This window comes from Methanooceanicella nereidis, from assembly GCF_021023085.1.
GTDB lineage: Archaea > Halobacteriota > Methanocellia > Methanocellales > Methanocellaceae > Methanooceanicella > Methanooceanicella nereidis.
On record NZ_PGCK01000008.1, the window covers coordinates 57,672 to 114,182 of the forward strand.

The 56,511-nt window shown below is 47.0% G+C and carries 59 protein-coding genes, 1 tRNA gene and 1 riboswitch (1 of these 61 cut by a window edge); of the genes, 34 read left to right on the forward strand and 26 right to left on the reverse strand.

Features of this window, described 5'->3' with window-relative positions:
- The first annotated feature begins 310 nt into the window (after window positions 1–310).
- The 5 genes from CUJ83_RS10255 (at window position 311) to CUJ83_RS10275 (ending at window position 9,638) form a co-directional block, all read left to right on the forward strand.
- Window positions 311–2,755, forward strand: coding sequence for a Calx-beta domain-containing protein (locus CUJ83_RS10255; RefSeq protein WP_230742217.1), 2,445 nt, complete (start codon window positions 311–313; stop codon window positions 2,753–2,755).
- A 507-nt stretch (window positions 2,756–3,262) separates the two neighbouring features.
- Window positions 3,263–4,258, forward strand: coding sequence for a Calx-beta domain-containing protein (locus CUJ83_RS10260; protein WP_230742218.1), 996 nt, complete (start codon window positions 3,263–3,265; stop codon window positions 4,256–4,258).
- Window positions 4,259–4,864: 606 nt separating this feature from the next.
- Window positions 4,865–7,153: a Calx-beta domain-containing protein gene (locus tag CUJ83_RS10265; RefSeq protein ID WP_230742219.1), complete on the forward strand. Its 2,289-nt coding sequence runs from the start codon at window positions 4,865–4,867 to the stop codon at window positions 7,151–7,153.
- Entirely contained in the window at window positions 7,153–7,929 is a 777-nt protein-coding gene (locus tag CUJ83_RS10270) for a hypothetical protein (RefSeq protein WP_230742320.1), read from the forward strand. The genes CUJ83_RS10265 and CUJ83_RS10270 overlap by 1 nt, the downstream gene beginning before the upstream one ends.
- A 575-nt stretch (window positions 7,930–8,504) precedes the next feature.
- Window positions 8,505–9,638: a hypothetical protein gene (locus CUJ83_RS10275; RefSeq protein ID WP_230742220.1), complete on the forward strand. Its 1,134-nt coding sequence runs from the start codon at window positions 8,505–8,507 to the stop codon at window positions 9,636–9,638.
- A gap of 232 nt (window positions 9,639–9,870) precedes the next feature.
- Here the strand turns inward: CUJ83_RS10275 and CUJ83_RS10280 are convergent, their stop codons facing one another.
- The gene (locus CUJ83_RS10280) at window positions 9,871–10,257 is read right to left on the reverse strand and encodes a hypothetical protein (RefSeq protein WP_230742221.1); all 387 of its coding nucleotides are present in this window, start codon (window positions 10,255–10,257) and stop codon (window positions 9,871–9,873) included.
- Between CUJ83_RS10280 and CUJ83_RS10285 the strand changes: the two genes are divergently transcribed.
- On the forward strand, window positions 10,232–10,513 hold the full coding sequence (locus CUJ83_RS10285; RefSeq protein ID WP_230742222.1) for a hypothetical protein: 282 nt from the start codon (window positions 10,232–10,234) through the stop codon (window positions 10,511–10,513). The two genes, CUJ83_RS10280 and CUJ83_RS10285, sit on opposite strands and share 26 nt — an antisense overlap.
- Before the next feature lie 46 nt (window positions 10,514–10,559).
- Here the strand turns inward: CUJ83_RS10285 and lysS are convergent, their stop codons facing one another.
- Together lysS and CUJ83_RS10295 are read right to left on the reverse strand one after the other, a co-directional pair.
- Complete coding sequence (lysS, locus tag CUJ83_RS10290) at window positions 10,560–12,176, reverse strand: lysine--tRNA ligase (protein ID WP_230742223.1); 1,617 nt, start codon at window positions 12,174–12,176, stop codon at window positions 10,560–10,562.
- 125 nt (window positions 12,177–12,301) lie between these two features.
- Complete coding sequence (locus tag CUJ83_RS10295) at window positions 12,302–12,802, reverse strand: flavodoxin family protein (RefSeq protein WP_230742224.1); 501 nt, start codon at window positions 12,800–12,802, stop codon at window positions 12,302–12,304.
- 118 nt (window positions 12,803–12,920) lie between these two features.
- Here CUJ83_RS10295 and budA point away from each other — a divergent pair, with 118 nt between their 5' ends.
- Entirely contained in the window at window positions 12,921–13,715 is a 795-nt protein-coding gene (budA, locus tag CUJ83_RS10300; RefSeq protein ID WP_230742225.1) for an acetolactate decarboxylase, read from the forward strand.
- A 139-nt stretch (window positions 13,716–13,854) separates the two neighbouring features.
- On the forward strand, window positions 13,855–14,436 hold the full coding sequence (locus CUJ83_RS10305; RefSeq protein WP_230742226.1) for a plasmid pRiA4b ORF-3 family protein: 582 nt from the start codon (window positions 13,855–13,857) through the stop codon (window positions 14,434–14,436).
- A 271-nt stretch (window positions 14,437–14,707) separates the two neighbouring features.
- Here CUJ83_RS10305 and CUJ83_RS10310 read toward each other — a convergent pair whose 3' ends face one another.
- Genes CUJ83_RS10310 through CUJ83_RS10325 form a run of 4 tightly spaced genes read right to left on the reverse strand, consistent with a single transcriptional unit; the run spans window position 14,708 to window position 17,964 of the window.
- Window positions 14,708–15,526, reverse strand: a complete 819-nt coding sequence (locus CUJ83_RS10310; protein WP_230742227.1) for an HAD family hydrolase — start codon at window positions 15,524–15,526, stop codon at window positions 14,708–14,710.
- Window positions 15,523–16,533, reverse strand: coding sequence for a BUD32 family EKC/KEOPS complex subunit (locus CUJ83_RS10315; protein ID WP_230742228.1), 1,011 nt, complete (start codon window positions 16,531–16,533; stop codon window positions 15,523–15,525). Before CUJ83_RS10315 ends, CUJ83_RS10310 begins: the two co-directional genes overlap by 4 nt.
- A 9-nt stretch (window positions 16,534–16,542) precedes the next feature.
- The gene (locus tag CUJ83_RS10320; RefSeq protein ID WP_230742229.1) at window positions 16,543–17,280 is read right to left on the reverse strand and encodes an RAD55 family ATPase; all 738 of its coding nucleotides are present in this window, start codon (window positions 17,278–17,280) and stop codon (window positions 16,543–16,545) included.
- Between the two features lie 45 nt (window positions 17,281–17,325).
- On the reverse strand, window positions 17,326–17,964 hold the full coding sequence (locus CUJ83_RS10325; RefSeq protein WP_230742230.1) for a metallophosphoesterase family protein: 639 nt from the start codon (window positions 17,962–17,964) through the stop codon (window positions 17,326–17,328).
- A gap of 495 nt (window positions 17,965–18,459) precedes the next feature.
- Here CUJ83_RS10325 and CUJ83_RS10330 point away from each other — a divergent pair, with 495 nt between their 5' ends.
- The 4 genes from CUJ83_RS10330 (at window position 18,460) to CUJ83_RS10345 (ending at window position 21,203) form a co-directional block, all read left to right on the forward strand.
- Window positions 18,460–18,846: a zinc ribbon domain-containing protein gene (locus CUJ83_RS10330; protein ID WP_230742231.1), complete on the forward strand. Its 387-nt coding sequence runs from the start codon at window positions 18,460–18,462 to the stop codon at window positions 18,844–18,846.
- A 12-nt stretch (window positions 18,847–18,858) separates the two neighbouring features.
- Window positions 18,859–19,215 (forward strand): DUF2102 domain-containing protein, encoded by a 357-nt coding sequence (locus tag CUJ83_RS10335; RefSeq protein WP_230742232.1) that lies wholly within the window; start codon window positions 18,859–18,861, stop codon window positions 19,213–19,215.
- A 129-nt stretch (window positions 19,216–19,344) separates the two neighbouring features.
- The gene (locus CUJ83_RS10340; RefSeq protein ID WP_230742233.1) at window positions 19,345–20,256 is read left to right on the forward strand and encodes a presenilin family intramembrane aspartyl protease PSH; all 912 of its coding nucleotides are present in this window, start codon (window positions 19,345–19,347) and stop codon (window positions 20,254–20,256) included.
- Window positions 20,257–21,062: 806 nt separating this feature from the next.
- Window positions 21,063–21,203: a hypothetical protein gene (locus tag CUJ83_RS10345; protein ID WP_230742234.1), complete on the forward strand. Its 141-nt coding sequence runs from the start codon at window positions 21,063–21,065 to the stop codon at window positions 21,201–21,203.
- 155 nt (window positions 21,204–21,358) lie between these two features.
- Here the strand turns inward: CUJ83_RS10345 and CUJ83_RS10350 are convergent, their stop codons facing one another.
- Window positions 21,359–22,150 carry a DUF362 domain-containing protein gene (locus CUJ83_RS10350; protein WP_230742235.1) on the reverse strand — a complete coding sequence of 264 codons (792 nt, stop codon included), beginning with the start codon at window positions 22,148–22,150 and terminating at the stop codon, window positions 21,359–21,361.
- A 153-nt stretch (window positions 22,151–22,303) separates the two neighbouring features.
- On the reverse strand, window positions 22,304–23,344 hold the full coding sequence (locus CUJ83_RS10355) for an NOG1 family protein (RefSeq protein ID WP_230742236.1): 1,041 nt from the start codon (window positions 23,342–23,344) through the stop codon (window positions 22,304–22,306).
- A 229-nt stretch (window positions 23,345–23,573) separates the two neighbouring features.
- On the opposite strand from CUJ83_RS10355, the gene CUJ83_RS10360 reads away from it, so the two are divergent.
- On the forward strand, window positions 23,574–24,068 hold the full coding sequence (locus CUJ83_RS10360; RefSeq protein ID WP_230742237.1) for a hypothetical protein: 495 nt from the start codon (window positions 23,574–23,576) through the stop codon (window positions 24,066–24,068).
- Window positions 24,069–24,301: 233 nt separating this feature from the next.
- Here CUJ83_RS10360 and CUJ83_RS10365 read toward each other — a convergent pair whose 3' ends face one another.
- Entirely contained in the window at window positions 24,302–26,986 is a 2,685-nt protein-coding gene (locus CUJ83_RS10365) for a PAS domain S-box protein (RefSeq protein ID WP_230742238.1), read from the reverse strand.
- Window positions 26,987–27,212: 226 nt separating this feature from the next.
- On the opposite strand from CUJ83_RS10365, the gene CUJ83_RS10370 reads away from it, so the two are divergent.
- Window positions 27,213–27,452 (forward strand): hypothetical protein, encoded by a 240-nt coding sequence (locus CUJ83_RS10370; protein ID WP_230742239.1) that lies wholly within the window; start codon window positions 27,213–27,215, stop codon window positions 27,450–27,452.
- 201 nt (window positions 27,453–27,653) lie between these two features.
- Here the strand turns inward: CUJ83_RS10370 and CUJ83_RS10375 are convergent, their stop codons facing one another.
- Window positions 27,654–28,340 (reverse strand): hypothetical protein, encoded by a 687-nt coding sequence (locus CUJ83_RS10375; RefSeq protein ID WP_230742240.1) that lies wholly within the window; start codon window positions 28,338–28,340, stop codon window positions 27,654–27,656.
- A gap of 464 nt (window positions 28,341–28,804) precedes the next feature.
- Here CUJ83_RS10375 and CUJ83_RS10380 point away from each other — a divergent pair, with 464 nt between their 5' ends.
- Window positions 28,805–29,362, forward strand: coding sequence for a S26 family signal peptidase (locus CUJ83_RS10380; RefSeq protein ID WP_230742241.1), 558 nt, complete (start codon window positions 28,805–28,807; stop codon window positions 29,360–29,362).
- 241 nt (window positions 29,363–29,603) lie between these two features.
- On the opposite strand, the gene CUJ83_RS10385 is transcribed toward CUJ83_RS10380, so the two are convergent.
- Window positions 29,604–30,269: a flavodoxin family protein gene (locus CUJ83_RS10385; protein ID WP_230742242.1), complete on the reverse strand. Its 666-nt coding sequence runs from the start codon at window positions 30,267–30,269 to the stop codon at window positions 29,604–29,606.
- Window positions 30,270–30,552: 283 nt separating this feature from the next.
- Window positions 30,553–30,975, reverse strand: a complete 423-nt coding sequence (locus CUJ83_RS10390; protein ID WP_230742243.1) for a hypothetical protein — start codon at window positions 30,973–30,975, stop codon at window positions 30,553–30,555.
- 451 nt (window positions 30,976–31,426) lie between these two features.
- Here CUJ83_RS10390 and CUJ83_RS10395 point away from each other — a divergent pair, with 451 nt between their 5' ends.
- The gene (locus CUJ83_RS10395; RefSeq protein ID WP_230742244.1) at window positions 31,427–32,422 is read left to right on the forward strand and encodes a methyltransferase; all 996 of its coding nucleotides are present in this window, start codon (window positions 31,427–31,429) and stop codon (window positions 32,420–32,422) included.
- A 62-nt stretch (window positions 32,423–32,484) separates the two neighbouring features.
- Here the strand turns inward: CUJ83_RS10395 and CUJ83_RS10400 are convergent.
- A tRNA-Arg gene (locus CUJ83_RS10400) sits at window positions 32,485–32,556 on the reverse strand.
- A gap of 484 nt (window positions 32,557–33,040) precedes the next feature.
- Between CUJ83_RS10400 and CUJ83_RS10405 the strand changes: the two genes are divergently transcribed.
- The gene (locus CUJ83_RS10405) at window positions 33,041–34,003 is read left to right on the forward strand and encodes a hypothetical protein (protein WP_230742245.1); all 963 of its coding nucleotides are present in this window, start codon (window positions 33,041–33,043) and stop codon (window positions 34,001–34,003) included.
- A gap of 30 nt (window positions 34,004–34,033) precedes the next feature.
- Entirely contained in the window at window positions 34,034–34,354 is a 321-nt protein-coding gene (locus tag CUJ83_RS10410) for a hypothetical protein (protein WP_230742246.1), read from the forward strand.
- 37 nt (window positions 34,355–34,391) lie between these two features.
- Here CUJ83_RS10410 and CUJ83_RS10415 read toward each other — a convergent pair whose 3' ends face one another.
- Complete coding sequence (locus CUJ83_RS10415; protein ID WP_230742247.1) at window positions 34,392–35,039, reverse strand: DUF2225 domain-containing protein; 648 nt, start codon at window positions 35,037–35,039, stop codon at window positions 34,392–34,394.
- A gap of 170 nt (window positions 35,040–35,209) precedes the next feature.
- Here CUJ83_RS10415 and CUJ83_RS10420 point away from each other — a divergent pair, with 170 nt between their 5' ends.
- Complete coding sequence (locus CUJ83_RS10420) at window positions 35,210–36,112, forward strand: Lrp/AsnC family transcriptional regulator (protein ID WP_230742248.1); 903 nt, start codon at window positions 35,210–35,212, stop codon at window positions 36,110–36,112.
- Between the two features lie 61 nt (window positions 36,113–36,173).
- Here CUJ83_RS10420 and CUJ83_RS10425 read toward each other — a convergent pair whose 3' ends face one another.
- From CUJ83_RS10425 to CUJ83_RS10460, 8 genes are read right to left on the reverse strand one after another with little or no spacing between them, the layout of a single operon-like run.
- Window positions 36,174–36,752: a cobalt-precorrin-7 (C(5))-methyltransferase gene (locus CUJ83_RS10425; protein WP_230742249.1), complete on the reverse strand. Its 579-nt coding sequence runs from the start codon at window positions 36,750–36,752 to the stop codon at window positions 36,174–36,176.
- Window positions 36,749–37,756 (reverse strand): cobalt-precorrin-5B (C(1))-methyltransferase, encoded by a 1,008-nt coding sequence (locus CUJ83_RS10430; RefSeq protein WP_230742250.1) that lies wholly within the window; start codon window positions 37,754–37,756, stop codon window positions 36,749–36,751. The genes CUJ83_RS10425 and CUJ83_RS10430 overlap by 4 nt, the downstream gene beginning before the upstream one ends.
- Complete coding sequence (locus CUJ83_RS10435; RefSeq protein WP_230742251.1) at window positions 37,728–38,414, reverse strand: precorrin-8X methylmutase; 687 nt, start codon at window positions 38,412–38,414, stop codon at window positions 37,728–37,730. The genes CUJ83_RS10430 and CUJ83_RS10435 overlap by 29 nt, the downstream gene beginning before the upstream one ends.
- Window positions 38,362–39,150 (reverse strand): precorrin-3B C(17)-methyltransferase, encoded by a 789-nt coding sequence (gene cobJ, locus CUJ83_RS10440; protein ID WP_230742252.1) that lies wholly within the window; start codon window positions 39,148–39,150, stop codon window positions 38,362–38,364. The genes CUJ83_RS10435 and cobJ overlap by 53 nt, the downstream gene beginning before the upstream one ends.
- Window positions 39,119–39,991, reverse strand: coding sequence for a cobalt-precorrin 5A hydrolase (gene cbiG, locus CUJ83_RS10445; protein WP_230742253.1), 873 nt, complete (start codon window positions 39,989–39,991; stop codon window positions 39,119–39,121). Before cbiG ends, cobJ begins: the two co-directional genes overlap by 32 nt.
- A complete protein-coding gene (gene cobM / locus CUJ83_RS10450) occupies window positions 39,988–40,701 on the reverse strand; it encodes a precorrin-4 C(11)-methyltransferase (RefSeq protein ID WP_230742254.1) in 714 nt (237 codons plus the stop codon). Before cobM ends, cbiG begins: the two co-directional genes overlap by 4 nt.
- A gap of 1 nt (window position 40,702) precedes the next feature.
- Complete coding sequence (locus tag CUJ83_RS10455) at window positions 40,703–41,308, reverse strand: cobalt-factor II C(20)-methyltransferase (RefSeq protein WP_230742255.1); 606 nt, start codon at window positions 41,306–41,308, stop codon at window positions 40,703–40,705.
- On the reverse strand, window positions 41,308–41,832 hold the full coding sequence (locus tag CUJ83_RS10460) for a bifunctional cobalt-precorrin-7 (C(5))-methyltransferase/cobalt-precorrin-6B (C(15))-methyltransferase (protein ID WP_230742256.1): 525 nt from the start codon (window positions 41,830–41,832) through the stop codon (window positions 41,308–41,310). The genes CUJ83_RS10455 and CUJ83_RS10460 overlap by 1 nt, the downstream gene beginning before the upstream one ends.
- Window positions 41,833–42,033: 201 nt before the next feature.
- Between CUJ83_RS10460 and CUJ83_RS10465 the strand changes: the two genes are divergently transcribed.
- The 5 genes from CUJ83_RS10465 (at window position 42,034) to mgtE (ending at window position 46,688) form a co-directional block, all read left to right on the forward strand.
- Window positions 42,034–42,726, forward strand: coding sequence for an energy-coupling factor ABC transporter permease (locus tag CUJ83_RS10465; RefSeq protein WP_369424164.1), 693 nt, complete (start codon window positions 42,034–42,036; stop codon window positions 42,724–42,726).
- On the forward strand, window positions 42,723–43,016 hold the full coding sequence (locus CUJ83_RS10470; RefSeq protein ID WP_230742258.1) for an energy-coupling factor ABC transporter substrate-binding protein: 294 nt from the start codon (window positions 42,723–42,725) through the stop codon (window positions 43,014–43,016). Before CUJ83_RS10465 ends, CUJ83_RS10470 begins: the two co-directional genes overlap by 4 nt.
- Window positions 43,017–43,030: 14 nt before the next feature.
- The gene (cbiQ, locus tag CUJ83_RS10475) at window positions 43,031–43,801 is read left to right on the forward strand and encodes a cobalt ECF transporter T component CbiQ (RefSeq protein WP_230742259.1); all 771 of its coding nucleotides are present in this window, start codon (window positions 43,031–43,033) and stop codon (window positions 43,799–43,801) included.
- 32 nt (window positions 43,802–43,833) lie between these two features.
- Window positions 43,834–44,994 carry an energy-coupling factor ABC transporter ATP-binding protein gene (locus CUJ83_RS10480; RefSeq protein ID WP_230742260.1) on the forward strand — a complete coding sequence of 387 codons (1,161 nt, stop codon included), beginning with the start codon at window positions 43,834–43,836 and terminating at the stop codon, window positions 44,992–44,994.
- 103 nt (window positions 44,995–45,097) lie between these two features.
- Window positions 45,098–45,272: riboswitch (M-box (ykoK) riboswitch) on the forward strand.
- Between the two features lie 84 nt (window positions 45,273–45,356).
- Window positions 45,357–46,688 carry a magnesium transporter gene (mgtE, locus tag CUJ83_RS10485; protein ID WP_230742261.1) on the forward strand — a complete coding sequence of 444 codons (1,332 nt, stop codon included), beginning with the start codon at window positions 45,357–45,359 and terminating at the stop codon, window positions 46,686–46,688.
- Between the two features lie 26 nt (window positions 46,689–46,714).
- On the opposite strand, the gene gpmA is transcribed toward mgtE, so the two are convergent.
- A complete protein-coding gene (gene gpmA, locus CUJ83_RS10490; RefSeq protein WP_230742262.1) occupies window positions 46,715–47,416 on the reverse strand; it encodes a 2,3-diphosphoglycerate-dependent phosphoglycerate mutase in 702 nt (233 codons plus the stop codon).
- Window positions 47,417–47,602: 186 nt separating this feature from the next.
- Between gpmA and CUJ83_RS10495 the strand changes: the two genes are divergently transcribed.
- The 3 genes from CUJ83_RS10495 to CUJ83_RS10505 are packed head-to-tail and all read left to right on the forward strand — an operon-like array spanning window position 47,603 to window position 50,059.
- Window positions 47,603–48,457 carry a metal ABC transporter solute-binding protein, Zn/Mn family gene (locus CUJ83_RS10495; RefSeq protein ID WP_230742263.1) on the forward strand — a complete coding sequence of 285 codons (855 nt, stop codon included), beginning with the start codon at window positions 47,603–47,605 and terminating at the stop codon, window positions 48,455–48,457.
- A 7-nt stretch (window positions 48,458–48,464) separates the two neighbouring features.
- A complete protein-coding gene (locus tag CUJ83_RS10500) occupies window positions 48,465–49,232 on the forward strand; it encodes a metal ABC transporter ATP-binding protein (RefSeq protein WP_230742264.1) in 768 nt (255 codons plus the stop codon).
- Window positions 49,229–50,059, forward strand: a complete 831-nt coding sequence (locus CUJ83_RS10505; RefSeq protein WP_230742265.1) for a metal ABC transporter permease — start codon at window positions 49,229–49,231, stop codon at window positions 50,057–50,059. The genes CUJ83_RS10500 and CUJ83_RS10505 overlap by 4 nt, the downstream gene beginning before the upstream one ends.
- 105 nt (window positions 50,060–50,164) lie before the next feature.
- On the opposite strand, the gene CUJ83_RS10510 is transcribed toward CUJ83_RS10505, so the two are convergent.
- Window positions 50,165–50,602 carry a nucleoside 2-deoxyribosyltransferase gene (locus CUJ83_RS10510; protein WP_230742266.1) on the reverse strand — a complete coding sequence of 146 codons (438 nt, stop codon included), beginning with the start codon at window positions 50,600–50,602 and terminating at the stop codon, window positions 50,165–50,167.
- A 110-nt stretch (window positions 50,603–50,712) separates the two neighbouring features.
- Between CUJ83_RS10510 and CUJ83_RS10515 the strand changes: the two genes are divergently transcribed.
- The 7 genes from CUJ83_RS10515 (at window position 50,713) to CUJ83_RS10545 (ending at window position 56,351) form a co-directional block, all read left to right on the forward strand.
- Window positions 50,713–51,153, forward strand: a complete 441-nt coding sequence (locus CUJ83_RS10515; protein WP_369424142.1) for a formylmethanofuran dehydrogenase subunit E family protein — start codon at window positions 50,713–50,715, stop codon at window positions 51,151–51,153.
- Between the two features lie 19 nt (window positions 51,154–51,172).
- Entirely contained in the window at window positions 51,173–51,901 is a 729-nt protein-coding gene (locus CUJ83_RS10520; RefSeq protein ID WP_230742268.1) for a metal ABC transporter ATP-binding protein, read from the forward strand.
- The gene (locus tag CUJ83_RS10525) at window positions 51,902–52,732 is read left to right on the forward strand and encodes a metal ABC transporter permease (protein ID WP_230742269.1); all 831 of its coding nucleotides are present in this window, start codon (window positions 51,902–51,904) and stop codon (window positions 52,730–52,732) included.
- Between the two features lie 26 nt (window positions 52,733–52,758).
- Entirely contained in the window at window positions 52,759–53,754 is a 996-nt protein-coding gene (locus CUJ83_RS10530) for a metal ABC transporter substrate-binding protein (RefSeq protein WP_230742270.1), read from the forward strand.
- A gap of 40 nt (window positions 53,755–53,794) precedes the next feature.
- On the forward strand, window positions 53,795–54,547 hold the full coding sequence (locus CUJ83_RS10535) for a DUF169 domain-containing protein (RefSeq protein WP_230742271.1): 753 nt from the start codon (window positions 53,795–53,797) through the stop codon (window positions 54,545–54,547).
- A 62-nt stretch (window positions 54,548–54,609) separates the two neighbouring features.
- Window positions 54,610–55,599 (forward strand): ATP-binding cassette domain-containing protein, encoded by a 990-nt coding sequence (locus CUJ83_RS10540; protein ID WP_230742272.1) that lies wholly within the window; start codon window positions 54,610–54,612, stop codon window positions 55,597–55,599.
- On the forward strand, window positions 55,596–56,351 hold the full coding sequence (locus CUJ83_RS10545; RefSeq protein WP_230742273.1) for an ABC transporter permease: 756 nt from the start codon (window positions 55,596–55,598) through the stop codon (window positions 56,349–56,351). Before CUJ83_RS10540 ends, CUJ83_RS10545 begins: the two co-directional genes overlap by 4 nt.
- A gap of 37 nt (window positions 56,352–56,388) precedes the next feature.
- On the opposite strand, the gene tsaA is transcribed toward CUJ83_RS10545, so the two are convergent.
- A protein-coding gene (gene tsaA / locus CUJ83_RS10550) for a tRNA (N6-threonylcarbamoyladenosine(37)-N6)-methyltransferase TrmO (protein WP_230742274.1) crosses the window boundary here: on the reverse strand, window positions 56,389–56,511 show its end. 450 nt of this gene lie beyond the right edge of the window; the window shows 123 of its 573 coding nt (coding positions 451–573); the start codon falls outside the window, past its right edge — the gene reads right to left on this strand; it ends in the stop codon at window positions 56,389–56,391.

A 56,511-nucleotide genomic window follows, 5' to 3' on the forward strand; every position in this document is an offset into this window, starting at 1 on the left:
TATTTTTAAACAATATTTTACGCTATAATTCATATTTTGCAAATAAACCAAAATTTTTTATAGTAAATATGTAATTACATTTTCATAAGAAAATATTTCCGACGATTATTATCGTGAATAAAAAAGTTCATCATACATGGTGTAATAATTACAAAAGTTTTCGCGGCCCGGTGCCCGTTCCTGGCATACGGGTAAAAAGTAATTATTACTTCACCGTGTAAAATGTGGGGGTATATAGCAAATGATAAAAAGGGGTATAGATGGTTCCATCTATGGTAGTTTAAAACATTTTAAAGTGTTGGTTTCCCTTATGGTCGTCTTTTTATTGATGGCGACCTCGCTAGGGACAGCTCAAATCGTGAATATTATAAACGGGTCATCTTCTGATGGTCCGGACGGCTTATCTTTACTGGGAGCGACTTCGCTGCCCATTGTGAATTTTAAACAGATCTCATATGTCGCAGGGGAAAACCGTGCCGATGGATACATAGAGATCACGGTCAGACTGAACCAGGTGCCGACCCAAAGGATAGCCGTGCATTATGACCTTGTAAGTGCCGGTACGACCGCAACTGAAAATACCGACTTCACTCTGGAAAGTACAAAAAGAGTGGTATTTGGTGCCAGCGGCGATACTGCTACTGAAAAGACCTTCCGGGTATATCTTATAGATGACAGCAGGTATGAGGGAGACGAGACCGTACAGCTCAAGCTCAGGATCAACAGCGCTAACGAAGATAAAGTAGTGCTCGGGAATAAGAACGTCACGACCATCACTATTACCGACGTGGCTGACCGGCCAAGGGTAATGTTCGACAGGCCTTCCTATAATGTTAACGTGAACGAAGGCATAGGCACGCTGACTTTAAATGTCGTCAAAGACGGCGAGACCGACCTTCCGTCCAGCGTCAATTACAGGACACTTAGCGGTATGGCATTACAGGGTCAGGACTTCGCTCAAAGCTCCGGCACGCTGACTTTCGGGCCGACCGGCACGACCGCCTCGATCAATGTCACCATCAATGAGGATTCGATATTCGAGGTCCTTGAAAACTTCACTGTGGAACTATACGACCCTGTCGACGCAAGGATCGGATGGAGAAACCCTGCCAGCGTATGGATAACGGATAATGATACCGCGCCAGTCGTACAGTTCAGGCTGTCGTCATATACGTTCGATGAGAACGATGGCACCGTTCAGGTCACCGTGACAAAGACCGGCGAGACATCCATGCCGGCCAGCGTTGACTACGCGACAGCGAACGGCGGAGCGGAGGCAGGACAGGACTACGCTTCCACATCAGGCACGCTTACTTTTGACGCATCTGAATATGAAAAGGCTTTTAGCCTCGGCATAATTGATGACGGGGTTTACGAGCTTTCGGAGTTCTTCTATGTGAACCTCTCAGGTCCCGTGAACGCGACCCTTGGGTCCGCTGATTCCGCGCAGATCAATATTGCCGATGACGACGACGCGCCCGAATTCACTTTCAGCGCATCCTCTTATGACGTGAACGAAGATGCCGGAACAGTTACCATCAACGTGACGAAGTCGGGAGAGACCAGGGTATCGGCCAGCGTTAATTATACGACTGCCGACGGCACTGCGTTAGCAGGCTCAGATTATGCCGCGGCATCCGGAACGCTGGATTACGCATGGGATGAAACCTGGAAGACTTTCACCGTTGACATCCTGAATAACGGCCTTTACGAGGGTAACGAGCTCTTCTATGTGAACCTTGCGGATGCCGTAAATGCGGAGATAGCAACGCAGACATCGCAGGTCAACATAATCGAGGACGACCCGATACCGGTGATCAGCTTTAGCGAAGCCGTCTATAATGTTAACGAGAACGGAGTAAGTATAGATATCGAGGTCATAATGGACAATGAGGCATCAGAGCCGGTAACAGTCGATTATGCGACCTATGACATCACTGCCGTGAGCCCGGCAGACTATCAGGGATGCAGCGGCACTCTGACCTTCGAGACAGGCGAACACTCCCAGTCGTTCACAGTGCTGATACAGGATGACAGCGTGTATGAAGGCCTTGAGAGCATCGGTCTGGCATTAAGCGGCCCTTCGGCGAATTCCGTTCTCGGCAGCCAGGTCACTGCACAAATAGACATAACGGAAAATGACGCATACCCGACGTTCGGGTTTAACCGGACAGGGTATAACGTAAAGGAGTCAGATGCCAGCGTCACATTAAAAGTGCTCATGTTCGGCGAAGCATCGATGCCCATCACCATCAACTATGGTACTATGAACGGTACTGCAGTGTACGAGGATGATTATAACAGGACATCCGGACACTATACCTTCAATCCAGGAGAATCCGAAAAGACCTTCACGGTAGCCATACATGAAGACTCGGTCTGGGAAGGGGACGAGAGGTTTAGCGCCATACTCGTGGATACGATCGGGAATAATTTGAACTCTACGGAGATCACTATACTGGAAAATGACCCGCATCCGCCACCTGTATACGTTGAATACCTGTGGAATGCAGCGATCGCGCTGAAGAACAGTATAGTCCCGGATGCGACCCCGACGCCTGAACCATCTGTAACGCCGACACCTGTGCCGACTGTTTCGCCGACGCCTGACCCATCGGTAACAGCTACGCCAACCGCAGAGCCTACCACGACCGAGCAGACCGGACCTGGCGATATAATGGTATGGGCACTGCTGATCGTACTGGCTGTTGTCGGGCTGGGAGCAGGATACTTCCTGGTGTTCAAGAAGAAATAAATAAAAGTCGATGGAGTAATTTTTACTCCATCCTATTTTCTTTTTCTAAAATTGATTTACAGAAATATATTAATTAATTTTTTATATATTTACAATATTTATATTAAATATGATAGTAAAGAAAAATGTTTAAAAAATATTTTCTAATAATACAAAAAAAAGTAAATTTACTTTTATAAAAAAACTTTTACGTTGAATTAAATTAGAATAAAAAATTTTTACCATAAGCTTTATTTTTTATAATAGTAATTACAATGTTGTAATTAAAAAATCATAATAAAAATCGATATTAAATTATTATTAAAAATAATAAATTATAATATTAAATATAATAGTATATATTAAAATACAGTATTGAAAAATAACTGTAAAAAAAGGGGGTATATAGCAGTGAAAAAAATAAATGGCCTATTTAGTAAAGATAACTTCAGGTCCGGATTGTTAAAACTACTGGTATTCGTAGTAGTTTTGTCAATTATATGGTTTACCTATAGCGGGATATCCGGCATGTCAAAAATTGCCTATGCTGTTCCCGATAAAGCAGTTGTCGAATTTACCAGTGCGTCCGTTAATGTGAACGAGAATGACGGGACAGTTTCTATAAGTGCCAGTATGACCAGCACTCTGGACGAGAATATCAATATTAATTATGGTACAAGAAATGGTACAGCTTTCGCAGGCTCTGATTATGTTGCTGTACAGAATGGAATTTTAACATTCGTGAGCGGGGTATCATCGCAGACAGTAACCTTTACTATTACTATCCTGGATGATATGTCACCAGAGAACATTGAGTACTTTTATGTAGATCTCTCAATTCCCGGTAGTGCTAATAGTAAGGTTAGGTTAGGTACGAACGGCACTATCACGATAAATATTATTGATAATGATGCAGTAACGCCGACTCCGACTCCGACTCCGACTCCGACTCCGACTCCGACTCCGACTCCGACTCCGACTCCGACTCCGACTCCGACTCCGACTCCGACTCCGACTCCGACTCCGACTCCAACGCCGACTCCGACTCCAACGCCGACTCCGACTCCAACGCCGACTCCAACACCAACGCCGACTCCAACACCAACGCCGACTCCAACACCAACGCCGACTCCAACACCAACACCAACACCTGAGCCTACGGTGACGCCGACGCCGACGCCGACTCCGGCTGCAAGCGGCCCCGTAACATCGGTCGATTCACTCCCTCCGTCCGAGGTGTCATACTTATATGATAACTGGGTGTTTATCCAGCTGGTTCAAGGAGCTCCTGGATCCCCGACAGTGACCCCGTCACCCGTCCCGACGATAGTCCCGACTCCGGTACCGACGCCTGAGCCTACGGTGACCCCGATCCCGACTCCGGCAGGAACAGTGACCCCGTCACCCGAGCCAACTACGACAGAACAGACAGGTTTTGGAGATACCTGGATATGGGCTGTGCTGATCATAGTTGCGATAGCAGGTGTCACAGCAGCATACTTCCTGTGGTTCCGGAAAAAATAGTAATTAATAAATGATGGAGTAAAAATTACTCCATCCCTTTTTCCTTTTTATATATTTGATCCTTCGGTTTTTGTGGTTCTATATTATTTGTGATATTATTATATACATGCAGACTAAAGATAAAAAATAAAAAACTCCTAAAAATCGCAGCAAAACCAAAATATTTTAATATAACTTTTTACCGAAAATTTTTTTATAAGAGATAAATTAATAATGAATTTTATAATAACTAAAACGCTAATTAATAATTTCATTCATATTGAAATAAACAAAACTTATTTTTTTAAAAAAAATTTTATTACAAATTAAAAGAGATAACAAAATATTTACCATAAACTTTATTTTGAAGAAGTAAATACATAATAGTAGTTAGTAAAAAATAATTAAAAAATTGAAAAGTAAATTTAACATTAAAAATAATTACATAATAGTAAAATTTATACTATATGCTATATAAAAATAAATAAAATAATCGAAAAGGAGATTGGTAGTAAAAATATAAATAATAAACATAATTTAATTAAGTAATACCTATGTTTACAGTATTAAAATAAAAAAATAAAATATTAAAAATAAGATAAATATATGCAATATATCGGGGGGTATATGGCAGTGAAAAAGATAGATAATAGAAGATCATGGTATAATAATGTCCTTATATGCTCATTTGTATTATTACTTACAGGAGCATTATTGTTCAGCCTTGCAGCGCCGATGGCCTGGGCTGTGAAAGATGTAAATAACAAAGAGATAGAGAATGGGTCTTCACCTATATGGCCTATATTTGAAGGCGCAGAGGTTGGCCCTAATGGAACTCATATCGCCCACTGGGGATGGCATAATTTAAATAGCATTCCCATAGAGATACCTTTGGGCACTGATAATTATATAAAATGCCAGGTAATTGAGCCCATACCCGATCAAGTGCCGCCGACATATTTCTCGCCGGGGCGTGTCTTTAACAATTTTACATTGATATTCGGACAAAACATGCAGTGGCACCTTAGTTATAATAACAACCAGAATGATTCTACGATTAACTGGAATACCTGTAAGAAATTCATAACTGTAAGCTTTGAGTCTGGCAGTTACGTTATCAACGAGGGTGAAACGGCCAATATCTCAGTAATTTTGAACGCGCAAGCTGTTTCCAATGTGACCGTGAATTATTCTTCGACGATAGCCAGCGGTACATTAACTTTTACCCCGGGCGTAGTCAAACAATATATCGAAATACCTACAGTTCAGAATGACGTCTATGACGGAACCCGGAATATAGACATAGGATTGATAATCCCGGACACTGATGCGAATGCGGGACCCGGAGCTATAATGAACACAACGCTCACCATAATCGATGACGAACCGGCGCCGGTCATAAGCATAAGCCCTCTCCACTCGGTAAATGAGGGTGACGGGACCATATCGGTATCAGTTACAAAGAGCGGCAATACCAGTGTGAACGCCAGTGTGGATTATAGCACTAATGACGGCACCGCAGAGGCTGTATCAGACTACCTGGCAGCATCCGGCACATTAACGTTCCTGCCTTCGGAGACAGAAAAGACGGTATACATCAATATCGTCGATGACGGTATTCCCGAGATCCCGGAACTCTTCTTCGTGAATCTTACAGATCCGGTAGATGCTACATTAAGTCAGTTCAACGTAGCGGACATCATAATTAATGATAATGACCTATGGCCTTCAGTGGAATTCAACCTGTCATCATATACCTTCAATGAGACGGATGGCACTGTTACGTTCACTGTGATCAGGACAGGTAATCCAATACCGGCATCAGTTAACTATTCCACCAACAATGGTACTGCACTGAGTGGATCCGATTATGCTTCAGCATCCGGAAAATTGTTCTTCGGGCTGAACGAGAATGAGAAAACATTCACGGTGAACATATCCGATGACAGCCTTGGCGAAGGCGACGAATTCTTCTTCGTGAACCTTTCCGACCCGGTGCTTGCCTCGCTCGGAAGCAACAGCATCGCGATCGTGAACATCGTCGATAACGAACCGAAGCCTGCAGTCCAGTTCAGCTCACCGAGATGCTATGTGGATGAAAACGACGGATCGATAGTAGTGACGGTCAGCATGACGGGCCAGACATCAAGGAACGTTACTGTTGACTATGCCACAGGCAATGGCACGGCAGAATACGGGCTTGACTATACGGCTGCCAGCGGAACGCTGACGTTCGAGCCGGGCGACACAAGCAAGACGTTCAGGATATACATACTGGATGATGTCCTTGCAGAAGATAATGAGACTATCAACCTGACGCTCAGCAATCTGTCGGCGAACGCAGTATTCGGTACTAGGGTCACATCCGTAGTGGAAATAATCGATGACGATAGCGCTGAGACATCGTTCGTGATAAATCTGCAACCGGGCTGGAACCTGATATCGATACCTTTGATGAATGACACCATATGGGCAAGTCAGTTACAGGATATTGGAATATCGATGGTGGCGGAATATGTGAATACGACTGATGGGTTCAATATGTATATGGCAGGTATAAGCCCGTCAGAGGATGATATCCAGATCAAGATCGATTATGCCTACTATGTATTCTGTGACAGAGAGACTACATTTACCGTTATAGGCGTATTACCAGGCTCGCGTAGCATAGCTATTTACAGCGGATACAATATGATCGGATGGAGCACTCTAAGCACATCAAATGCAAAAGCAGTATGTGAATTGTTGAATGGTAATCAGATAATATTCAGGTACAACAATGCAAACGACGGGTTTGATGTATACATGGAAATGATCAGTCCCGACGAGGACAGCTTCGTTATGGGGCCTGGTGAGGGGTACTATGTATACTCCGACTCAGCAGAAACTCAAACATTACCATTTGGAGGGGTTTAATGAAAACAGGGAGAATATCAATATTTTTTGCCACTCTATTAACTTTAGTCATTATTAGTGGCATTATAGCACCGTCAGTGTTAGCAGCTTCTTCGCCAACAGGAGTATATGGGTATGTACGAGTCGATGGTGCTGTTACGTCAGGAGTAACAGTGACCATAGCCGGCCAATCAGATGTGACTGATGGAAATGGGTTTTACTCTATCGGTGTATGGAATGGATCAACGTATACTATAACTGCTACCTATGGAAGTCTTTCTCAAACAAAGACGATCACTACGAATAGTCCGTCAATGCAGGTAGACTTTAGTTTAAACACACCAGCACCAACTCCGACTCCGACTCCGACTCCGACTCCGACTCCGACTCCAACACCGACTCCGACTCCGACTCCGACTCCGACTCCTACTCCAACTGTAACTGCAACGCCGACGCCGACTCCAACGCCGACTCCGACACCAACAGCAACGGCCACGGCAACTCCTACGGCCACGGCGAACCCGACCGGTAACCCTACAACAGTGCCATATAACCCGACTCCGACTCCGACACCTACACCGACACCGACAGTTGTACCGACAACCGATCCGGGCAACGGCAGCGGAGGTAGCGGGGGAGAAATAGAAATAACACCGACTCCGACTCCGACTCCGACACCAGAGCCGACTACCACGGAACAGGTCAATCTTGATTTAAACATATGGTGGCTGCTGATCATATTTTTGATCATAGGAGCGGTGGCACTATACTTCTGGTATAAGAACACCAGTAAATAAAACAAGATATGCGGGAGTTTATAACTCCCCATCATTTATTTTTATAACTGTAAACATTTTTGTTTAAATGTATGAATAAAAATGTTTTCTAATTTTTATTAAATATCATAAAGGTAAAAAACTGTTATTTACTTATTATTATATTTTTACACAAATCTAGAAACATATATTTATTCGAATATATTTGCTAAATTACACAACCGTAAACTTTATTAGAATTAAGCAATTACAAATATGTAATTACTATAATTTGGGGGGTAATATTTATTATTTAAACATATGATGGTAAAAATTCCATTGTGTGTTTAAATGATGGCGATGATATAGTGATCCTCGAAAAGATCGAGGAATCATCATCGTAAAAGCATAAATGTGGGGTTGATCGCTAAATTGTCGGATCGTTATGGTGGTTAATATCTTCATATATCCGATCTCGGTTTTTATGATTTAGCATCGCTACATAAACAAAAACGTGGGGGTATAAGCAGCTATAGGCAGATATGCAGGTACCGGGGGGTTACTGCATATTTTCCTTAGCTTTGCGATGCTCCCTGGAAAATGGGGGTTTCAATAAAATGTCAAAAAATAAAATGATAGCCAGCCTATTCGTTGTTTTACTCATAGGGGCTTTGTTCATATGCACAAGCGGGGCTTCCCTCGCTTTGGCTGCCGATCCTACAGCAGATAAGATGGTCCTGACATCCATATACAAAGTTCCGGCTGACAATGACGGGTCATACCTGTATGTGATGAGGGTCAGAAACACAAACTCAGTTAACGTCGATGTACATGCATATATATCTGGCATGGGTAGCGTTTATAAGAATTTCACCGCTCCGGCTAACAAGGATAGCTTCTTCGCCCTTGAGAAATCCGGCAGCAATCCGACGATAAAAGCAGATTATTACTATAACGATGTAAAATTCGGCGGACATGTAAAAGCGACTAACAACAATATCAAGACAGCTGTCGTATACCTGGGTAATGTGCCAGCTACGGCATATGAGGGCCAGTCTGTAAACATTCCTATTATAATAGACCCGATATTGCCAAAGCCGTTAATGACCTTTAAATACGATTATAACGGCGCTGAAGCGACATATTATCCGCATGGCTACGACGTATATTGCTTACCTGTAGGATCCTTCCCGGCAGCAGCAACATACAATAAAGATGTGACGATGCCTGAAGATGATGTCTACGGCACAGCTCCGGGCCCGGCGGTCTTCACGCTCGTTCAAAGCCTCATCACAGGCCTTGAGATCGGCGAGCCGTATACTGTATCCATAGAAGTTTTAGACAACGATGAGCAACCCGCGCCGAGTGCGACACCGACACCGACTCCGACACCGGAACCCACTGCGACTCCGACACCCGTTCCGCCGGTGACGATAGAGACGTTCCCGCCATCCCTGATATCCTACCTGTATGAAGGGTACGAATTCATCGGGATAGTAGAGGGCGCTCCGGGAGCGACTGTCACTCCAGTACCAACGATTATCCCAACTCCAATACCAACACCCGAGCCGACCGCGACTCCGTCACCGGAGCCGTCGGCGACCCCAACACCTGAACCCACGGCAACGCCGGCCCCGGAGCCCACGACCACCGAGCAGACCGGTATAGATATGAATATGATGATAATCATATTCGCGGTGGTAGTAGTGTCCGTAGCAGGCACATACTTCCTGGTATTCAGGAAAAAATAAAAATTAAGTAAAAACCGTGGAGTTGAGTTCCTCAACTCCACCCCATTCCATTTTGTCATATTTTTTTATTATGGGCTTTACCCGGCAAGCTCATGTAAATCAAGCAACAGCAAGGCTTTCAAGAGCGACAAGATTTTAATATTAAACTGTGAATGAGTCAGCTAATTAGCCTATAGCCCAAAAACAGAGGGCATACAGCTAAAGCAGGGAAAAACATGAAAAACGACAAATCTCACGTGATCGCAACATTGATCTTTTTCGGGCTGGCTCTCGTAGCAGTGCCGGGCATTGCATTTGCAGACCACATCATTCCGGGCATCCCTTCAAAACCATCGGTTCCGGCAGTGCCGTCGATGCCGGCAAATCCTATCGTATCGATAAAACCGGCGATACCCTCAGTTCCTCCGTTCCCGACATTTCCCCCGATGCCCTTCCCGACGTCGACTCCTACGCCGGTACCGAGTCCTACCGTTACACCGACAGCAACTCCTGAGCCGACACCAGTTCCCAGCATCACGCCGACGCCGTCTCCGATACCGTCGGCGACTCCGACCCCCGGGCCTACTATCACGCCAACTGTCACGGCCACACCATTGCCCGATCCTACTGCGACCCCCACATCAATACCCCAGATCGGAAATGTCGGAAGCCCTGCCCCGGGAAATTCTACAAATAATACGGGAGTGATCCCCGGCACCGGACAAACAGTATCCCCGAGCCCGACCACAGGCACCGGCGGCAGCATAGACATAGGTGAAGAGGTAACGACAGAATATGCGGGCATAGGCGGCTTTAACATACTTCTCGCGATATTCACGATAATAGCCGCAATAGACGTATTCATATACTCAGTGAACACGCACAAAAAAATATGAGAGCGTATCAAACTTGAGCTGATCAAGCCTGATACTCATTTTTAATTTACGCTTCCAGCCTGAGCCTCTTCAGGACGAAGTCGGTATCCAGGGCGAGCAGGAAAGGTCCCAGCTTCGGGCCCCTGGGCTTTCCAAGAAGAAGTAGATAAGCGGTCTTGAAAAGCTTGGCCGGCTTAATGTCTTTGCGCTTGGCTATCTCGAAGATCTCGTACTGGGTCTCCTCTTCCGTGTGCCTTGCCTCGATAAAGTCAGCGATCTCCGCCAGTGCGTCCTTTTCGGCGGGCTCCATTTCAGGAGGCAGGTCCAGCGCTTCTTTTATATCGATGTTGTACTCATCCGGCGCGTACTTGCGTGCCCAAATTCCGGCCTTATGGACACGCTTGAGCGCGTCCGTCTCCTGCTCCGGAGTGGCATCCTGGGGCAAATGCCCTGTCTTTCTTAAGGTCCTGAGTATGTGCTCGTCGTTCTTGGAAACGCTCACCATCGCTGCGAATGTGTATGGTATCCTGATCTTGCGGCGGTCTTCCATGGGCAGCATCGGATATACGCGCTTCGCGAAATCTTTCTCTTCCGGATCCGCTGCCTCGACCTCATCGTAATATACTCTCTCGAACCTGTCAAACCCGTCGACCAGGAAGTTGATGTTCTTCACTTCAAGGTTCTTCTGCTTCATCGGGTTCAGCGAATAGAAATAGAGGAACACTTCCGGTTCCATGATCTCGGCCATGTCCTGGGTGATATAGACGTTGCCGTGCCTTGTCGACATCTTGGCCGAATTGACCAGGAAGAACTCGTAGACCGTATAAACGGGCGGCTCTCTTCCAAGTATGACCTTTGATATTTCCTGCCCGGAGGGCCATGAGCCTTCATAGTGGTCCTTTCCGAACGGCTCCATCTTGACGTCGAATATCTGCCACTGGGAGGGCCACTCGAACCTCCACGGGAGCTTACCGTTATTCAGCGAAGTAGTGCCTTTATGTCCGCACCCGGGTATGTCGAACTCGCCGGCAAGGGATTTACTCTCGCAGATATAGTCGACTGTCCAGTTATCGAGGTCGACGGATACAGCCTTTGCGGTGATCCTGCCGCATTTCTCGCAAATAGGGTTAAAGGGAATATAATCGGGCGGAGTGTTCCTTTGGTATTTGGAGATGACCTCTTTTGCCTTTGGTATGTCCGATAATATCGTCCTCATGGGAGGCTCGAACTTTCCTTCTCTGTATAGCTGGTCGTTGCTATAGTCCTCCACTTCCACTCCAAGCATGTTCACGCCGTCGAGCCATACGTTGTTGAAGTGCTCCGCCCACGACTTGCAGCAGCCGAACGGGTCCGGGACGTCCACATATGGTATGCCGGCATATTTGTTCAGCTCGTTAAGCTCTTTTTCGGAGAGTATATGCCACTTGCCGTCTCTGTCGGGCATCCTTTCCGGTATCTTCCTTAACGGGTCGCGGTCGTCGCTCGTATGGACGTGCCTTGTCTTGACCCCCATGCTTTTCAGCGATTCTTTGATGAAATATCCTCTGAGGATATCGTTAATATTGCCTATGTGTTTGCCGCCGGAGGGTGAAGCCGCGCACTTTACTACGACTTCTCCTTCTTTGCCGTATCTCTCGATAACTTCATCAGCTAGCGTATCAGCCCAAAATACTCTGTAAGTCATGCTCTCGTCCGCAAAAATCTACATTCTCATAATATAAGTTACTTTCTGCTTCGATAAGACCCCGGGGTTCTAAAGGCTCTACGGATCCGTAGAGCCTCATATATTTTAGGATATATTTTGGGGCATCAGACCGGCGCAGGCATGAGCCTTACCGATTCTACGAACTCTTTAGCCCTTGTCCGGTAATCCCCGCATGATATTTCCGCATGGTAGAATTTTCCGGCTCCTATGAACTCCATTCCTTTTTGCTCAAGCTTATCCTTTACCTCGTTTATCACGTCTTCGAAGCCGCATTTTCCTGCCGTGGTGATCACGGCGAACTTTTTACCTTTGCAGTTCTTAAGCTGGGCGATATACTCGTTTACCGCCGGGGGCGCAAGCCAGGCCCATACGGGCGTTGCCAGTATCAGGCAGTCATATTTGCTCATGTCGGTTGTGCATGGCTTTATGTCGGCCCTCTCCTCGAGCCATTCGCTCATGCATTTCATGTCCCAGTTTGGCTGCTCTACTGTCATTATTCTGGTTATGTCGGCTCCCATCTGATTTTTGACCTCCTCCGAGATCTTCCACGTGTTACCGGTAAAAGAATAACAGGCTATCAGTGTTTTAATAAAATCACCCCTCATTAGTCGAATTAAAATATATTTATTATTATATAATTAATTTACAATTTTTAAGCAGTTTTTCATATAAAAAATACAAAATTCTATGTCTGATTAATCACTAATAGTAATGGGTCATATAATGAAACTACCATGGTATTATGTCATCGCTGTGATCATTTTATTTTTAGCCGCTGTGGCCGTATTCGATCTTTTTCAGGATGGACCTGGCGAGGGGGATGTATTGTATCAGGTATCCACCATCGATGCCCTGATGCAAAGCGTATACGATGGCATCATACCTAACGAGGAGCTAAAAAAGCACGGTGACATAGGCATCGGGACCTTTAATGGCCTTGACGGAGAAATGGTGGCCGTAGATGGTAACTATTATCAAATAAAGTCGGACGGTGTCGCATATCCTGTCAAGGATGATATGATGATACCCTTCGCAACGGTGACTTTTTTTGAGATAGATAAAACCATCCTTGTTGAGGATGCCGGTAACTTTACAGAATTTACCGGAAAAATGGACGCGGTATTGCCTTCATCGAACTTATTCTATGCGTTCCGCATTGACGGGCAATTCCCGTATATAAAAGCTAGAAGCGTGCCGAAACAGGAAAAGCCCTATCCTCTTCTTGTTGACGCCGTAGCAAATCAGTCCGTGTTTGAGTTCCATAACGTCACCGGGACCATAGTGGGCTTCTATACGCCCCAGTATGGAAAAGGCATCAATGTGCCCGGGTACCATCTCCACTTCATCACGGACGATAGAAAAGCCGGCGGGCATATCCTCGACTTTAGCATAGATGAGGCGGACGTTAAACTTGACATAACTCCAGAATTCTATATGGAATTGCCTACGGACGGGGATTTCATAGGCGTTGATCTGACAAAGGACTTACATAAAGAGCTGGAAAAAGTGGAAAAATAGCCATAAATTCAATTATTCTCTCACAGGCTTATATGGCCGTGTGAGATGTCGAATTTTTCTATATTTTGTTAACATTCGTCTTTAATTTGGTCAATTTATTTAATCAATCTATTATTTTACCTTTTAATGAGGCAGACACATGGCAGATTCGGACGAAGATAGAGTATACCAGCTCAAGGTAAGCGTAAAAGGATACCGCCCGGAAGTATGGAGACGCTTTTTAGTGCAGGAAAACGCGACTCTTAAAGAGCTTAACGATATACTTAAGAATGTAGTGGGATGGGAAGGTAACTACAAGCATATGTTCGTCATCGAAGGCGACCAGTATGGCGACAGGATCGTTGGCCGCCATTTCCGTAATGACAGGGACGTAAGGCTAAAAGACGTTGTCAGAAAAGAGAATGTCAGGTTCGAATACGATTATTTTTCCCCGGACATGTGGCAGCATGAGGTCATGGTCGAGAAAATATTGCCAAAAGAAAAAAACAAACTGTATCCGGTATGTATCGAAGGCTCTTGCAGGACACCTGTGGAACACTATGGAAGAGAAGAATATTCGCTTGACCAGAGCAAGGCGGGAGATACAAAAGAACTTATGGATATGTCCATGTACATGATGGAGGATTCTTTCGACGTGGATGAAGGAAAGCCGTTCTGCATCGATGAGATAAATGAGAGATTAAAAAGGTTAAGGATAGGTAGCACAAAGGTAATGCCATAAATAAGAAAGATACCTCATATAGTTTTTTACAATATTATTCAAGATCTTATGATAGTTATCGGGCATATCGTCCAATTTTCCGCGAAGCGAAGCGAAGCGGTCATGCCGGGGGAGTCCAGCGAAGGAGCCCGAGCGAAGCGAAGGGTCCGGAGCGACTAGAGGGGGTGGAAGCCCCCTCTTCGTACCTGTAAAAATCATGATGACCTTTTGAGAGATCTTATAAAAAGAACATATCAATAAATTAAAGGCCGCTATTTAAATCATTAAAATTTTAAGTCTTTTTACTCTCCGTCGCGTTCCACATGTCGACGTATTTCAGGACCTCGAACATGTTCACGTTAGCGATGACGGCGTTCGGCTTATACCCTTTGATGTTGCTCAACGACTTATCTGAAAGATATATCGTCTTGATGCCGAGCTTTGATGCGCCCATGATGTCCGCTTTCAGGTCATTCCCCACGAATACGGCATTCTCGGGTTTGATATCCAGGTTCTTTAAAGCCTGTAAGAATATCCTGGAATTAGGTTTCTTCGCGCCTACCATGCTTGAAAGCACGATAGTCTCAAAATACGGGTCCAGCCCGAACAGGCGCAGTTCGGGAATGGTAAAAGCTTCCTGCGCGTTAGACACTATGCCCAGCCTGTAGCGTCTTTGCAGCTGGTCCAGCGCGGGCTTTACTGTCGGATAGATGAAGATCTTCTTTCTGGTCGTCGCCCTGAACAGGTGCGAAAGGTCCAGCGCAAGATGCTCGAGCTCGTCGGGAGGCGGAGTAGTGAATTTTAATATGATGCTCTTGAAGACTTCTCTGACGTCAGCGTCGCGATGTATCTCTCGCTCTTCCCGTACGCGCATTTCATACTCTTCCATTATCTCCTTAAAAATATCCTCCTCGACTCTTTCCCTCTCTTCTTTAGTCCCGATTCGCTTCGAGAACTCTTCATGATAGAACCATTTTAGCTGATCAGGTGTAAGATATATAGATTTATACTCCAGCCATTTTGACATCGTCTCGTAAGGCATAATGTTGTTCTCGTCCGTCGATATGTCAATCATTGTGCCGTAAATGTCAAAAAGTATGGTGGTTATCACAGAGGCTCCACCTCTATGCACTTTGTCCCTTCTTCCACGAGATACTTCTTGTATTCCCTGTCCCAGTATCCCAGCATGGCTATCTTGAACAGGCTCTGGGACACATAGAAAGGCAGTATTGACTTAACGAACTCGAGCTCCGCTTCATCCGCCGCGTACGAGCTTAAAAAATGTTCAATGTAAGGCTCTGCCTTGCCGCCGTCGTTTGTCAGGTAGGCGAACTGGTGCTTTAGCTCGGACACCATGGCCCCAAGGTCGATGACCGGGCTATGTTTGCCTTTGCTCCGTTCCATGTCGAAGGCGTATATGATCCCGTTATCTATCTTGAAATTAGACGGGTTGGCATCGCCATGCACGGTGACTCCTCTCTGGTCAAATAGCGGCTTATAGTTGTACCACCTTGTAAGGCCTTTGAAAGTGCGGCGATGGTAGCCTCCCAGCATGTTCTGCTCCTCGAGATAAAGTAAGGATTTCAGGTAAGAGTAGAACATGTCAGCCTGATCTATCTGATAGCTCTGCGGCATGACGGTATGTATCTTTTTAAGGAGGCCGGCCGTAAGCTCTAGCGCCATATATAGCATCGCCGGGTCCCCGTCTTCTTTTATGACATCGAGGATCACGGATTGGACCGTTTTTCCTCCCACATACATAGTTGCCAGCGCGCTGTCAATGTCTGCATTGATCCCGAGCGCCTTGACTACCCTGTATTTTCCGGAGCCGAACCCTTTCTTTTCGTACTCTAACAATTTCTCATACTCTGACCTCATCTCCCTTATCGGGTCATACGTGACATTAGTCCTTCCTTTTGTCCTGTTGAAGAACTTAACGTGAACATAGACATCATCGATATCATAGATGTGGGTATGGTGAGACGACACCTGTTTCTCGTGCAAGACCAGGATCTTCTCAGGCTTGTCCCCTGGAAATAGTTCCGGGTTCCCCCTTATCATCTCCCTTATCCAGAGGACCTCTCTGTCATCCTTGCATACCTCTTGAGTTTCAAGCATAGGATCCTCCTACAATCGTTCCCTTCTATCCGACTCCACTTCAAGAGAATATGGTATGGAATCGGCATATACCTCTATGCCGCCTTTCCCGATGCCCATGGGCACTATGTTCATATTGAAGTCCTGCCGGCGCATCTTCGTGACCCAGAAGCATCTTTCTACGTTGTTGCCAAGCCTCGACATGAAAAGAAAAATGTTGCCGTCGCTAAGGTACATCTCTTCGGTTAGCGGCAGGTGCGGGAATATTTCCATGACCTCGGACAGAAGGAGCGTTGTTATGCTTTTCCGCTTCAGTATGCGAATAAATTTTAGCAGGTACCTTCTTCTATCGATATCTTCCGGAAAATAATACTTAAAGAGGTTAATAGAGTCGAGGACCAGTCTTTTTGCCGTAGTGTTCTGTATCATCTCCAGTATTCCCTCGAGAGATCCCGGAAGGTCCGTCTTCATAAAATAATCGTTAGAGATGACGGTGATAGCACCCTTTTCCACGAGCGAGTCCCACTCCCCCCATCCTATGGATCGTGCATACTCCGACAGGGACGTGTTACTCTCCTCTACCGATATGATGAGCCCGTCCTCGCCATAGTCCTTAGCGCCGTAATAAATGAACTGCATACCGAATATCGATTTTCCGGACCCGGGCGGCCCTGATATGGTGACGGCAGAAGAGGGATATATGCCGCCCTTTAAGACACTGTCTACTCCCGGTATGCCAGTCTTAACATATGAAACATCATTAGCCATGCAACAAATTATATATTATACAATTAATTTATATAATATTGTTGCTTATATAGCTGAATCGATCCATATTATGTCCATCGATTCAAGGTCGATAATCGCTGCCTGGCCGTCATGGGCATATCCCGGATTTATCACCCATGCTCCGTCTTTTACCTTTCCTCTTCCGCTGTGTATATGGCCGCAAATGATGATATCGACCCTGTCAAGAGCTTTCCTCAGGGCAGGGCTGCCTTTGTTCCCCGCGGGCGTCATATCCGTCGTATCATAAGGGGGAGCATGCGACACCAGGACGGTCCTCGGCATCTGAGGCATGTTCAGTACGTCCTTTAGCCTGTTTTCGATCTCTTCTTCCGTCATTTCACATGGAGTATTGTTGCCGGTGATATTGGAGCTTCCAAGGCCAAGGAACAGGGTATTCCCTATGACAGTCGGCCTTTCCTCAAGGTCTATGGCGTGTTTTCTGATCTCTTCCCTGACCTCCGGGGGGTCCCAGTTGCCCGGTACAAAGAGCACGCGCTTACAAAAAGTCTTCAGGATGCTCAAAGTTCGCACTGCGTTCACCGGAGGGCCTCCATGGGTAAGGTCCCCGGCCACGACTATGACGTCTACCGGGTCACAGACCTTCAAGATCCCGTCGAGCCTGAAAAATTTACCATGTAAGTCGGCGATGGCAAGTATTTTCATAATTAAAAAATCAGCATGTGCTTTAATAAAGATTGCTATGCTTTTAAGACGACTGACAAATCTTACTTTTCACCACTAAGAACACCAAGGTACACTATATTGTTAACCACGAAGCGCACGAAGGCGAGTAAGGTACACTATGTTGTTAACCACGAAGCGCACGAAGGCGAGTAAGGTACACAAATTTTTTTTATATAGTATATGCTAATCTTCTTAAAAAGGTCCTTTGTGTTCCTTGTTTGCCTTTGTGCGCTTTGTGGTTAACAGTTTAGTGTTCCTTGTTTGCCTTTGTGCGCTTTGTGGTTGGAAGCCGTGTCCTTGTTTGCCTTTGTGGTAGACATAGTGTGTAATGAACATCTTTATTCTAAAGCACTTAAGGTATAGGCATTTTATTTGTTAGCATGTTTACATACGGTCAGGCCTTAAAAGTTTCTTTATAGCCTTTCTTCCATTGAATACGGAACATTTTTAAACCGTGCCATCGTAAACAATAACGTGGTAAATATGGCCGACGAGCCCGAGATAATGAGGTGGGAGCTACAGAAAGAGTCCCGCTGTTATAACTGTCATAAGGATGCGATACAGATCATCCAGATACTGCCGACGGAGACCACGGTCACCTGCTCGAACTGCGGAGCGCGCCGGTATTATACGATACACGGTATCTACGCTTCGGATAAGAAGACGAGCTTCGAGGATACCAGGTTCAAGCGCAAGTATGACCGCTGGGAATTCATAAGGACGGCAAGATGCTCGAATTGCGGCAACAAGACGGACCATGAGATCGTCATAGACGAGTACAGGACGGGAATAGTCTGCCCTTCCTGCTTCTATACCCACGTGTACAATATAAGCATGTATGATAAGCCAAAAATAGAATAGGCGGTGACAAAGGTGGAAGATGGGCCGGAGACCTGGATGGTCGTGATCCATCCCGAGACAGGCGTGAAGGTTACAGGGATAATCTCCCTGGCATACAGGCTTCATTTTCCCGTCCGGATGAAAGAGACATGTTTCGGCCTTCTTGTCGAAAGCGACAGGGACACCGTAAGGGGCTTTTTGAACGTGCTGCGGGAACGCTATCCTTCCGGGATATTCCTGAAGCGAAGGGGCTACTCGATCAGCGATACCCGCGTATGCGGAAAGACTTTCGCCCCGGATCTTACTTTTACGGGCTTAAAGCCCGGATATGGCAACGGCCCATGGTTTAAGAGGGCCATAGGTCAGTTCGTGAACCTCAGCTCTTCATGATGGGGGGCTGAATCAAGGGTAATTGCCCGATAATAAACTCATTTTTTCGGACTTTCAGAATTGTATCAGTAAAGACTTAATAAAAGTAAAGAGTATACGTTCTCGCTTAAACATAAAGAGTGATCCGGATTGAATATAAAGCTCAATGACCTCGCAGGGCCCGCAGGTATGGCTCTTTTAATACTCATCGTACAGATCCTCGCGCTTCTTTTAGTGACTCCTCTTGACCAGTATGATATGAGAGCGTTCGATAACCCTGAAAGCATATGGAACCCGATCTTTTACATATTACTGATACTCGTGTTCACAGGCGTACTGCTCCTGATCATCAAGTATCAGGTCAAATGGCTGATACAGGGGTTCATCGCATTCGCGGTCTTCTCGACTCTCGTCTATGTGCTGTTCGGCCTGTCGGTGCTGGCAATGCCGGACATATTGCCGGAGTATGCCCTGCTTGGCTCGCTGGGCGGCTCTTTGTTGTTTACGGTATTGATGTTCTTCTATCCCGAATGGTTCATAATAGACATAGTGGGCATCCTGATCGCTGCAGGCGCAAGTGCAATATTCGGCATATCTCTGGCAGTCATACCCACGATACTATTGCTCGTGATACTGGCGGTATATGACTTTATATCGGTCTACAAGACGAAACATATGATCACGCTTGCCGAAGGCGTCATGGACCTGAAGCTGCCCATATTGTTCGTCCTGCCGAGAAAGCTTAACTATTCTTTTGCCAGAAGCCGCCGTAAGAGCATTGAGCAGGGCTCCGAGAGAGAAGCATACTTCATGGGACTGGGAGATGCGGTCATACCTTCCATACTAGCAGTCTCTGCAAATGCCTTCATCAGCGCCCCGGGGATCGGTTTCATTAACTTTCCCGCGCTGGGGACTATCGCAGGGACCCTGATAAGCTATATCGGCCTGATGTATCTTGTCTTAAAGGGCAAGCCACAGGCAGGGCTTCCATTCTTATGCACAGGGGCTATCGTAGGCTTCCTCATAGGATGCGCCGTAGCAGGCGTAAATCCCTTCTTTTAATTTTATTCTTTGATCACATTTTCAATGCTGTACATGAGCATAATGCATTTTCATCTCAAAGACTCAACTTTTCTTTTTTATACATGGCGACAAACAAGATAGCGCAAGTTAACCACAAAGTGCACAAAGGCACACTAGTTTCCACCACGAAATCTTTGATGAGCGGGGTCTTGCTCAGGTTTTAAGAATGAAAAATGTGTCTTACTAAATGGTCTTTGAGATGGAGTTTTTATGGTTGTGCCGGTCGGATGGCAGGTAGACACGTAACCTCACAAAAACACGGAAACACAAAAATTTTTTATATGATTTTTAAGGGCACGAAAACCCTAAGAATTTACTCACCAAACCACAAATGGCTCTAGTATCACCGTCAACGCACAAACAGCCCTAACGCCCGGCTCAACGCACCAACCTGCTCTAAGTCACCAACGCTAAAACAAGACCCCGAACATTCCCCAAACCACAAAAGTTCAATATCCCGGTTTGTGTTCGCCTGACTTATAGCAGGGATATTAGTCGTGCAAGCGTCAACCGTGCAGTTAAAATTTAGTGTTTTTGGAGAATGTTCGGGGTCTTGTTTTAGCGTTAGTGACTTAGAGCAGGTTGGTGCGTTGAGCCGTGCATTAGAGACTTTAGTGCATTGACGGTGATACTGGAGCCCTTTGTGGTTTGGTGAGTGAATCTTTGAGTTTTCGTGACCTTAAATTCTAAAAAATTTTTGTGTTTCCGTGTTTTTGTGAGGTTATGTGTCTGCCTGCCATCCGACAGGCATAACTGCAGAACATCGATCCCGTAATAGATGTTACATGCAAGTCTTTACAGAGACCATCAAAAAGTCTTTCATGGGAGCGCTCAACGGGTTCGAGGGTACACCATTTTCCACCACGAAGCGCTCGAAGGCGAGTAAGGTCCACAAAATATTTTTTATGTATATGATAATAGTCTAAAAATGTCCTTTGTGAACCCTCGAGCCCCTGGAGCCCTTTGCGGTGAAAGCTAGTGGTCCTTGGTTGCCTTTGTGGTTAGCCTGACCAATGATAAACCAATATATTATTTATAAAGAACTTACAGGGCAAAGCATTGAGCAGAGTATCCGTTTTTATCATACCTCGACAGACGATGATATCCTTTCTATGGACCTCTCCACAAAATCATCGTTCTCGATCACGATCTCGATAGCCTGATTGGGACACACTGTGGAGCATCTGCCGCATCCTCTGCACTGGTCGCTTATGACCGCCCTTCCGTCAACTATGCTGACGGCATCGACGAAACATGTCCCGTGCGTACATTTTCCGCATCCTGTGCACCTATCGGTGACGCTCACGCTGACACAGGGCATCTTCGTGACCTTTGAGCTGATATGCGAGGACAGGTCCGGCAGAATTTTCCAGAGGCAGCAGCAAGGGCAGCAATTACAAATGGTCAGAAGCTTATTGTCCGGCCCTACGTTAAGCCATAGCGCGTCAAGCTTGTTCCTGCCGATCAAATGCACGAGCCCCGCTTCCCCGCAGCGCCTGACATGCTCAAGCGCCTCTTCTTTAGTAACTCTCCTGCCAAGGAGCGGATCTATCTTCAATGTAGCCTCCCCCAGGAATATGCAGCCAAGTTCTACAGGATAATCCTTACAATTAGCAGAATCGCGGCATATGCACCTGTTCATTATCCAGTGGTATTCGGACATCTCTATGAAATGTTCCACTATGCGGGAAGGAAGCACAGTGTCCTGCGGCTGCTCTATCTTTTTATTCACCTCGATGACTTTGTCCATCGGGATGTAAATGATGTCATCGTTCTCGAAACATATCCTATCGACGGCCGCGCCCAAAACAGGCAATGTTGTCAGCCTTGCAAAAATAAACCTGAAAGGAAAGGCTTTTTTGATGACTTTCATGAAATACGAAGGCAAGGCCATAACTATCAACCGATATCAGGATTGATTATATCTGTCACGGCCATTATAAAAGTATGCCTGTCAGGCCTCTGCTTACGGACGATATTAAAAGATGAGCAAGAAACCCATAAGGCTCCTGCCCTTATTCGCTTTTTATTTCTTTTTTCTTGACGGGGGTAAAATATACACTTCCCCTGCGGGCGGGGCTTCCTCTACCTGGGCTTTACTCTTTACCTTAACGCCCTGTATCATCTCTACAAGCCTGCTTTTCACTTCTTTAACGCCCTCTCCGTTAAGCGTTGACATTTTCATGTCCGCGCTGACCTTTTCATCTACGGGCTTTACGTCGATCTTATTGGCGACTATCAGGACGGGCATCTTTACAAAGTTCTTGACCTCTTCGAGAAGCCTGTACTGTTCCTCTATTGTATAGCCGCAATTCTCGCTCGGGTCGACTATGAAAAGCAGCACGTCGCCGATGTGCCTTAACGCTGATATCGCCTGCTTCTCGATGTCGTTCCTTTCTTCCAGCGGCCTGTCGAGAAGTCCTGGCGTGTCGATGACCTGATACCTGATCTTCCTGGAAGTGAAATGGCCTATAGTCACGTTCTTGGTCGTGAACGGGTACTGGGCTATCTGAGGCCTTGCGCCTGTGACCGATGCGACGAAGCTTGACTTTCCTACGTTGGGGTATCCTGCGACGACAATGGTCGGCTCGTCTTTTACGTCCGGCAGCTTACGCAGTATGTTTCTCGCGTCGTTGAGGAAGCGAAGGTCTTTGTCGACGTCATATACGACCGATGCCATCCTGCCGAACGCCTGTTTCCTTATCTTGACAGGATCTTCCTCCCTTCTCATTATGCCGACGTATTTTCTAGATAGTTCCTTACTCTTCGCTGAGGCCCACTCTAAGGATCCGAGTGACATCTTTAGCTTTTCTATGCCCACAAGGATATCGGTAAGCTCCTTGTAAAAATCGTTCATCCTGTCAAGGCTGGGCCAGTCCTTTACCGCGTTATGAAGATTATCGGTAAGGATGTTCCCTGCCGTTAACACCATCGATTCTTCAAGCTCCCGCTTATCTGTATGGCCTGTTGCTACTATCTTTCCCTTTCCTGCTCTCGTCGCCCTTGAAAACGCCTTGTCTATCAGTTCATCAGCCGTCAGGATGGTGCCCATTCTTTCGAATATCATATTATCTCGCCTTCCTACAATCTCGTCTCACTGCCATAAATAAATGTGAAGATAATTGTCATCCTTAAAACATGACTTGTACTATAAATATTTGACAGTATCCTGAGCCAGTTCCGGTGATCATGCATTATCCGGCACGATTTCGCGACAGTTTCCGCGTCCTGTCTCTCAGGCAATATCACTATAAGGGTTAAACTAATTATATATAAATATAAATAATATATTGACCATGTCGGGACGTATAATATCGGGTATATTCAGGACATTGACGATCATTGTTTTATTATTCGGGGTCCTGGCTGTCTCCGGATGCATTGACCTGTTCGGATCGGAGGAGACACTGGTGGAATCATCCTGGTACGGCAAAGTTGTTGATGAGCAGGGATATGGATATCCTGACGTCACCGTCACCCTTCATATCATGAACAGTAATGGAGAGGTATATTCAAGGGAAACCGTTTCATCGAGCGCGGAACCTGTGCGCGGCATGTTCGTTTTTGATAGGATCGAGCTAAGGGACGGGTCATATTACGGGTTCGCCACCTGCAATGTCACGATAAATAATACCACGGTGAGCGTTCGCGGCGATAACCAACAGCTTATCGACGAATCAAGCAAGACCGTGACCACCATGGCCGTAGGCGGGAAAAACCTTACAGTGATCAAATACGGCAACTCTGTAAATGAAATATTGACGATACCGGCACAAGTCCCGGGTACTTAGTGGTGTGTCACACTAATTCATAGATATTTTATATCTTATCTTTCACCACAAAGGGACACAAAGAGGCAATATTTTCGCCTTCGTGCGCTCCGTGGTGAAAAACAGTACCCCTTGTTGCCTTTTGGGCACTAGATAAAAGATGAACTGACATACACATTAAAAAAATTATGGGATAGAACCCTTAGCGCGACGCGTCATAAATTCGCAGTTTTATTATACCCTGTCATTCACCGCTATGGCGACCTTTCCAGTAGTAACACGAACCTGCTGCCTCTGGTATGATCGTCGTCAACCTTGTTCTCGACCCATATCTTACCACCGTATCTTTCCACCAGCGACCTGACGATATACAATCCGAGGCCCGCGCCGTCCACTGCGAGGTTGACGCGCTCCTTTCTTAAAAATATCCTTCCTTTGTCAGAGTCCTGGATGCCTATGCCGTTATCCTCGATCACGATCCGGTGATACTCCGTATGCCCTTCCTTTACTATGTTCTCGTCGACCTGTATGGTGATAACAGGCTCATTCCCCGAGTATTTGATAGCGTTCCCTATGATATTCAGGAACACGTCCTTCAGGAAATGGTCGGCATATACAAAGGCCCCATCGACTTTGTTATATTCGATATGTACGTTCTTGGTATTATTCCCGGAGTGAAGGGCAACGACTTCGTCAAGTACCTGCCCCATGTCCACTTTTTCACGGGACATGGTCCATGCCTTCATCTCTTTGAACCTTGTGATATTCTTGATGATACTTGCGCTGTTGTTGAAAGCCAGTGTGGCCTTATCGATGATATCGGCATCTTCTTCGTTAAGGTTCTCACTCATCTTCAGCAACTCAAGGTAGCCTATACCGACCTGGTTGAGATTATTGATATCGTGGCTCATAAGGTCGACATATAGCTCGGCTTCATTCTTGGCCTCCAGGAGCTCTTTTTCGAGCTTCTTGCGCTCCGAGATGTCTCTGGAGATCGCCAGCATTCCCATGAACTCTCCCGCGGCGTCATACAGGGGAGAGGCCGTATAGGAGATCTTTATACGTTTGCCGCCTTTTCCCATCATCTCCATATCAAGGTCCCTGAACACCTTTCCTTCCTTTACGGAGCTTAATAGCATGAATCCCTTACTGTCATCTCCTCTAAGACATGGGAACACCTTCCCTATGGCCTCTTCGCGCGTTATGCCGAAAAGGCTCTCCGATGCCCTGTTCCACAGGACCACTCGCCCTGACGGATCATATGTGGTTATCGCGTCCGCGGAGTTCTCGATCATGTTCTTCATGAAGTCCCTGGTCTCGACTATCTCTTTGTACAGCAGCGAATTATCCACCGCTATGCCTATGTGGCCCCCTATGACCTTGAGAAGGCGCAGTTCCTCAACGCTCCATTCTTTTCTATGGCAGCAGCCGAACGCTATCATTCCCATGATCCTGTCCTTTGAAATGAGCGGCATGTACGCGGCTGACTTGATCTTTAACCGCTCTCCGTTCACTGTCGCATACATTTCCTTTTTAATGTCTTCGATGAATACCGGCTCTGACCTGACCAGCATGGTTATCACGGTATCGTTGCTCATATCTATGGAGGACATCTGACTGGCATCGTCATCTGATATGCCCCTGTATGCCTTAAGGACGAACTTTCCGCTGGCATCGTCTAACAGGAGCACGGTCCCGCTATCGGCTCCCATGAGGCTGATTATCTTTTCAAGAGAGTCGGAAAGAATATGATCGAACTGCAACGTGCGCCCTATCGCCATCGATATGTCGCATAGCAGGGCCAGTTCCTTGTTCATGCTGATAAGGGACTTTTCAGTGGATTTACGCTCCGTTATGTCCCTGATGACGCTTATCGTGCCCATGACGCTGCCGTCGTAGTCCCTGATCGGGGACATGGATTCGGATAGGTACCTGTGGATCCCCGACTTCGTCCTCGACACAATGTCGATATCGAGGAACGTCTCACCGTCCCTCACGCGCTCAAGGAAACTTTTCACTGACTGGGATTGTATGTACAGGTCCCCGAGGTCATCCGCCGAGGATCCCACGACCTCATCGAACTTATGGCCAAAGATACGCTCTGCGGCACGGTTCCAGGATGTTATCCTGAGATCAAGGTCTCTCGTTATGACTGCGTCGGCAGTGCTGTCAAGGATGCTCCTCAGCAGGTCTTCAGCACGCCTCAATTCCCTGTCCTTGTCCTGGACCCTTCTCTCGCAGTTCTGGCTGCATTCGATGAGAGCTTTTTCCATGTTCGCCCTGGACACTATGCTATCGATATAAAGGTCGAAGTTCCGTCGTTTATCTTCGATACCTTTCATCAGCTTCTCGGGTTCCACATGATCGATGTTCTTATAAAATGAAGCCTTGACCATAAGGTGATCGTGGGATTTTACTATGTCGACCAGGAAATCTTCGGAAAATTTTGACTTATCGTAGAAACAGATGATGATAAAACCTTTTTCAGCCCCCATAGAGCTCATGGCTGATTCGAGTTTAATGACAGTGCTTTTGCCCGGCCCCATGATCATAGAGGGGTCTGCAAAATAGAATATGAATGTTTTTTCGAAAGACGAGCATGGGTTATCATCTATGAACGATGATAATTGATCGCTGAGCGCCGCAGGTCCCATATCCGAATTACGGGGATACATGCACGGGAAAAACGACATCCTGCCGCTTTCCTTAAGCGAATCCGCATCGATGCCCTTGGCTTTAAGCGCGTTCACGATGCGTATCTTTGTATAGACGTTCGTGAAAAATATGTACCTGTAGTCATTTTGCCTTTTTGCGATGATATGGGCCAGTATCGACATCTGACAGTTCTCATCGTCAAATACGCTTATAACGTGGCTTCCGGGCCGGAGGCTGTCGAAGTTATTCGCTCCTTTATGGCTATAATCACAGGAATCGCTCATGTTAGCTCCGATACTATCGGTATTAATAGTAAGCAATTTATATGCTTTGATACCGACCGATAAAGATACATTTATTCTGCCATGAATGGTCAAATATTTTGCTATTGACCAAATTATTAAGGTAATTAATAAATAAGGCCTTATTTTAGTGTTTAGAAAGGGTTATATTTTTCATATGCTTTATACATAAAAACTACCATGGTATATTCCATATGGAGGCTTTTCGTTGGTTGAAGAAAAAGAAATTAACATGGGCGGTGGCTGGAAAATGGTCATCCGCAGCGACGTCGACAAATACGAGAAGGAGTTTATCGAGATCGCAAAGGTAAGGAACGAAAGAAAGATCGGCCGCTTCAAGCTTAACCCGAGATATTGCCGCGAGCTCGGCGAAATGCTTATCCATATCGCAGAAGAGATGGAAAGCGAGGGGATAAGCGGCGGCGATGACGAAGAATCCGAGGAATGAACTTCACGTAACCGGAGCAAGAATGGATATTCGAAATGGATAGATCCGGCTACCTAAAAACGAATGGAATTTTTATGGATTAAATCATGTTTGCCGGAACGGCTCATGAGATCGCTTTATTTTTCAGTGAAGGGTCATGAATATTTATCGTCGAAACCTTCCGGCATTTAAAAATGATCGTAAAAATGGCAAATGTACGGATTATGCGGATGCCTTTCTGTATACCCCCTTCTTTCCGGCGTGTTCTACCTTTTCGACAAGCTTCTTTTCCACCATGCGATCGCGAATTAACGGGAAGTAGAATAACCTGAACGTCGGGTATGGTACACCCACTCTGGAACGGTCATAATCTTCCTTGAACGATCCGACCGTGGTCTCTTCTCCGGTATCGAACTTTTCCCTGACAAGATCGAACGCGTTTATCAGAGCGTCAGGCCTTATCTTCTTATATTTATCGTGGGAAATATACCAGTTCAGGTCGTTCCTTGCATTATATTCCTCTTTTTTCGATATTTCCCTTAAAGGCTTTGCGCGTGCTTTAGCCGCTTTCTTCTTTGGCCTGCCTCTGGGCCTCTTCACTTCGGCCTCTTTGACCTCCTCCTCGGGCTTTTTCGGCACTACGCTTGATTCCAGGCTTTCCACACGGCTTTGAAGGGATTTTATCCTGTTCATTATATTATCGAGTGTGGTCTTGAATCTTTCAACTGACACCTCTTTTCCAGGACGTCCGGCCTCCAATTCCATAATGCTTCTCAGGACGTTGTTCAGATGTGTGGAAAACTTTTCTTTCCCTTTCGACTTCAGCAGCCAGTCTGCAACGTCGCTGTCGATCGTGCCTCCTATTCGGACCTTTTTTTGTATCTTGACCTTATTGCTCATAAATATCATAATATAATTAAATTTTTTTATTATAAAAATATTAACATTGGGATTGACGTTTTGCGAATTGATTTTTCCATATTTATCACGGTTAATATAAAGAAAATATGACTATTGTGCGAAATTAAATAAATATTTCTATAGTTAATTTAACGATAGAAATACAATGCAGTATAAATCGGGCATCGATTCTTTAAAATATCGAAATATGATTCTTTGTAGAATTAAAAAAATGTGTATTGCCTGAGAAAAATAATCTTTAAGTAACATATGATAAATATACCCTGGCCATAGACGCTCTGGTAAATCCCGGCTTAACATGCTGACACTTTGTTTCTTCGCGGTCTATCTCATAAATCCTTAAGTTCTCCGGCAAGTATATCTCATCACTGCAAAAAATATTTATAATCATTACCACTTTTCTCTACAAGTGGTATTATCCAGTCCATTTAAATGGAACGGAGAGTAATTTAATGGTCAAGATCCCGGAACCCATCAAAGGATTTTTTACTAAACACCCGGGCCTGTACGATTTTTTAAAAGACCTGGCATTTTCGCTGGCAGTCGTGGCGGTCATAGGGGCAGTGTTGTATATTTATGCGGGCATATGGCCTCCGATGGTAAGCGTCGATGGCATCAGCATGCTCCCTAACATGGATAACGGCGATCTGGTCTTTATCCAGGGACTGAATCGCGGGGGAGTCATGACATACGAAGAATCCTTATCGACCGGGTACAAGGCATATGGCGATTACGGCGACGTGATAGTGTATAAGCCGTACGGGGATCCTTCGATGCCGCTTGTCATTCATAGGGCAATAAAATGGGTAAACGAGTCAGAGACGTATCATCCGGGCCTGCCGCCGGCGCAAGGATCAGGCTATATTACGAGAGGAGATAACAACAACGGCGTATATGACCAGGCGACAAATATCTGCTACGGAGAACCGGTGAGGGAAGAATGGATACTTGGCATCGCCCGGTTCAAGATCCCGTATCTCGGATACCTGAGGTCCATGATATCATTGTAATGGCGATCTGATCTGTTGTACGCGGATGTGATGCACTTTCATCTCAAAGGCTCAAATGACTTCTTGAAGGCTCAACGCCTTTTTTTAGAGGAACTTTGAGATCTTAGGGAACGTTAAGCCTTTGAGATAAAGATCATGACAATGTACCATTCACATCATAGAACAATGAATTATCGTGACATACCGCTATAGATCATTTTTATCATACGAAAAGATCAATTGATCAGGAAGGGTATTTCGACTATACCCATCCTTTTTGTACCCAGTGCAGATAGTCGTGCGCCCATTTTTCCTTATTGACGCGTATGGTCGGGCCGAAATTTTCTCTGAAGATCCTGTGTATGACCTCCTGCTCAGGGTATACCCTTTTCTCGCTAAAGGCGCTCACGAGATCCTTACCCATCATAAAAGCTTTTTCCATGGCAGCATTGATCGATGGCGGATCGCGTCCCACTGCTGCTCCTACGCCTCCGATCACGGTCGCCCCGCATCCTATAAGAAAATCATTCATATACCTGATGACCATCTCTTCCCCGCCTCCACCGGTGGTGGATATTGTGAGGCCATATTTACCGTCGAGCAGCTGGCAATGCTTTGCGTCGCTCATCCTGTCCATGAGCGTTTTCATCTGTGCGGTCACGCTGTCAATATAGTTAGGGCTGCCGAATATGATCCCGTCCGAATCCAGGATCTTATCCATGACGTATGAGAAATCATCTTCCTGAGAGCATTCTCCTTTGCTGTAGCACGATCCGCATCCTTTACAATAATTGATCCTGAACTTAGTGATATCGACTATCTCTACCTCTGCACCGGCCTGGTACGCGCCTTCTATGGCGGCCTCGAGCAGGCGGAGCGTTGAGCTGTTCTTTCCCCTTGGGCTCGCTATGATGCCAATGACTTTCATGATCTATGAGGTTTCTTTTTCATGGCATAGATTTTATGGTAATGAAAATATTTTTTCATCGTAGGCGTAAAAAACGATTGATACAGGCAAAAAAATCAGGCTCCTGCATGTTTTCAAAATGGGGATACGTTGAACAGGTACATTCCTGCGAAAGATATCGGGCTAAAGATAATTCCAAAAACGAAGAAAGTTAAAAAATTATGAAAATTGGGAGGTTAAATGATCCTTATTTTATGTTTGAATGCTCTTATTTATGAAATAAGAGCATATTTTCTTCCCTGTTTTACATCGTCACTGCCATAGGCTCGGCATTATGCAATTCAACCTGCAACACCATGGACTTATATGCGCAAATACCATCTGCAAGTCCGCCCCTCTCGGATAACATATGAACTTCATCAATGACGTCATCTTCATTTTTAGCGTTTGAGAAATGAAGCGTTGTCTCGCCATTACTCTGTATGAGGACGAATTTTCCATTCATTATAGTAACAAGCCCGTATGCCTGCATAGGTGTCGGTGCGACTTCTTCAAGTACCTCATTACTCTTTGTGCAGAGGTATACTCCTCTCGTGTTTAGTCTGTCTGAAAAGCTGACGATCTTGATGCACTCCAGGTCTATAGCATCGTCGCCGAGCTGTTTTCTGATTTCCCACGGTATCCTGTAAGTCAGGATCTTTTTAGCGTCAGTGGTGGATTCTAGCATAAAAGCCCTCTCCTTCTTTGATTTTTGTCAAAGATTGATTACTGAAGATAAGTGGTTGCTCAGACGTATTAAACTACTCTGGGATGTTCACGAAAAAATCCGTCAATTGCTATGTATTATTTACCTCGTCGGGGAATCTTCCGAACATTTACATAAGATGTCAGTTAAGTTAGTCGATTTGGTAAAAATGGGCTCGCAGTCATCGTATTTTTATAATAATAAAGATATATTATAAATCGGGATATTATTGCTCATCTAATTGTGACTTATGTATTTTTATAAAAAAGAAATTTTCGAAAATCGGTAAAAGGATAAATACAGGTTATATTTTAAAAGTGTTGAGGAATTGCCTTTTCAGGGCCGGCAGACAATTGTGATAGTGTTTTATTTTCCGAAATGTATTACAACATTGAGGAAATTAATTTTATTATATGTTGATTGACTTTTTTCCATGCTTAAGATACGGGATCCGGTGAAAATAATGGATATAGAGCTGATGCCTGAAAACATTAGAGAACTTTTAAAATATAGAAAATTATTCGAAGTCGTAAAACTTTCCGTCGAAACAGGCCTGTACTCCCATATGGATACGCCTAAGACAGTGAGCGATCTATCGGAAGCGACAGGCATCGAGCCTGGATTTTTGGAGCGCCTCCTGAAAGCCCTGGGCAAATTCGGATACGTCCAAATACTCAAGGATGGCGATAAGATCGCTTATGTAAATACCCCTGTTTCGGACCAGTACCTGAACAGCGATAGCCTCACATATATCGGTACAAAGGTATTCGAGGATATTGAGACAGGGACGCTGCTACAAAATTATATCAGGGAAGGCCCGGCGACTGTTACTATCACCAATGATTTCTGGTCTCCGGAACTTTTAGAATGGATCGCGTCGATGTCTTTAACTGGCGGGGTACAGTCTACCGTCAGCGTAGTCGACCTGTCAGGCCGCAAAAAGATGCTGGACATAGGCGGAGGCCACGGCCTATACAGCATATTTTTTACGAAAAAATACCCGGGATTGAGGTCGTATGTACTGGACCTGCCACAGGTGGCCGAACTGACAAAAAACTACATAGCAAAATTTAACGCCGAGGGGCAGGTGGAAGCGATACCGGGTGATTATCACGATCTTAAAACGGCAGAAAAATATGACGTCGTGCTAGTATCTAATGTGACGTCGTCCCTGGAAGATTTCAAGTATCTGATGTCATTATCGTATGAACTTCTTGAAAAGGGCGGCCTTATAGTCCTCAGGAACTATGTTTCTGACCTGGCTGATGACTGGTCATCGCTCGTCGCTCTCGAAAGATTTTCAAGGCGAGGCAAGGACAGCTTTTCATCCGTGCAAATAATGGATGCGCTAAAGGGGGCAGGATTCGCTACTATAAAAAAACTATACTCAGCAGAGGGTATTCTGATATTACAGGCTGAAAAACCATGATGGGGCCTTGCCAAGAAAACGTGCGAACATTAATTGCATTGTTGCGGATGAGATATGAAAAGCGCCCCGACTGGGACTTGAACCCAGGTCTAGAGCTCCGCAGGCTCCAAGGATATCCACTACCCTATCGGGGCTTCCGATGTACAATGAAAATACGTTTTTAACGTACAGCCCTCATAGTATACCTTTCATTACATAAACTTATCGGACATGAAGAGCAAATTATTGCCAAAACAAATAATGTTTTTTTTCGTGTCCAATAAGAAGAAGAAATATATTATGTTTTAAATGGTTTATAAAACAAATTTCGCATTTATTAAAGAATATGTTACCAAATTAAAGCCATAAAAAGTAATATAAGTTAATATAAAGCTTTAAAATTTCATCAGAGGCAAGTATTTTTTTATACTCACTTACCTTTCTGCTTCTTGTAGCACGGCGCCAGGGGTAATAGCGCATGGTGACAAACATCCTCCTCAGAGGGCGGCGGGCAGCAAGATACTTTCACATAAAGCCCGCTCTAATAATTAAATTGCTGCCGCCGCGGTCACCTTCCGATCAGCCTCATAACGCCTTCTATGATGATAATATGAATTTAAAATTCGAAAGGTGAGATGAATGATAAAGAAAACTGGAATAAGGTTCGCGATGGCCATTCTTTTCGTGGCCGCCGCCGCGACCGCGATGTTCGCCGCTACGGCATGTGCCGCCGAAAACCCGTACGAACAGCAGATACTACAGGCAAGATATGATCAGGTAAGCGCCACGGTAAATTTTAATACGGCTGTCATGGGAGATGTAGTGGAACTGGTACCGCAGGCGGCCGGTCTTAACGAGCACATAGACCGGCTCAATTCCGACCTCAGCACTCTTTATACATACGTCGAGGCCTCGGATAAGGGGGGCTTTAACGGCTACTTACAGGACACAGTCCGTCCCGACCTTAATGCGGCAAATGACGCGTTGAAAGATGCCAGGAAGAACTTCAAGGACTGGAACGTCACACGCGATACCATTCAAGAGCTGAGGGACAGGTATGTGGAGCATAAAGCCGAGTTTGAGGCTCAGGTCAATAGTGCGAAACTTCAGCTTGGTAACATAAAGCTAGGCTACTATAATGATGTGATGGCGAAGACCGACGAGCGCATGTCAAAGCTCAACGAAAAGGGCGTAGACACGAACGGAATGATGTGCGTGAAGTCGGGCGCTATATCGAACGTGATCACACCTCTTCAGAATGCGGTAAGCTCGGGTGACGGCAATGCCGTAAAGAATGAGCTCAGGACCAGATGCATGTTCAATGGCGCACAGTACAGCTTCCACTATGCGGCGAAGATCGACCTGGAAGCCTTAAAAGCGATAACATCGGCCATAGCGGATAACGCAACTCAGGCAGGCTACGGGGACGAGATAGCCGAGGTCAACGCTAAGCTTTCTGCAGCAGAAAACACCCTGAACGAGGTAGGTACAAGCCCCTACACTGATGCCCAGAAAGAGCAAATATGGAATAACCTAAAAGATGCATCCGGGCTCATCAGGTCAATAATCCAGGGTATGAACGGTAACTGCCGGCAGGAGTAATTCCCCTACTCCTTTTTTGAGGTATAAGCGATGAAGAAAAAGATAATGGCAGTATTACTGGTTTTCGCAGTATTTTTTACACTGGGCTGTGCAGGGGTAAAAAACAATGATGACGCTCCGGCTTCGACCCCTGCGGCACCAACGGTGACTCCTGAGCCTGAAAATAACGATCCCGTCCCATCAGCGACACCTCAGGCATCCGGCAACCCTGTAGTAGGACCAACAGTAGAACCGGTACAGGAAACAGGCACATATCCGGCTTATTATGATCCATCTCTGGCAGATATAAGCCCGGGTGAGGATGATGAGTTTTTTGACGATATAGGGCTGCCGACGCCCGGCGCAGAATGACGGGGAAGGATTTTCTTCCCCGTTCATTTTTTTTATATTATGAAAATATGTCTACAGGCTCTGAAATCTGGCGCTTTGCGTATTCAACGATCTTATCGTCCCCGCCATATTCTTTGACTGTCTGTTCCACTTTCGCGTACCACTGGTTCGCCTTCTCCAGGTTTCCGAGCCTCCTGTGAATATCGCCAATAAGATAGACGAATATCGCTCTGCTCTCCTTTGAAGGCTCTTTTGCATCAAGGGCTTTCTCAAAATATTCGGCAGCTTTGCCCAGGAAGAATTTTTCCTTTTCCTTCTCGCCTCTTACCCTTTCGCACCAGGCTCCCATATGGTATATGCGGCCTAAAGACTGAGGCGACGCACCGCGCCATTCGGCGCAAAGCGCCGCAAGATAAAAATTACCATGGATATTGATCTTCTTATCCTTGACCTCGGGAGTGATATTCTCGCTTACCAGGTGCCTGAACTCAGTCGAAAAGTCCTGCGGCTGAAAATCGCCGTCGTATCCTGTATAGCCACAGTTCGTGCACGTATGTACAAAGTAACAGATAGGCTGTTTCCCGCTCGCCTCTCTATAAAAATCGGAGTGGAACCTGCCGAATGAGTTGGTGGACGTGATCAATTCTGTCTCGAACATATTTCCGCAAAGGGGGCACGTTAACCTGTAAGACTGTAAGGTGGTCATATCCGCTATATATCTTTTCTAATGGTTAAAAATATATTGACACTATATACGCCATACCCGGCCCATCAAGTGTTTTTTATTAATCGTTAAATATTAACATGAATATTCATTACCAATGGAATACTTTTTATAATATTAAGTAAAAAAGCATAAGATTACGGTGCAAAGCAGTGGATGAGCAGGATTTTAAGATATTGCGGCTATTATGCAGGGACTCAAGGATATCTTATGAAAAAATAGGCAGCGAGCTTGGAATCGCGCCCGAGGTCGCCATCAACCGGATATTCAGGATGCGTGACGTCGGAGTGATAAGCGAATACAGGCTCAACGTAAATCCATTGATGTTTGGCTTCAGGACAGCCATCATAAACGCCGAAGCATACCGCCCTTCATGCAAGCAAAAAGATATACGCGCTTTACGCCGGATGGACCGCGTCTCCACCATGATGGAATGCGCCGGAAGGTATTACTCCGTATCTATTCTCTACGGTGATGAAAAAGACCTCCGGGCGCAGGTAGACGCTGTAAGGGCAAAGATAAGCCCTTCGAAGGTCCTCAGCGTTTTAAGGCCAAGGGAGCCGTCGATCTCTTCTTTGAACCTCACAGGCCAGGACTGGCGCATAATAGAATACTTACTGGATGACCCAAGGGCATCCGAGGATAAGATGTCGAGGGACATGGGCATAAATGTCCGCACCATACAAAGGCGGCTGGAAAGAATGATCACCGGAGGCATAGTCTGCTCTACCGTGGTCGTACAGCCCAGGCTGTTCGAGGGCCTTATCTCGTATCGCTTTAATATTTTATTCAACGGCGCCGGAAAGGACGCTTACGCGGATGTCATCCCAAGCCTTAACAACTACTGGTACTCGCTGAGGCTCGATTCTCCCGAAGGCGTTATCGTCGACCTGTACCGGGAAAGCATCAGCGGCATCGAAGAGGACATCGCCATAGTTAAAGGCATAAGTAGCGTAAAAGATGTGACCTATACAGTTCCCACACGCGTCATCACCAATGACGTTTTAATAAGGCGAAAGGTCATCGAAGCCGTGTTCAATAAAGAGAACGTATAGAATACCTGAGCCTGTTTTACCCTCATAAAAAACGAATAGTGCGGGGTGCTGATCTTTATTTCTATTTTCTGATCACGATCGCAAAAAGATCCGACCTGTTTTCAGGAGGCGAGTGCGGCGTCCCTGTCGTTATTCTTTCCGTATCATATCCAAGTTCTTCGCAGACCGATATGCTGACATCAGGATAGTATTTTATCAGGCTATTAGCGATCATTTTAACATTAAAACCCGGATCAGCTATCAAGAATACGTTCCTACCCCTGCCCAGCTCTTCTATCGTATCATTTATTGCCTTTACATGGTCTTTTCCATGGGCGTTGATGATAATAGAATCTGTCATCCTTATCTTAAGACGCGCAAAAGCGACCTGCATGGATGATATCCCCGGAACGACCTCGCCATTGAGGGATCCAAGGCCTGCCAGCATCGGGTCTCCGGTGGAAAGCAGTATCGAGTCATCGGATATTTCCTTTAAATTCCCATAGTCCTCTATCTCGTGAACGTCGCAGTATTCCGGTATATAGTCTTTGATAAGTTCTATCGCTCTGCCCGATCCGTATATTGTTTTAGCGCACCTTATCTCGCAGAGAGCGGCCATCGTCAGCATTCCCGGCCCGCAGCCCACCCCGACGATCTTCATCCGCTGTCACCTATCACTTTACAGTCGCGGTCGATCAGGACGGTCCTGACGGACGGTATTCTCATCTTGAATGATCTCAGATTTTCATCTATTATGAAATGCCATTCAGGGGACGTGCTCATCTCCTCCACGGTATTGAAACCGTTCTCATCCAGGATCCGGGGATTTATGAACTTTAAGATCAACGCAGGAAGCCCGCATAGTATTATTTCGCCTTCCGCGCATTCCAGGGCATGTTTTATCCTGGTGCCCACCAGCACGGCTTCATGTTCCGGGAATATTCTTCTGGAGGCTCTAAGCCCGGTCCTGCCTGTAGTAATGACCACCTTATCGTGGCCTTTTAGCCTTTCTGCTATTGACTCCTCAGCGTGGTCGTCCCAGGGCTCGACAAGTCCGGTGGTGCCCGCCACTGATATGCCTCCCAAAATTCCGAGCTTATAGTTAAGGGTCTTGGTCGCTATCTCTTCTCCAGATGGAATGAACAGATACACTTCGACGCCATTTGCGCCAATTTCATTAACGGCATCCTCTATTGCCTTCATGATATACTCCATCGCTGCCGTGCTTATGGCCGGCGTTCCTCTGGCATATCTGGGAGTATCTCTAGAAAATCGTCCTATCCCTTTTCCCGCGTTGAGGGTTATCCCTCTTTTCGAAAATCTGGCGACAGCCCGAAACTCCGCACCTGAAGTCACATCGCCTTTGTAGTCACCGGAATATTTGTATGCCGAAGCACATCCCTTATTCGCATTTACCTTGACGCTTATTCTCCGCCCGCCCGGAAGATCGACGTCCACCGAAGCATTTTCTGACTTTAATGACATCACGGCTGCCTTACAGGCCGCCGCAGCCGTAGCGCCTGTACTGTATCCTCTTCTCAGTACGTCACCGGAAGATGTGAGGACGCAGAGGCCCGTCTTGACATCGTCCATGAGTTCGGGGCATTTACAGGCACATACCCATACATCAGGGTACTCAAAGTCCGTCACAGGGTCTCTTACCATTGCATGCCTCATGGTACATGACTATTATCTCATTGATCGATGCCACAGCTACAGGAGTGCCACCTCTAGTGCCCTCTGTGGATACTGATGGTACGTCGATCGAGCGCAGTATCTCTTTTGATTCAGCAGCGTTCACGAACCCGACAGGATGCCCGATCACAAGCGCAGGCCTGATCCCACGGCTTATCATATCGCAGACAGTCAACAGGGATGAGGGGGCGTTCCCAATGACCACGATAGAGCCTTCTATCTTATTCCCCAGCGATATGAAGCCTGCTGATGTCCTGGTGATGTCTCTTTCCGCGGCAAGCTCCCCGCCAAAGTCGAGCACGCACCTTATCTCGCTGTCGTGCAGCTTTTTCAGGATACCTGCTTGCACCATCCTGATGTCGGTGTATATCGGCGCTTTCTTTTCCAGTGCCTCAATCCCGGCGTTCACCGGATCGTTATTGAACCTTAACAGACCGGCCATCGCAAAATCTCCGACAGCCACTGAACAACGCTGCCTTATGCGGTCTTCCGCCCCCGAGTTCCCGACTATGCTCCTGGCGAGCGTCCTGCTCTTGCAAGATATTTCGTAAGCCTCCCCGGTCACGGCCCCCGGGTCAATATATGTATTTTCTGTGGTATCCTCTCGGTGTGATGATCCTCTCGGCATTTACCGACCTCCATATCCTGCTCTCTTCTCCTCCGACTATGACGATGGAATGCATGTCCACGGCTTCATCGTCCATGCTTATATCGCCAAGCTTTGTGATGATCAACTGCTCTCCGTCCCTGTAAGCATCCTTGACGATGCCCACCGGCGTGTCCGGGCTTAATTTTTTCAGTGCGATATCCATGGCAATGCCGAAATTATGCGGCCTTCCCCTGCTCTTCGGGTTATAGATAGCTACGGGGACTCCCATGGAGAATGCCAGTTCCAGCCTTTTCTCTATGACTTCCCATGGCGTCAGCAGGTTTGAGAGGCTGATAGTTACATGGTCCCCGGAAAGCGGCGATCCTAGTAAGGAAGCAGCGGCCGTGGCCGCGGTCACGCCCGGTATGACCTCCACGTTTGCCTCATAACCGGTCCTTTCAAGCATCTCCAGCACGATGCCTGCCATTCCGTAGACGCCGGGATCTCCGCCGCTCACGATTGATACGACTGCCGACTTTGACAGCTCTGCGGCCTTTTTTGCCCTGTCTATCTCCTCTCCCATCGTACTTTTAATGACCTCCTTGCCTTCCAGCAAAGGTTCCAGCATCTCAATGTATAGCGAATTACCTATGACATAATCGGACTCTTTTATCGCTCCGATGGCTGCCGGGGTCATATGATCTATATCGCCCGGCCCGGTGCCGACTATATACAGTCTCCCTTTATCTTGCGATAGCGATGGTGACTTTTCCATATGCTTTTTTCTCCATTATCAGGTCCTTCTTTTTCGACAGTGCCAGAGCACATGGCTCTGCGACCCCTAAAAGCCCCAGTCTTGTAGCTTTTGAGGCACTCTTTACGTTTTGCATGTTGATGGTATTATCATCCAGGAACACAAGGTTCCCTGACAGGATTTCCATAGCTTCGAGCAGGCCTTTCTCATATCGTTTCTTCACGGTCGTCGCGTAGGCCAGTACTTCGTCCTCACATATTCCCGCATCTTCCAGGCCATTCCTGATAGACGATACTACCTCTTCCGGCGAAACACCTTTTCTGCATCCGACACCGATCACATACTCTCCTTTTTTTACGAGTATGGAGACGCCCGGGCCTGCCATGACGATGCCGGGACTGTTGATCATATGCACCGGAACGTCCGAGTCCAGTATAGAGGCGTTGACGTATCTCGTGGAATCCTTGTTAAGTACCTCATATTCGTGTGCGGAAGCAATACCTTCTACAGAACTTTTTCCCGCGGTCTCGGTCGCTGTAGTTATCACCGGACAGATACCCATTCCTGAAAGCTTTTTAGCCAGGTCGTTCGCGCCATGATGACCGCCCGATACGGGCACGGAAAACCTCATGTCCGGACTTACCACGACTACCGCGGGGTCGACCCATTTATCCTTCAGCAGCGGCGCTATCTTTCTTACCGCTATTCCGGCTGACATCAACGCTACGATGCCCGTATACTTCTCGAACGCCCTGCAGAAAGCTTCCGGAGAATATTCAATATAGTCGGCTTCCAGGAACTTTACGATCTTTTCCGCGTTACCGGCGAACCTTTCCAGTGATATGACGACCGTATCGCTCATGAGTATAGCAGCGACCTTTCATAACTGCCCGACGGGTCCACTATCCCGCCGATGATTATCAAAGCCGTACGCTCTATACCCGCCTCTTTAGACTTCCTGCAAATGTCGGCCACTGTGCCCTTCACAATTTTTTGGTCAGGCCATGAAGCATGATATACTACGGCGACGGGAGTTTCCTTCGGGCATTCCAGCTTACTCATTACGTCTTCCATCTTCTCCGTGCCCAGAAAAATGACCATTGTCTTTCCGCATCTGGAAAATTCTCTTATGTTATCTTCTTTTAAAGTAGCGCCTGCCGGCCTTGTGATAATGACAGACTCAGAAACTCCCCTGAGAGTGAGCTGCGTTTGCAGTGCGGACGCGGCGGCGAACATCGAAGACACACCCGGAACGACTTCCACCTCAATGTCCTTACGCTTGAGTTCGGCTATCTGCTCTACTATGGCTCCGTATAGCGACGGGTCTCCGCTGTGCAGCCTGATCACTAGCTTTCCCGCCCTTGCATTAGACTCCATGGCCGATACCAGCTCTTCAAGGCTCATTCCCCAGCTGTCCATCTTTAACGGCGCCGGTGACATGTTCACGAGCTCCGGGTTCACCAGGGAGCCCGCATATATGAGGACATCCGCGCTCTTTAGGAGTTCCATTCCTTTGACCGTGATAAGCCCGGGGTCGCCCGGACCTGCGCCTACGAAATATATCTTTTCCATTTTAACGCCTCGCGTACATAATGCTGAAATAATCGCTCGACTCCGGCAGTTTGTCCCCGGAGTAGACCTTCTGGCCGTCCATGAATATCCTTTCGACAAGCATGAACTCCTTGAATCCTTCCTCTCTCAGTATTGCCGCGGTCTCCGCAGGCTTACGGACCTTCAGTATGATCTTCGAGTCAGGGTCGCCGCCATCGGTCACGATGAATCCTCCTGATACCGACACCCCGGCTATCGAAGCGAATGCCGTTATGGAACTGATGCCGGGCTCGGTCCTGTATTCAATGTCGGGGTATGAATCCTTCATGACCGCGCAAAGCCTCCAGAAGGTCGAATAGAAATTAGGGTCTCCTATCATCCCAAGGACAGCCAGGCCATTTCGACCGACAGGAGTTATCTTTTCAAGATTCTCTTCCATGCATTTCCTGATACGGTCCTCGTCCGATGTCATCGGGAAATCAAGTATCTCCGCCTCGCAATAGGGCGAGACAAGATCATAGGCCATCTTGCCGGGGACGAACACCTTATCCGCATCCTTCAGCAGCCTGACAGCGCGCAGCGTCAGCAACTCGGGGTTTCCCGGGCCGAGGCCAAGTCCTATCAGCATTATCGTCTTCCTCCTACTATGATGTAGACGGGGTCTATGGGCTTGAACATGAAGCCTCCCGCAATATCATATGACCTCGAGACCTGTACGTTGATCGCCTCTTTGAATATGCCCAGCCTCCGCATCGTATCCACCGCAGTCTTAAGGGTATCCGGCATGACTGCGTTGACGACTATGTTGCCTTTTACTTTAGCCGAAAGAAGCTCCAGTACTTTTTCAAGGTCTTTCGAACCGCCCACAAAAGCGCAGTCCAGACACTCTATAGGCCCCAGGAATTCCAGAGCGTTTCCCTTCAGGAACTCGATCCCGGCAGCGCCGGAAGATGCGGCCAGCGTTTTAGCATACTCTATAGCCTCGTCCCTGCGGTCTATAGCGTATACCTTATTCGCGAGCTTTGAAGCATCTATCGATACTTTTCCCGTGCCGCATCCTATATCGGCAAAAACGTCGCCTTTCTTAAGCCCTAGTTTATACAGCGATATGGCCATTATTTCGTCTTGAGTAGGTCCGCCCTTTAGTTTCATGGGATCACTTTATCAAATTATTTTGTTTTGATTAAACTTTAGTTTAATTAATTCATCAGGCCATTATATAGCTGTCGATACAACATTTTTTTAATATACTCCAAAAAATTTGTGTAAGAGCAAAAAATTTAAGAATGATATGGGACAATACTTAACAAAATTTTACTTAACTAAACTTTACTTTAATTGGAGGTATGAAATCTGCATATAATGGAGGGGTTCTTGCCCTTATTATGGGCGATAATGTGGTATGTCGTCTCTATCCCGTTCGTGCTTTACGGCATAATGGAGATAAAAAAGCTATTCAGGGAGCATCCGGAACAAAAAATGATACTGGCCGTCAGCGGAGCGTTCATTTTCGTACTGTCATCGTTAAAATTACCGTCAGTCACCGGCTCATCGTCGCAACCGACCGGGACCGGAGTCTCTTCGGTACTGTTCGGGCCTGCCATCACATCGGTCATGGCCACGATAGTGCTTATATTCCAGGCAATACTCTTAGCGCACGGCGGCATAACCACTCTCGGCGCCAACGTGTTCTCCATGGGCATCGCCGGACCTCTCATCGGCTGGCTAGCTTTCAAGGGAATGAGGAGCTTTAAGGCGGGCATGATCCCCAGCGTGTTTGTCGCTGCCGTGCTTGCAGACTGGGTCACTTATCTGGTGACATCAATACAGCTCGCTCTGGCATATCCGGGCGCTGACATCATATCGTCATTCACCGCTTTCGCGACAGTGTTCGCTGTCACTCAGGTGCCGCTGGCTATCGGCGAAGGCATCATCATGGCGATATTCTTCGACTTCCTCCTGTCCAACCGCCCGAAGATGATACGCGAGATCCTCAAGGAGAAGATCGGAAAGGCTTCTTCCGAGACACCGGGGGTGGCGCAGTGAGCGGCGAGGCTAAAAAAAGCAAACTTGGACTATATTTACTTGGCATCATAGCTCTTATCATATTATTTACAGTACCGTTCATCATCAGCCCGGGAGCCGAATTCGGAGGAGCTGATGATGGGGCAGGAGAGGTCATAGTGGAGATGTCTCCCGGATATGAGCCGTGGTTCAATTCATTCTGGGAACCGCCCGGAGAGACAGAATCGATGCTGTTCGCCTTACAGGCGGCCATAGGAGCTATAATCATAGGATACGTCATCGGTTACCTCAGAGGCAGTTCTGCGCAATGAACAGATGATCATAAATGGGACATGTAACAGGGATTGACTCTCTCGCATATAATAGCAGGGCGCTATACTGGCCGCCGGCAGGAAAGCTACTATTAAGTGTCTGCCTGCTGGTGGGCTCGTTATCCTCCTATAATCTGTACGGGCCCGCTATTGTACTGGGAGTCGGCCTTTTTCTTTTTTTATACTCCGTTAAGGGGAACCTGCCTTCTTTCATACTTTTATTGATCGCGGCGGTAATGGCCTTTAACGCGGTCGGGGTGATAATAATCGCAGCGACACAGGCAGGATCCCCCGTATTCAGCATATCGCTGCCATTCATTGTCATTAATATCTCACAAGAAGGCCTGGACCTTGCAGCCCTTGTGTTTTTAAGGTCCTTCGCCGGGCTGTTCGTGGTGCTATTTTTTGCCTCCTCCACGCCCATACCGCACATATTCAACTCTCTGAAGAAGATGGGGCTTCCGGATTACATCGCCGAGATCACGGTGCTCGTTTACCGCTACTCGTTCATGATACTCGAGCAGTCCGAACAGATGGTCAACGCTGCCGGATGCCGTTTGGGGTTTTCGGGATGGTGGAACTACATGAGGACCACCGGAACGCTCACTGCCAACCTTTTCATACGCTCTTTAGAGTTTGCCGAAAGGTCACAGAACGCCCTGCAGAGCCGTAACTTTACCGGGTCTTTCCCTGTTTTCAGAGAGCCAAAAAGAATAACAACGGTCTGGATATTTTTGTCACTGGCAGTATTTGCTTCCGTTTATCTGATAGGAAACATTCGGTGAGCGGGTTTAAAGAAAAATCATGAGGTATTTTGATGTCTTCCATCCTTGAAACAAAAAACGTGGCCTTTTCCTACGAGAACGGAGAAGACGTGCTCAAAGAAGTATCCTCGGGAATTCCTGAAGGTAAAAAGACCGTGATACTAGGCCCCAACGGATCGGGAAAAAGCACGCTGATGCTGCATTACAACGGCGTCCTGAAGCCGAAGAAGGGCAGCGTGTCTTTCAGGCGCGAGCCATTAAGATATGATCGTAAGGGCCTGACATCTTTACGACAGAATGTTTGTCTGATGTTCCAGAACCCTGACGACCAGATATTCGCCGCAACGGTGGAAGAGGACGTGGCATTCGGTCCATTGAACCTCGGATTATCCAGAGATGAGATCGAAATGCGTGTCTATGAGGCGCTGGAAACGGTCGATTTGATAAAATACCGGGAAAGGCCAACACAGCAGCTTTCTTTCGGGCAGAGGAAACGAGTGGCGCTTGCCGGCGCTCTGGCCATGAACCCCGAAGTGCTGATGATGGACGAGCCTACAGCAGGCCTTGACGCTCAGATGGTACATGAGATGATGGAACTCTCGGAAGAATTGAACCATAAAGGAAAGACGATAGTCATATGCACTCATGATGTCGAGATGGCATACGAGTGGGCAGACGATGTGATACTGATGTACGAGGGCGGCGTCCTGTATAACGGTGATATTGACGGCCTGCTGGAGCGGGAAGAACTGCTTCATCGAAGCAGGCTAAAATACCCGACGATCTATAAGCTTAACAGGCAAATGCATATCCGTACGGGAGAGCATGAGTTGCCGAGGCCTCAGTCTTTGCCGGAATGCTGTCAAAAATTTTTTAAGTCCGAAAACATAGCGCCGGGAAATTTTTATATAGCATATGTTGACGATCCCGGCTTTGACGCCAGCATTATCAAGGCTTTTAAAAAACACAACATGGGCGTATTCGGAGTTAATGCAAAAAGAACGTCAAGGTCGATGGGACTGGATATCCATCATTATTTTTATGCCATAGACCAGGGCCTGATAAAGGCCAGTGTCGGGGAAGACTACCTGTTATTGACCGAATCATCGGTCAAAGGCCTTGTTAAGAGCAGGATAGACAGGTTCATGATGAACTATTGCAGCGATATACAGATCATACCCCCGGATGATATTAGTCGCAGACAACATGTATGATCTAGCATTAAGTGTGTCGCCGGTGGTTGAAGTCCGGATCATATTATGGTTAGAAAACTATTAATTATTAATTAGATCATACATAACGATATCCTTTAAAATAAGAACACCTCGTTAGGTGAGGTTACCCCTTTAAACACAGGCTGCTGTCCGGAAACATCGAGAGATGCCAACGGGTAAAGCCGGCCCGGTCGGATTAAGGCCGTGCCTGATGCAGCTGATAAGCATACTGCTTATCTACGTTATGCGGTGCCAAAGCTAAACAAGGAGGGAGTCAAGATCGTTTCACTACGACCGGAAAAGTCCTCCCCGGCAGTGTTTTTATTTTTGGTCCCATCAAAGGCAAAAATGGGAGGGCTGTCATGATCCAGGAAGAATTCGAAAGGTTAATGGAAGAAAAAAAGTGGGGAGAGCTAAGAGAATTTTTAAACAGCCTTGAGTGGACGGACCTTAAGGATCTATTCTCGAGTATGAAAAGCTCCGACCTTGTCCCTGCTTTCCGCCTGCTTCACAAGGATGATGCCCTGGAGCTGTTTGAGAGCCTCGAGGTCGACAGGCAGGCAGAGCTTATCAACCTGATGAGCGACCCGGAGACCATCAAGCTCGTAGAAAGCCTGGACCCGGATGACAGGGCAAGGCTTTTCGAGGAGCTGCCGGCAAAGGTGACGAAGCAGCTTCTCAGGAACCTGAGCCCGGAGGCCAGGGAATCTGTGAATCTTTTACTGGGGTATCCGGAAGGCAGCGCCGGAAGGATCATGACCTCCAGGTACCTGTCGGCTAAGGCCAACAGGACCGCCGGCCAGATACTTTCAAGCCTTTATGCGACACCGCTGAGGCCTGACGAGATGCAGGTGATATTCGTTATAGACAGCGGACGCTTCTATAAGGGATACGTGACTCTGGGAAGCCTGATAAAGGCAAAGCCCGACATCACAATGGGCGAACTGGCCGAGGAGCCGGACGTATTCGTTTCCACTTTCGACCCGAGGACAGAGGCTGCTAAGATAGTTAATGAGTATGATCTTCCTGCGATAGCCGTGGTCGACAGCGAGGGGCGCATGGTCGGCTCGGTGACTTTCGACGATGTCCTCGATGTGGTCGAGGAGGAAGCCACCGAAGACTTCCAGAAATTGGGTTCGGTGGGAGTCATAAAGACCAGCGTTAAAGGCGCAAGCTCATGGCTTCTATACCAGAAGCGTGTCCCGTGGCTGTTATTCCTTGTCCTGATGAGCATCATATCCGGGGCTGAAATGTCCTATTTCGAGGGCACCATACAGGAAGTGGTCGCCCTGTTATTCTTCCTGCCGCTTTTAATAGGCAGCGGCGGCAATGCCGGTTCCCAGTCTGCCACCCTGATGGTCCGTTCCCTGGCGACGGGTGACGTAACCATAAAGGACTGGCTGAAACTTCTCACAAAAGAGATCACTGTCTCGCTCGCAATAGGCATTACTCTCGCCTTTGCGGTCGTAGCAATAGGTCTTGCCAAGGGCGGAGCCGAAGTTGCGCTTGTCGCAGCCTTTTCCATGGTCATGGTCGTGCTTCTCGGGTCTTTGATAGGTATGTCTCTCCCGTTCCTGCTGACCAGGCTGAACCTGGACCCGGCCACGTCGAGCACGCCTCTTGTGACCTCAGTGGCGGACATCGTGGGCGTATTGATATATCTATCGATAGCGACATGGTACTTCGGGATATGATCGCCGCATGGCTCTAACCGTAAGGTTCAGTCCCTGATATAGTAATGTTCTACCGGCCTCATTTCAGCATCGAACTCATACACAAGGGGGACTCCTGTGGGTATATTCAACTTTGGTATCTCGTCGTCAGAGATGCCGTCTATATGTTTTACAAGGGCACGAAGGCTATTTCCGTGGGCTACGACCAGCACTTTTTTACCTGAACTTATGTCCGGGACAATATTCGATGTCCAGTAAGGCACCGCGCGCTCACAGGTATCCTTTAACGATTCAGTCAGCGGGATCTCATCCTTTTTTAAAGCGCCATATCTCGGGTCATTCCCGGGATAGCGCGGATCATCGGGCTCAAGGGACGGCGGCCTCACATCATAGCTTCTTCTCCAGATAAAGACCTGCTCATCACCGTACTTCTTCGCCGTTTCCGCTTTGTTCAATCCCTGCAGGGCGCCATAATGCCTTTCGTTAAGCATCCATGACTTTTTCACCGGGATCCACATCAGGTCCGTCTCTTCCATGACGATCCACAGTGTTCTTATAGCCCTTTTCAAGTATGATGTATATGCGATGTCAAAAACGTAGCCTTCTTTTTTTAAGACGAGCCCGGCATCCCCGGCCTCTTTCACTCCTTTCTCGCTGAGGTCGACGTCCGTCCATCCTGTAAACCTGTTCTCCTTATTCCACAGGCTTTCACCGTGCCTTAAGAGGACCAATTTATTCCTGGCAGCCATTCAATAATTCGGTCTGACTTACTGGTTAAAATCTTTAATTGAAAATTTAATTGATATTATCGGTTTAAATGATATGACCTGATTTGTGTGCTATCCAAAAAATTTGGTGTCACCCCAAACTTTTAAATATCAACTGAATAAATAATAATATTGGACCTGAATTTTAACTTTAACGGGCGTGATATCTTGTCAAACAGGAAGACATTATCTCTTCTAATAATAGTGTTTATGCTGGCGGCCGTCTTGAGCAGCGGATGTGTGAGCGGGCCGGGAAGCCAGGCAGATGGTGATAAGCTTGCCGTGGTAGTCAGCATACTTCCACAGGCTCAATTTGTCGAGAAGATAGGGGGAGATAAGATAAAGGCCATCGTACTGATCCCTCCCGGAGCGGAGCCGCATGACTATGAGCCCAAAGCGAGCCAGCTTGCCGAGATAAGTAATGCAAGGATGTATGCCATACTGGGCTCGGGGATCCCGTTCGAGACCGTGTGGCTTGACAAGATAAGGGCCGTGAACGATAAAATGGAGATCGTGAACACGTCAGAGGGCGCGGACCTTATTTCGGGCGACCCTCATGCATGGCTGTCCCCTAAGCAGGCTATGGTGATGGTAGAGAATATCTATCAGGCACTGGCAAAACTGGACCCTGAAAACAGGGATTATTATTATAATAACAAAGAATCCTACATGAACGAGCTCAGGTCGCTTGACAGTGATATTGAGTCAACCATACGAGAAAGCGGTAAAACTAGCTTTATGGTGTTCCATCCGGCATGGGGATACTATGCCCGTGACTACGGCCTTGACATGATGTCTATAGAGGAAGAGGGCAAAGAGCCCAGCCCGTCGGACATCGAAAAGAGTATTAAGGAAGCAAGGGAAAAGGGCATAAAAGTCGTTTTCGTCGAGCCTCAGTTCAGCCAGGCCGGCGCGAAGGCTATCGCCGATGAGCTCGGGGGTACTGTCGTGGCCGTAGATCCTCTGGCAAAGGACTATCTACAGAACATGAGAAAAGTGACGGAAGCCTTCACTGGAGCATGACGTTAAAATGTGCGCGGATGTGGTCGAGCTAAAGGATGTCTGGGTATACTATGATGACATACCCGTCCTGGAGAATGTGAACCTCGCGGTCCACGAGCATGATTTTTTAGGTATCATAGGCCCTAACGGGGGCGGTAAGACCACGCTGTTGAAGGTGATACTAGGGCTCATCAAGCCTTCAAAAGGCACCGTAAGCATCATGGGGAATAGCCCGGACCATTCCCGTAAGTACATCGGATATGTCCCGCAGCACAAACAGTTCGACAGGGACTTTCCGATAAAAGTATGGGACGTCGTCATGATGGGGCGTCTCAGCCATACGGGCCTGTTCAAAAACTATAGCGAAGAAGACAAAAAAGCGACGAAAGAGGCCCTTGAGAGGGTCGAAATGCTCGAGTTCAAGGACCGGCAGATAGGAAAGTTATCCGGCGGACAGAGGCAAAGGGTATACATCGCCAGGGCACTTGCCGGGAACCCGAAACTGTTCCTTCTGGACGAGCCCATGACGGGCGTCGATTCAGCCGTGCAGGAAGAGCTTTATGAACTGCTGACAGAGCTAAATAAAAAGGCGGCAATAATCATGGTGTCCCACGATATAAGCGCCGTCTCAGTTCATGTCAATAAGTTAGCATGCCTTAACCATAAGCTGTATTATCACGATACTAAAGAACTCATCAGGGAGGAGCTTGAGGAAGCATATCATTGTCCCGTCGAGTTCATAGCCCACGGGGTGCCTCACAGGGTGCTCAGAGAACATAAGGATGACCGGAAATGATAGATCTTTTACAGTATGGTTTCATCAGGAACGCGATCATCGCCGCTCTCCTGACGAGTATCGCCTGCGGCATTATCGGCGTCTACGTCGTATCAAAGAGGATCGTATTCATTAGCGGAGGCATTTCACACGCGTCCTTCGGAGGCATAGGGCTCGGATACTTTTTAGGAATAAACCCTGTATGGGGGCTTCTGCCGTTCAGTATCGTATCCGCGTTCATAATGTACTTCGTAAGCAGGAAGGCGAAGACATCCGAGGATACCGCCATAGGCATACTATGGTCTCTTGGCATGGCCCTGGGAATAATATTAATTTACCTGACACCGGGATACGCACCCGATCTCATGACATACCTGTTCGGTAACATCCTGATGGTGCCGCTTAACGATATCCTCCTTATGTTCGCGCTTGACCTCATAATCCTGCTCGCTGTTTTTCTTTTCTATAAAGAGTTCATCGCACTATGTTTCGATGAAGAGTATGCGACGATATCGGGCGTAAATTCGGAGAGGCTTTATCTTCTGCTTCTTTGCCTCATCGCCATCACGGTGGTCATCACGATCAAGATAGTCGGGATCATCCTTGTCATAGCGCTATTGACGATACCCGCAGCGATCAGCCGCAAGTTCACCGCGGACATGAAAAAGATGATGATACTGTCGACGGTCATCGGTGCGATATTCAGCCTGTGCGGCCTGTGGCTATCCTATATCTTCGACCTTCCGTCGGGGGCGACCATAATCCTGACGCTGGCGGCCGTATACCTGGTCTCTTCATTTGCCAGGGACATCGGAGTGACGCTGGCTGCTATAAAAAGCAGGATATAACCCGCTTAAAATGGGCCCGAATACCGGCATCATATCAACAGGGCCCCTTAAAAAGGCTAAGCCAGCCCTTGTTCTGTTAAATGTGAGATCACTATTTTTCGATTTTCAATAATCGTCTATAGTATAGATCCCTAATTTCGGGGTCTGGTCTATATCGTTCTTTAAATGATCCGCTATCTTTTCCGTGATATTCTCAAATCCGACCAAATAGGCGGATGACCTGTCTATCATGAGCGAGAAATACGGATCCCTTTCGATGAACGCAATGACCGGCTTCCCTATCGCAAAGGCGTATCCCATTTCCCATATGGTGCCGGCATCTTTTCCGTCCAGCACGGCAAATACACCGTCACTTTTCGATATCTCTTCGCACAGGAGCCTGAACCGGATGGTTTTCTCGACCGCGCTGTTCAGGTTTATGCGGTTATTGCGATGTGATGTGCTGTATACCTCATATCCCAGCTTTTCCAGGGCTGTTTTTACTTTATCAAGTCGTCCGGCCTCTTCCTCAGTGAAGAACGGGCCTGCGAGAAATAATCTCATTTTGTTATGCTCCAAAAGTGTATGTCTATTATTTACTAACTTTTAATAATATTGTGTTACTATGTATTAAAAGCACAAGGCTTAAGTTTTTACGGTAACAATTATGGATTATGCACGATATGCCAGGATGTATTTACAATAATTTAGAAAAAGATTATTCAATAGAGGACCTTGCAGCATTTCACGGGCATCTGGGCCCATACATAGTTTTAGGCTACAGGATGGGCAAGTATGCTAAAAGATATTTCTGTAACGACCCGTTCCACATGAACGCTAACGTCCACTGTAACGGTGTTCCGCCGCAGTCATGCCTGGTCGACGGCGTCCAGATAGGCAGCGGATGTACCCTTGGAAAAAGAAACATCGAGATAACTGTCAGCGATAGTATAAAATGCGAATTCGTCTCGGACGATAAAAAGGTAGTTCTGACTCCGAAGCCGATCAAGTTCCCGCCACGCGACGCAGAAGACTATTTTAAGAAGATAGAGGCACTTGCCGTCCAGATGTATAACATGGACGACGTCGACCTTTTCGAAGCAGGAAAAAATTGAGCTGAGGGGGATCCCGGCCTTGGAACTAATTGAGCTTACAGACATCTATACCGCATATGAGGGAGGGGATAAGCCTGTCATCAAGGGCCTTTCTCTTGACGTTAAGAAAGGGGAGTACGTCCTGATAGGCGGACCTAACGGGGCCGGAAAGACGACTTTACTGGAATCCATCAACGGCATGGTAAAAATAACTCACGGCGGCGCAAAGGTATGCGGAATTGACGTCAACAAGGCCGGGAACGAGGTAAGGAAAAAGGTCGGCTATGTGATACAGAATTTTTACTTCGATCCTTTTACTCCATTCACGGCCGGACAGGTCGTGATGATGGGCAGATACGGCAGGATGGGGTTTTTCCGGTGGCCGAAAAAAGAAGACTATCAGGCAGTTGAAAAGGCTATACGCCTGCTTGGCATCGAGGATCTTGTGAACAAGCCTATCGGCACGCTGAGCGGAGGGCAGCAGCAGAAGGTAATGATAGCCCAGAACGTGGCGAAAGAGCCGGATATAATGCTGCTGGATGAGCCGTTCAGCAACCTGGATTTTCACGCAAGGGAATTTATCACGAAAGTCCTCGAGGATCTTTCCGGAAAAGGAATGCCTGTGATAATGGTCTCCCATGCGTTTGACGATCTTCCTGACAGAAAGATCAGGATGGTCATCATGAACGAAGGAAAAATATCTTATGACGACACATGTGACTCGAACGAAGTAGAGGGAATTGTACGAAAGGCATCAAGGGTGAACTGATTGTTCGAGTTTTTCATATCCAATAACATAGTATGCCATGCGGTCGAAGCCATGGTGTTCGCATCGATATCGTGCAGCATACTGGGCGTAATAATATCCAGGATGAATATTTCCTCTATAGGCTTTACCATGTCCCATGCCGCCTTCGCAGGAGCAGCGCTGGGATTGTTCCTGGGGACGAACGCCACTCTCGTAGCGATACTTTTCAGCATAGCGATAGCGTTGCTGATAGGGCCGGTCAGCGATAAGACGAAGATGTCGACCGATACGACTCTGGGCGTGATGTTCGCCATGACGATGGCCATTGCGATATTTTTCATATCATACATGCAATACATCGGAAAAGGCTTCAGCGCGAGCGGCCTGCTCTTCGGCGATGTCATATCGCTTTACCGTGAGGAAATATACAGTATCGCCGTCATATCCGCTCTTACTATCTTTTTCATACTGCTGTTCTATAAGGAAATACTGGCGCTCATGTTTAACATGAAGATAGCGATGGCGTCCGGTATCAGGACGAAGCTGTTATTCTATGCCGTACTTTTCATCATCGCGGTGTCGATCGCCCTGAACATCCAGATAGTGGGCGGGCTTTTAATATATGTATGGCTTGTCGTTCCCGCAGCCATAGCATATCAGTTCTGCTATAACGTCAGGAATATGTTCATCGTAGCGCCTCTGGTGGCTGTCGTAGTAAGCATTATCGGGGTGTGGGCCGGTTTTGAATATACGCTTCCAATAGGGCCCCTTACCGCTGTGATATTTACTGTGGTATTTGCCATTTCTGTAATACTATCTCCAAAACGAAGGATAACAAGTAATAAATTTTAAATATATTGTAATACTACTTGATAAGTATGTCAGCTAAACGATTGCTTATCATTAGTATTATGTCCATTTTATTGATGGCCTTACCGGCATGTGCGGAATCATCCGGGAAGTTAGACATCGTATCGACAACAAGCGTTCTCTGGGACCCTGTAGCCCAGATCGGCGGAGATAAGGTAAATGTCATTTACATTTCTAACCCGGCCATATGCCCGCACATGCAGTCCGACGTCATACAGAACAACTTACAGTTAAACAAGGACTTCATTAGCAAGGCGGACATGTTCGTGGCGAATAACGGCTCTATAGACAAGGAGTATGTAATGCCGTATGTCGCGGACTTCATGAAATCGAACGGCTTCGGCGAGGTCAAGTGGTATACTCTGAAAGACCCTTCAATGACCTGGAACAAGCCTGAGAACGCAAAGAAGCTTGCCGCCGAAGTGAAAGGATGGCTCGCGGAAAAGGACCCGGATAACGCGGCATACTACGAGGAAAACTATAACGAGTATGTGAAAAAGATCGACGCTGCCGAACCCACAGAGCAGGAAAAGGGGCTGCTGGGCCAGCAGAACGTAATAGTGATGTTATGGCAGCAGGACGCTGTCCAGAACTGGCTCGGCATTAATGTCGTGAACATATTTGCACCTGAGTTCGCGATGAACGGCACAAAGACACCTGCAAAGCTCGTCGACGACATAAAGGCGAACCCGGATAAATACAAAGACGTGAAGTTCATCATAGAGAACATGCAGTCCGGAGAGCTTGCTAAAGGCGTTGAAGAGGCCTTGAAGGATGAGGGTATAAACGTAAAGAGAGTCGTATTTACAAATTATCCCCGGTCAGTAGAGGGTGTTGAGTCCATACCCGACCTGCTAAAATACAACAAGGACCTGATACTGGAGAACGCTGCGGAGCCTACAAACACTGTAACCCCCACACAGACACCTGTAGGTATGATCGCAGTTATCGCAGGGATGCTGATCGGCACGGTCCTTGTACTTTACCGGTCGAGGAACAATTAACGGCCCCTTCAAGGGCCCTTTTTTTCTTGGGGTTTTCGTTGTGACCAATACAAATGAACGGGATATTGCACTCAAACTGGCGTCATCCCTTCGCTTAGAGATACTGCCGGTATGCGTATACGGTTCGGAAGAAATACCTGATGCGGGGGTTCGAGCCTCCGCCATAAGCGATTGTGTCGCGGAGTCGATATTCAGGATGGCTTCGGGCGAAAAGCCATATCCCTTATATGTAAGCCTGGAGGAAGGAGAGGACTTTTGCAGGTGCAGGGGAGGTCCGGCGTGGTTCGGATATTCAGGCTTCGATCCTGACCTGATATCTTCGATGTCTACCGTGTCCACAGGTGAACATTGTGAACCTAAACTTTTAAAGGCAACCCCGGAAGTGGCGAAAAATACCTATGATGCTCTCGGCAAGATAACCCCTATCGGAAAATATACCGTGATGAGAAGATGCGATGACCCGGGCCTTACCGGCTGTGACGTAAAATGTATCATATTCTTCGGCACGGCAGGTAGCATAAGGGACCTGTGCGGGCTCGCGCATTTCAGGAATCCCGGCATCATGAACGCCGCCGAACTGCCCTGGGGCCCGTCCTGCGGCACGCTTGTCACATACCCTGCGGGAATGTCGGATAAAATAAAAGCGGACAGGGTCTTTATCGGACCTGTAGACCCATCGGCGAGATACTGGCTAGACCCTGCATTGATGGCTGCAGGCATACCTGTAGAGATGGCGAGAGATATGGCTGCGGACGTCGATATATCGTTCATCTCAAAGATAACTAAAACGTGACTATGTCCTGGTGAAAAAACTCAATGACCATTGATACTTGATTTTATTGAACGGGCATATTTATGGAACCGGTCATAGAGACATTCGGCATCACTAAAAAATTCGGGGATAACATAGCCGTTAACGAGGTTGACCTTAGCGTGGGCAATGGAGAGGTCTTCGGTCTATTAGGGCCGAACGGCGCGGGTAAGACGACGCTTCTGTCGATGCTCTGCACTATCTTAAAGCCCACGTCCGGGACTGCAAAAGTAAACGGGTATGACATTATCAGGCAGCATTCTGACGTGAGGAAGTCGATAGGCATTGTCTTCCAGGACCCCAGCGTCGATGCCAATATGACCGCCAGAGAGAACCTGCAAATGCACTCGGACCTGTACAGCGTCCCTGTCCCTGAACAAAAAGAAAGGATAGGATCGGTATTAAAACTGGTCGAGCTGGAGGATAAGGCGAACAGTTTTGTGGGCACGTTCTCCGGCGGCATGAGGAGGCGGCTGGAGATAGCAAGAGGGTTACTTCACTACCCTAAAGTCCTGTTTTTAGATGAGCCCACCATAGGCCTCGACCCGCAAAGCAGGGAGCATATCTGGGATTATATCCGGGAACTAAAGAAAAGAGAGGACATGACAATCATACTTACCACTCACTATATGGAAGAGGCTGACAGGCTCTGCGACAAGATAGCCATCATCGACCACGGGAAGATAGTCGCCCTTGACTCTCCGGGAAGGTTAAAAGCAGCGCTGGGCGGCGACCTTATAACAGTCGGCACGAAAGAAAGCTTGAAACTTTCTCAAATAGTGCTGGAAAAAAAGCTGTCCGACCGGGTACAGGCCGTCAATGGAGAGGTAAAGATCACGGTGAACAACGCTCTTACTTCAATCCCGAGGATCATTGATGCAGCGACAGCATCAGGAATCTATGTCGAGTATGTATCGGTCAAGCAGCCGGACATGAACGACGTCTTCATTCATCACACGGGCAGGGACCTGAGGCATGAGAGCGGGGCTGAGATGCTGGGAAGGATGGCTATGAAGAAGAGGCGGATGAGATGAGCGAAGTACGCGGGATATACACCATCTGGCTCAGGGAGGTCAAAAGGTTCCTCCGGGAAAAGACGCGTCTTGCAAATGCATTTTTCCAGCCTCTGTTGTGGCTGTTCATCTTTGGCACTGGAATGCGTTTCTCTGCGGGCTCAAATTCTTTTAATTACCAGGAGTTTATCTTTCCCGGCCTGATATGCCAGGCGATGCTCTTTACGGCCATGTTCATGGGCGTGTCCATAATATGGGACAGGGAGTTCGGATTCCTAAAGGAAATACTCGTATCACCCTTATCGAGGCTATCGATATTTTTAGGCAAGATGCTGGGTGTTAGCACTGATGTCATGCTTCAAGGCCTGATAATATTCCCGTTCGCGTTTCTGATAGGGGCTGGTTTTGGTCCGATCGAATTTTTTAAGGCAATACCTATAATGATCCTCATAGCTTTCGGGCTGGTGTGCCTCGGCCTCGGCTTCGCCAGTTTCATGAAAAGCCTTGAAGGCTTCGGGCTGGTCCAGACGTTCATCAACATGCCGATGTTCTTTTTAAGCGGGGCGTTATTCCCGCTAACAAATGTTCCCACATGGCTCCAATGGGTAAGCTATTTTAACCCGCTCACCTATGGTGTCGATGCTTTAAGGACTGTGATGATGGGCAGCTCGTGGACGCCATTGTTCCCGATATATATTGACCTGGGCGTCCTGGTGGTCTTCGATATAGCTATGATATTGTTCGGGACGTATGCGTTCAGCAGGACGGAATGAGAGCACTCTCAGGCCAGTATGATACTGCTCTGGCCGCTTATTTTTTGCGTTCTCTGACTTCTTTTTGTATACGTTGCATCCAATCAGGGGTAAGGACATCTTCCAGCGGGTATGACTCTTTGACATAAGGTTTGATGTCGATGACAGGGCTTCCATCGAC

What these genes read in the sequence shown, in the direction of transcription:
- CUJ83_RS10255 (WP_230742217.1), top strand. Translation starts at nt 311, where the DNA reads ATGGTCGTCTTTTTATTGATGGCGACCTCGCTAGGGACAGCTCAAATC.
- CUJ83_RS10260 (WP_230742218.1), top strand. Translation starts at nt 3,263, where the DNA reads ATGTCAAAAATTGCCTATGCTGTTCCCGATAAAGCAGTTGTCGAATTT.
- CUJ83_RS10265 (WP_230742219.1), top strand. Translation starts at nt 4,865, where the DNA reads ATGGCAGTGAAAAAGATAGATAATAGAAGATCATGGTATAATAATGTC.
- CUJ83_RS10270 (WP_230742320.1), top strand. Translation starts at nt 7,153, where the DNA reads ATGAAAACAGGGAGAATATCAATATTTTTTGCCACTCTATTAACTTTA.
- CUJ83_RS10275 (WP_230742220.1), top strand. Translation starts at nt 8,505, where the DNA reads ATGTCAAAAAATAAAATGATAGCCAGCCTATTCGTTGTTTTACTCATA.
- lysS (WP_230742223.1), bottom strand. Translation starts at nt 12,176, where the DNA reads ATGACTTACAGAGTATTTTGGGCTGATACGCTAGCTGATGAAGTTATC.
- CUJ83_RS10295 (WP_230742224.1), bottom strand. Translation starts at nt 12,802, where the DNA reads ATGAGGGGTGATTTTATTAAAACACTGATAGCCTGTTATTCTTTTACC.
- budA (WP_230742225.1), top strand. Translation starts at nt 12,921, where the DNA reads ATGAAACTACCATGGTATTATGTCATCGCTGTGATCATTTTATTTTTA.
- CUJ83_RS10305 (WP_230742226.1), top strand. Translation starts at nt 13,855, where the DNA reads ATGGCAGATTCGGACGAAGATAGAGTATACCAGCTCAAGGTAAGCGTA.
- CUJ83_RS10315 (WP_230742228.1), bottom strand. Translation starts at nt 16,533, where the DNA reads ATGCTTGAAACTCAAGAGGTATGCAAGGATGACAGAGAGGTCCTCTGG.
- CUJ83_RS10320 (WP_230742229.1), bottom strand. Translation starts at nt 17,280, where the DNA reads ATGGCTAATGATGTTTCATATGTTAAGACTGGCATACCGGGAGTAGAC.
- CUJ83_RS10325 (WP_230742230.1), bottom strand. Translation starts at nt 17,964, where the DNA reads ATGAAAATACTTGCCATCGCCGACTTACATGGTAAATTTTTCAGGCTC.
- CUJ83_RS10345 (WP_230742234.1), top strand. Translation starts at nt 21,063, where the DNA reads ATGCAAGTCTTTACAGAGACCATCAAAAAGTCTTTCATGGGAGCGCTC.
- CUJ83_RS10350 (WP_230742235.1), bottom strand. Translation starts at nt 22,150, where the DNA reads ATGAAAGTCATCAAAAAAGCCTTTCCTTTCAGGTTTATTTTTGCAAGG.
- CUJ83_RS10355 (WP_230742236.1), bottom strand. Translation starts at nt 23,344, where the DNA reads ATGATATTCGAAAGAATGGGCACCATCCTGACGGCTGATGAACTGATA.
- CUJ83_RS10360 (WP_230742237.1), top strand. Translation starts at nt 23,574, where the DNA reads ATGTCGGGACGTATAATATCGGGTATATTCAGGACATTGACGATCATT.
- CUJ83_RS10365 (WP_230742238.1), bottom strand. Translation starts at nt 26,986, where the DNA reads ATGAGCGATTCCTGTGATTATAGCCATAAAGGAGCGAATAACTTCGAC.
- CUJ83_RS10375 (WP_230742240.1), bottom strand. Translation starts at nt 28,340, where the DNA reads ATGATATTTATGAGCAATAAGGTCAAGATACAAAAAAAGGTCCGAATA.
- CUJ83_RS10380 (WP_230742241.1), top strand. Translation starts at nt 28,805, where the DNA reads ATGGTCAAGATCCCGGAACCCATCAAAGGATTTTTTACTAAACACCCG.
- CUJ83_RS10385 (WP_230742242.1), bottom strand. Translation starts at nt 30,269, where the DNA reads ATGAAAGTCATTGGCATCATAGCGAGCCCAAGGGGAAAGAACAGCTCA.
- CUJ83_RS10390 (WP_230742243.1), bottom strand. Translation starts at nt 30,975, where the DNA reads ATGCTAGAATCCACCACTGACGCTAAAAAGATCCTGACTTACAGGATA.
- CUJ83_RS10395 (WP_230742244.1), top strand. Translation starts at nt 31,427, where the DNA reads ATGCTTAAGATACGGGATCCGGTGAAAATAATGGATATAGAGCTGATG.
- CUJ83_RS10405 (WP_230742245.1), top strand. Translation starts at nt 33,041, where the DNA reads ATGATAAAGAAAACTGGAATAAGGTTCGCGATGGCCATTCTTTTCGTG.
- CUJ83_RS10410 (WP_230742246.1), top strand. Translation starts at nt 34,034, where the DNA reads ATGAAGAAAAAGATAATGGCAGTATTACTGGTTTTCGCAGTATTTTTT.
- CUJ83_RS10415 (WP_230742247.1), bottom strand. Translation starts at nt 35,039, where the DNA reads ATGACCACCTTACAGTCTTACAGGTTAACGTGCCCCCTTTGCGGAAAT.
- CUJ83_RS10425 (WP_230742249.1), bottom strand. Translation starts at nt 36,752, where the DNA reads ATGAAGATCGTCGGGGTGGGCTGCGGGCCGGGAATGCTGACGATGGCC.
- CUJ83_RS10430 (WP_230742250.1), bottom strand. Translation starts at nt 37,756, where the DNA reads ATGGTAAGAGACCCTGTGACGGACTTTGAGTACCCTGATGTATGGGTA.
- CUJ83_RS10435 (WP_230742251.1), bottom strand. Translation starts at nt 38,414, where the DNA reads ATGCCGAGAGGATCATCACACCGAGAGGATACCACAGAAAATACATAT.
- cobJ (WP_230742252.1), bottom strand. Translation starts at nt 39,150, where the DNA reads ATGGAAAAGTCACCATCGCTATCGCAAGATAAAGGGAGACTGTATATA.
- cbiG (WP_230742253.1), bottom strand. Translation starts at nt 39,991, where the DNA reads ATGAGCGATACGGTCGTCATATCACTGGAAAGGTTCGCCGGTAACGCG.
- cobM (WP_230742254.1), bottom strand. Translation starts at nt 40,701, where the DNA reads ATGGAAAAGATATATTTCGTAGGCGCAGGTCCGGGCGACCCCGGGCTT.
- CUJ83_RS10455 (WP_230742255.1), bottom strand. Translation starts at nt 41,308, where the DNA reads ATGCTGATAGGACTTGGCCTCGGCCCGGGAAACCCCGAGTTGCTGACG.
- CUJ83_RS10460 (WP_230742256.1), bottom strand. Translation starts at nt 41,832, where the DNA reads ATGAAACTAAAGGGCGGACCTACTCAAGACGAAATAATGGCCATATCG.
- cbiQ (WP_230742259.1), top strand. Translation starts at nt 43,031, where the DNA reads ATGGGACATGTAACAGGGATTGACTCTCTCGCATATAATAGCAGGGCG.
- CUJ83_RS10480 (WP_230742260.1), top strand. Translation starts at nt 43,834, where the DNA reads ATGTCTTCCATCCTTGAAACAAAAAACGTGGCCTTTTCCTACGAGAAC.
- mgtE (WP_230742261.1), top strand. Translation starts at nt 45,357, where the DNA reads ATGATCCAGGAAGAATTCGAAAGGTTAATGGAAGAAAAAAAGTGGGGA.
- gpmA (WP_230742262.1), bottom strand. Translation starts at nt 47,416, where the DNA reads ATGGCTGCCAGGAATAAATTGGTCCTCTTAAGGCACGGTGAAAGCCTG.
- CUJ83_RS10500 (WP_230742264.1), top strand. Translation starts at nt 48,465, where the DNA reads ATGTGCGCGGATGTGGTCGAGCTAAAGGATGTCTGGGTATACTATGAT.
- CUJ83_RS10505 (WP_230742265.1), top strand. Translation starts at nt 49,229, where the DNA reads ATGATAGATCTTTTACAGTATGGTTTCATCAGGAACGCGATCATCGCC.
- CUJ83_RS10510 (WP_230742266.1), bottom strand. Translation starts at nt 50,602, where the DNA reads ATGAGATTATTTCTCGCAGGCCCGTTCTTCACTGAGGAAGAGGCCGGA.
- CUJ83_RS10515 (WP_369424142.1), top strand. Translation starts at nt 50,713, where the DNA reads ATGCACGATATGCCAGGATGTATTTACAATAATTTAGAAAAAGATTAT.
- CUJ83_RS10530 (WP_230742270.1), top strand. Translation starts at nt 52,759, where the DNA reads ATGTCAGCTAAACGATTGCTTATCATTAGTATTATGTCCATTTTATTG.
- CUJ83_RS10540 (WP_230742272.1), top strand. Translation starts at nt 54,610, where the DNA reads ATGGAACCGGTCATAGAGACATTCGGCATCACTAAAAAATTCGGGGAT.
- CUJ83_RS10545 (WP_230742273.1), top strand. Translation starts at nt 55,596, where the DNA reads ATGAGCGAAGTACGCGGGATATACACCATCTGGCTCAGGGAGGTCAAA.